Below are 57671 nucleotides of genomic sequence, written 5' to 3'. Positions count from 1 at the left end.
TTGTCGATGCTGTAGAGCAGGCGTCCGGCGCGGTCGTGGATGCGCCAGCTTTTCTGGTCGCCGGGCCCGCCCTGCGGACGGATGTCGGCCAGGCTGGCGCCGCTCGGCGCGCCGTCGGCGCCGGCCAGCAGGCCCAGTTCGAGCGCCTGCGCGTAGCGCACGGTGTGGGTCAGGTCGCCGCGCCCCGAATACACGTATTCGGTCAGGATGCCGGCATTGTCGACGCTGCCGGTCTGGCGCCCTTCGTCGTCGTAGAACAGCCAGGCGCGCGTCCGGTCGGGCGCGCGGCGCATGATCTGGCGGCCGTCGGCGTCGTAGAAGTAGGTGCTGCCGTCGTCCTGGCCGCGCACCACCGACACCAGCCGTCCGGTGCTGTCGTAGCTGCGGGTGGTGAGCACGCCGGCGGCGTCCTGCATCACGACCTTGTTGCCGGCGTCGTCGTAGGTGCTCACCGCGCTTGCCGTCTGGCCGTTGCCGACCGTGAGCAGGCGCCCCAGGCCGTCGTAGGTGTAGTGGACCGGCGGCGCGGACGCCGCGTTCTCGCTCAGCAGGACGCCGGCCTGGTCGTACACATAGCGCGTCGTGCTGCTGCCCTCGGCCACGCCGCTGGCATCGGCATCGGTGGCCACCCGCGCGTAGCGCGTCAGCGACGCCAGCTGGCCGAAAGCGTCGTACGCCATGTCGGTGCGCACGATGTCGCTGCGCACGGCGGCGCCGGGTTCGGGCCGCGCCGCCGCGCGCAGTTCGGACGCGATCTGGGCCGCCGTTTCGCTGCCGTCCAGGATGCCCGCATGGATGCGCGCCTCGGTGTAGTCGAGCGATGCGATGCGCTGGCCCTGGGCGTCGTAGCGGTATTCGTGGACCCGGCCTTCGGGGCTGACCACGAAGCGCAGCAAGCCGTGCAGCTGGGCGTTGCCGGGGGCGGCGTCGTAGAAATAGCGCGTGGCGCGCGCGCCGGCGCCGGCGTCGACGCTCTCGCTGAGCAGTTCGTTGCGCGCGCTGTAGACGCGCGTGGTGGTGCGCCCCTCGGCGTCGCGCGCAAGGATCTGGTTGCCGCGTTCGTCGTATTCCATGGTGGCGCTGAGCACGTCGTTGATCGTGATCGCGCCGACCTGGCCGTTCGCGCGCTCGAAGCGCGTCGTGACGGCCTTGGTCGTGATGGCGCTGAGCAGGCCCTGGTGGTCGTAATCGAGCAGTGTCGCGTGGCCGAGCGGATCGACGATGGTGGTGGAAGCGCCGCCGTCGGCGTAGCTGAAGCTGATCGAACGGCGCAGGCGGCCCGGATTGCCGGGCTCGCTATCGGCGCCGGCGCCGACCTTGAGCCCGATTGCCGCGCTGGCGCGCTGGCCGAAGGCGTCGGTGACCGTCAGGACCAGGCCGAGCTGGCCCTGGTCGCCCTCCAGCGGCAGCCCGCGCAAGGCGAGCGTGACCGGATCGAAACCCAGCCATGCCGGCAGCGGCTCGCCGTCGGCGCGCTCAACCGTGTAGCTCAAGGGTTGACGCGGCGCGGCGTCCGCCACCGCGGCGGCGGGCACCTGCCATTCGAAGGCGCGGCCTTCCTCGGCCGCCAGTTCGGCCGGGATGGCCGCCAGCACCAGCGGCGCGGCGGGGCCGGCGATGGCCACGTCGATCTCGTAGTGCGCGCGCAAGCCGTCGGGCGCGCTGCCGACCACCTTGAGCGTGAAGCCGTACATGCTGTATTGCTGCGGGGCCAGCGGCGTGCCGCTCAGGGTGGCGCTGGCGGCGTCGAACACCAGGCCGTCCGGCAAGGGCGCACCGCGGATGCCTTCGATGGTGTAGCTGACCGGGCCTGCGGGCGAGCGCATGGCATCGGCCGCGATCGTCAGGCTGAACGGCTCGCCCCAGGACAGCGTGGTGCTGGCGACGACCTCGCCGAGCAGCGGACGCTGGCTGGTATCGATGGCCTCGAACACCGGATCGGCGCCCGGGACGGTTCGCTCAGTCCCGGTCTGGTTGCCGAATTGGTCGAAGTGCAAGGTCGTGACACGGCCCTTGCCATCGTCGGTGAAGCTGCGGTGGACGCCGTCGGCATCGTGGCTGTTGCCGCTGCGCGTGCCGTCGGCCAGGGTCAGTTCCTCGCCGTGCGCGCCGTCGAAACGCTGCCAGTTCACCCCGCTGCTGCCGTCGGCATTGGTAAATGCCGAGCGCATCTCGCCGTCGAGCTGTTCGTCGCGCCCGTGGCTGTTGTCGGTTCTTGTCCACTCGCGTACGGTCCCGGTGTCCGTGTAGCTGTAGCGGATGCCACCGGCTTCCTTGCGCCATCCGGCCCCGCCGCCGAGGGTATATGCCACCTCCTCGTAGTCGCCGGCCGGCACGCTGGTGGTGACGCGCTCGAGGACCTCGAAGGAATCCGACGAGCGGTAGACCAGGACGGTTTTTTCGCCGCTGCCGTCCGGCTGGATGCGGCCCTCTTCCTGCAGCATGCCGTAACGGGAAGTGCGATAGCTGATGCCGCCCGAGGCGTCGGTCGTGCTGACCGTCTCGCTACCGTCGGCGTTCTGCCAGCGCCGGTCGAGGCCGTTCTGGCCCCAGGAAGAAAACACCGTCTTGCCGCTGGCGTCGACGTCGACCGACTCCGGCCAGCCGCCCTGGCCCGGAAAGCGCGTTCCGCTGCTGCTGCCGTCGGCATGGTAGCGCGTGTTGCCGTGGCTGCCATCGGCCTTGGTCCAGGCGTCGAGGATCCTGGTGTCGCTGGCGTCGAAATGGCTGACCACGCGGTTGCCGGCGCCATCGTCGCTGACGACGTTGTAATGGCCGTTGTCGTCACGCCCGCTTTCGTTGGTCAGCGCGGCGATCCGGTACACACCGTCCCGGTTGGCCCAGACGAAGGTCAGCGCGGTGCCGTCGCTCTGGCGGATGCTGGCCAGTCGGCTGCTGTCGCCGTCGTAGGCATAGCGGGTGCGGTAGACGACGCCGTCGGCGATCCGGCCGTCCAGCGGGGTCAGGTCGACCGTGACCGTCGACAGGCGGCCGCGCGCATCGTACGCGTAGCTGACCTTGTTTTGCGTGAGCGGCGCGCCTTCCGCATCATGGGTCACGGTGCTGACGTGGTCCAGGCGGCCCTGGACGTAGTGGTAGAGGACCTCGTCGCCGCTGCTGCTGACAGCGCGGCTGAGCAGGTCGCCGGTATAGTCGTACGATACCGTGTGGCCGGCGCCATCGGCCAGGGTGCGCAGGCGCCCGTCCGCCAGGTCGTAGGTTTCCACCAGCGCCATGCCGGCGTCGGTCCACAGCAGGTGTTCGCCGCTCAGGGCGATGCTGCCCTGCCCGCTTTCGGCGGCCACATAGCGTGCCCGTTCCGCGTTCCAGTGGAACGCGGTGCGGGCGCCGTCGGCGGCGGTGCGGGTAATCAGGCTGCCGGGCTTTCCGGGCTGGCCGCTGAGGCTCAGGCGGCGGGCATAGAAGCCGGTCGAGGCGTCGGCGGGCGTGCCGTCCATCTGTCCCTGGCTGTTATAGGTGCGCATGACGCCAAGGTCGAGGCCGTGGTCGAACAGGCGTTCATCCTGGGTTTGCACCACGAGGTTGCCGGTGGCGGCGTTCACAAACACTTTCTGGCCGTTGCGCCCGGCGTCAGCCTGCGACAGCAAGCCGCGCTCGCCCAACAATTTTGCCGAACCCGCATTCACGCCCAGACCTTGCCCGTTTACGATCGCAACCATGTGTACATTCCTCGTGTGCCTTGCCAAAAATGTTGGCAAAAATATATTTTGACGGACCATGACGTGCGCGCAGACCGTACCGCCTGTCGTTTTCGCGCCGCTTGCCGCCGTTCAGGGAATGTATCTGAGGAATTTTTAAATGGTTTAGGAGAATATTTACATCTGGAAAAATAGTTACATCCGGTATTTGTATGAAAATTACAACGAATCAGTGCCGGATCGCCCTGACATTGGCGACACTGCGACAAATCGCACGGATGCGGGGGGCGCAAGGGCCCGCCTGTGCCCCTCCATCGAAAAAAAATCCCGCTTCCGGCCATGACCGGAGCGGGATTGTCAACCTTTAAAGTTGTGACCTTGAACGCTGGACTACTGCCGGATGGCCGCCGCCAGGCCGTCGCTCGCCTGCCAGCCGCCGCCGAGCGCCTTGTACAGGCTTACCCGGCTGGACTGCTCGGCCAGCCTCACCGAAATCAGGCCCTGCTGCGCCGCGTACAGCGCGCGCTGGGCGATCAGCGCATTCTGGAAGGTATCGGCGCCGTTCCTGTAGCGCGCCTCGTAGATGCGGTAGCTCTTGTCGGAGGCGTCCACCAGTTGCTGCTGGGCGGACAGGCGCTCGTCCACCGTGCCGCGCTGGGCCAGCGCATCGGCCACGTCGCGAAACGCCGCCTGGATGGTCTTGTCGTACTGCGCCACGCCGATCTCGCGGTTGACCCTGGCGACCTCCAGGTTGGCGCGGTTGGCGCCGCCGTCGAAGATCGGCAAGCTGACCGACGGCGCGAAACTCCACGCGCCCGAGCCGCTTTCGAACAGGCCCGACAGGCTGGAACTGGCCGTGCCGGCCTGCCCGGTCAAGGTAATGCGCGGAAAAAACGCCGCGCGCGCCGCGCCGATGTTGGCGTTGCTCGCCTGCAGGGTGCGTTCGGCGGCCAGCACGTCCGGCCGGCGGTACAGCAGGTCGGACGGCAAGCCCGCGGCGACATCGAGCAAGGCGGTCACGCCCGCCAAACCCGCCGGCGGCAGCAGTTCGGGCGGCACGGCGGCGCCGGCCAGCAGGGTCAGGGCATTCTGGTCCTGCGCCACCTGGGCCGTGTAGGCGGCGGCATCGGCGCGCGCCGCTTCCACGGTGGTGCGCGCCTGGTACAGGTCCAGCCCGGGCGCGGCGCCGGCCTTGACCCGGCTGTCGCTCAGTTCGAGCGAACGCTGCTGGCTCGCCAGGGTCTGGCGCGCCAGCGCCAGGCGCTCCTGGTCGGCCATCAGGGTCAGGTAGGCGTTGGCCACCTCGGCCACCAGCGCGATCTGCACGCTGGCGCGCGCTTCCTCGGTGCCCAGGTAGGTCTGCAGGGCCGCTTCCGACAGGCTGCGCACGCGCCCGAACAGGTCGACCTCCCAGGCGGCCACGCCCAGGTTGACCCCGTATTGCCGGCTCACGCCGCCCTGCCCGCCCACGCTCAGATTATCGGCCGTGCGCTGGGCGTTCTGGCTGGCGCCCGCCGCCACCGGGGGCAGCAGCGCCGCGCGCTCGATGCGGTACTGGGCGCGCGCCTTGTCGATATTGAGCGCCGCGACGCGCAGATCGCGGTTATTGGCCAGGGCCAGGGCGATCAGCTGTTTCAGGCGCTCGTCGGCGAAGTAATCGCGCCAGGCGATCGCCGCCGCCGGCATACCCTGGGCGTCCTGCGCCGGGTAGGCCGTGCCGGTAGGCCAAGCCGCAGCGACCGGGCTGACCGGCTGCTGGTACTTGGGCATCATGGTGCAGCCGCCGAGCACGGCTGCGAGTAAGGTCAGTTTCAGGGTGGAACGCATCATAGTCATCAATGGCTTGTTCATGTCAATGGCCTTCCACAGGGACGGCGGTAGGCACGGCGGCCGCCTTGCTGTTGCGGACCACGAAGGCGCGCACAAGGACGAAGAACACCGGCACGAAGAAAATCCCGAGGAAGGTCGCGCTCAGCATCCCGCCCAGCACGCCGATGCCGATGGCGTTCTGGCTGGCCGAGCCGGCCCCGCTGCTGATTGCCAGCGGCAGCACGCCGAGGCCAAAGGCGATCGAGGTCATCAGGATCGGACGCAGGCGCAGGTGCACCGCTTCCAGGGTTGCTTTCTTGAGCTCCATGCCGCCGTCTTCCAGTTCCTTGGCAAACTCGACGATCAGGATCGCGTTCTTGGCGGCCAGGCCCACCACCGTCAGCAGCGCCACCTGGAAGTACACATCGTTGGCCATGCCGAAGGCGATGGTGCCGAGCACGGTGCCGAGCACGCCCAGCGGCACCACCAGCAGCACCGAGAACGGGATCGACCAGCTTTCGTACAGCGCGGCCAGGCACAGGAACACGATCAGCAAGGACATGGCGTACAGCATGCTCGTTTGCGAGCCGGCGGCGCGCTCTTCGATCGAGACGCCATTCCACTCGTAGCCCACGCCCGGCGGCAGCTTGGCGACCAGCGCCTCCATTTCCAGCATGGCGTCGCCCGAGCTGTAGCCCGGCGCCGCCTCGCCCTGGATGTTCAGCGACGGCGTGCCGTTGTAGCGCTCCAGGCGCGGCGATGCGCTGATCCACTTGCCGCTGGCAAAGCTCGAGAACGAGACCATCTCGCCCCTGGCGTTGCGGGCGTACCATTTGCCGATGTCTTCCGGCGCCATGCGCGCGTCCGAGGCGCCCTGCATGTACACCTTCTTGACGCGGCCGCGGTCGATGAAGTCGTTCACGTACGCCCCGCCCCAGGAGGTCGACAGGACGCTGTTGATGTCGGCCAGCGACAGGCCCAGCGCGCTGGCTTTTTCCTGGTCCACTTCCAGCTTGTACTGGGGCGTATCCTCCAGGCCGTTGGGACGGACCTGGGTGACGATCTTGCTTTGCGCAGCCATGCCGAGCAGCTGGTTGCGCGCCGCCATCAGGGCGTCGTGGCCGAGGCCGCCTTCATCCTTGAGCATCAGGTCGAAGCCGTTGGCATTGCCGAGTTCCATCACCGCCGGCGGGGCGATGGCGAACACCATCGCATCCTTGATCTGCATGAAGCGGCCCATGGCCTTGCCGACCACGGCCGGCGCACGCAGGCTGTCCTTGCTGCGCTCGTCGAAATCCTTGAGTTTCACGAACGCCATGGCCGCGTTCTGGCCGTTACCGGCGAAGCTGAAGCCGGCCACCGAGAACACCGATTCGACCGCTTCCTTCTGCTCGCCCAGGTAGTGCTGCTCGACCTGTTCGACCACCTTGAGCGTGCGCTCCTGGGTGGCGCCGACCGGCAGTTGCACCAGGGTGAACAGGATGCCCTGGTCTTCGGCCGGCAGGAAGGAGGTCGGCAGGCGCAGGAAGCCGAAGGCCATCACTGCCGCCAGGATGCCGTACACGACCAGGGTGCGGCCGGTGCGCGCGATCAGCGTGCCGACCCAGCCCTGGTAGCGCCGGCTGCCCTTGTCGAAACTGCGGTTGAACCAGCCGAAAAAGCCGGTCGACGCCGCCTTGTGGCCCTTCTCGACCGGTTTGAGCAAGGTCGCGCACAGGGCCGGGGTGAACACCATCGCCACCAGCACCGACAGCACCATCGCCGAGACGATGGTGATCGAGAACTGGCGGTAGATCACGCCGGTCGAACCGCTGAAGAAGGCCATCGGCACGAACACGGCCGACAGCACCAGGGCGATGCCGACCAGCGCGCCGGTGATCTGGCCCATCGATTTCCTGGTCGCTTCCTTGGGCGACAAGCCCTCTTCGCTCATGATGCGCTCGACGTTCTCGACCACCACGATGGCATCGTCGACCAGCAGGCCGATCGCCAGCACCATGGCGAACATGGTGAGCGTGTTGATCGAGTAGCCGAGGATGCTGAGCACGCCGAAGGTGCCGAGCAGCACCACCGGCACGGCCATGGTCGGGATCAGGGTGGCGCGGAAATTCTGCAGGAACAGGTACATCACCAGGAACACCAGCACGATCGCCTCGACCAGGGTCTTGACGACTTCCTCGATCGACAGCTTGACAAACGGCGAGGTATCGAAGGCGACCACGGCTTTCATACCGGGCGGGAAGTTCTTTTCCATCTCCGCGATGCGGGCCTTGACCTTGTTGGCCGTGTCGAGCGCATTGCCGCCGGTGGCGAGCTTGATCGCCACGCCGGCCGCCGACTTGCCGTTGAAGCGGGCCACGATGTTATAGCTTTCGCTGCCCAGTTCCATGGTCGCCACGTCGCGCAGGCGCACCACGGCGCCGTCGGCACGGGTTTTCAGCAGGATGGCGCCGAACTGCTCCTTCGTCTGCAGGCGGCTCTGGGCCGACACGGTGGCGTTCAACTGCTGGCCGCGGCGCGCCGGGGCGCCGCCCAGCTCACCGGCCGACACTTCCGCGTTCTGGGCGCGGATGGCGCTGGCGATATCTTCCGGGATCAGCTGGTAGCTGAGCAGCTTGGCCGGATCGAGCCAGATCCGCATCGCGTATTGCGAGCCGAACTGGGTCACTTCGCCCACGCCCTCGACGCGGCTGAGCGAATCGACCACGCTGGAGGCGACGTAGTCGCCCAGGTCGGCTTCTTCCATCTTGCCGTTTTCCGAGACGAAACCGAGCACCATCAGGAAGTTCATGGTGGCTTTGCTGACCACCAGGCCCTGCTGGGTCACGGCGGCCGGCAGCAGCGGCGTGGCCAGCTGCAGCTTGTTCTGCACCTGGACCTGGGCGATGTCGGGATCGGTGCCGTTCTTGAAGGTCAGGGTAATGCCGATGGAACCGCTCGAATCGCTGCTCGACGACATGTATTGCAAGCCGTCGATGCCCTTCATTTTCTGCTCGATGACCTGGGTCACGGCGTCTTCCACCGTCTTGGCCGAGGCGCCCGGATAGTTGCCGGCAATCGAAATCGATGGCGGCGCGATATTCGGATACTGCGAGATCGGCAAGCCCATAATGGCCAGCACGCCGCCCAGCATGATCACCAGCGCGATCACCCACGCGAAGATCGGACGGTCGATAAAGAAACGGGCCATATTACGCTCCCGCCGGGGCCGGGGCGCCGGCTTTCGCGGCAGCGGCAGGAGCGGCAGGCACCGCCACGGCGGGCGCGCCCGGCTGCACCTGCTGCAAGCCTTCGACGATCACCCGTTCGCCCGGCGCCAGGCCGGCGTTGACCACCCAGCGGTCGCCCACGGCGGCGCCGGTGCTCAGCACGCGCTGCTCGACCTTGTTTTCCTTGTTCAATACCAGGGCGGTCGCTTCGCCGCGCTGGTTGCGCGTCACGCCGACCTGCGGCACGGTGATGGCCTGTGCATCCACCCCGCTGTCGAGCACGGCGCGCACATACATGCCGGGCATCAGTTCGCCCTTCGGATTCGGGAACAGCGCGCGCAGGGTGACGTTGCCGGTACCGGCATCGACGCTCACGTCGGCGAATTGCAGCTTGCCCTGGGCCGCATACTTGCTGCCGTCGGCCAGCAGCAGGCTGACCGGGGCCTGGCCGCCGTCGGCCTGCTTCAGCTTGCCGGATTCGAAACGGCGGCGCAGCGCCAGCAGCTCGGTGCTGGACTGGGTCACGTCGACATAGATCGGGTCGAGCTGCTGCACGGTGGTCAGCGCGTCGGCCTGGCCGGCCGTCACCAGGGCGCCGGCGGTCACCTTGGAACGGCTGATATGGCCGCCGATCGGGGCGTAGACATTCGTGTACTTCAGGTTGATGTTGGCCACGTCCAGCGCGGCCTGGGCCGCTTCGACGTCGGCGCGCGCCTGGGCGGCGGCGGCCAGCGCGTCTTCCAGGTCCTGCTTGCTGACGCCTTCGATGGCCAGCAATTCCTGGTAGCGCTTCGCCTTCGGCTCGGCCGCCATGACGCGCGCCCTGGCGCTGGCCAGGGTGGCCCTGGCCGAATTGACGGCGGCGACAAAGCTGGCCGGATCGATCTGGTACAGCGGCGTGCCGGCCTTGACGGTGGAACCTTCGACGAACAGGCGCTTGAGGACCAGGCCGCCGACCTGGGGCCGCACTTCCGCCACCTGGTAGGCGGAGGTGCGTCCGGCCAGCTCGGTGGTGACCGTCATCGGCTGGGCCGCAACGGTGTGCACCACCACTTGCGGCGGACCCGGCGGTGGCGGCGCGGGCGGGGCTTTCTGGCCGCAGGCGGCCAGCAGGACGGCGGCGCCAAGGGCGAGAGCGACGCCGGCGGCCGGCTTGTCGATGCGGGTGAATTGATTCGAGTACATGGTGACCTTCGTTAGTTGAACGTGGCGCCTGTCGCGGCAAGCCTGGATGTGCCGGCGAGAGCTCCAAACAAGTGTTTCAAACAAGCGTTTAATACGACTGTATCAAACAGCTGTTTAGTTGTCAACCAGAAATCTTGCCTGGATAATGCGGCATGGCGGCGGGCCAGCGGAAAACGCATGGACAAGCCATGGGCTGCTAGGTACAATTCAAAAATCAGAGATTAAACACTTGTTTAATTCACATAAAACAGGAGTATCGCCAAACATGAAAGCCGACGACAACGATGTCCGCAACCGCATCATCAGCGCGGCCACGGAGTGCTTTGCCGAGAGCGGCTTCAAGGGGACGTCGGTGCGCAGGATCTGCGAACGGGCGGGCGCCAACCTGGCCATGGTCAATTACTACTTCGGCAGCAAGGATGGCCTGTACCTGGCGATCATCGACCGCGAAGGCGGCGTCGACGAGATGGACGAGCTGACCGTGCCGGCCAGCGACACGACGGTCCCGGCTGCGGAGCGCCTGGGCTGGCTGCTCGAACGCCTGCTGCTGGACATGATGGTCAGCGGCCCGAATTCGCTGATCACGCGACTGATCAGCTGGGAACTGGTGGAGCCGAGCGCCGCCCTGCGCCACATCGTCGATACCCTGATCGATCCCTTGCAGAAGGTGATGCGCGAACTGGTGCGCGAACTGGCGCCGCCGGACACCAGCGAGATCGACATCCGCAACAGCCTGTTCAGTATCCTGGGGCAGCTGCTGTATTACAGCCATTCGCGTCCGGTGAACGAAATCATGGCGCCCGACCTCGTCTACGACGAAGCCGGCATCCGCGCGATCGCGCGCCACATCACCACCTTCTCGCTGCGCGCGCTGGGCGTGGCCGATGCGCGCCACGGCACAGCCTGACGCCTTGCCCGTCTGGGCCGTCTGGCCCGGCAAGGCGGAAAATGGCGCGGAATTTGATGTACATCATGCAGCGATGCGGTTGGCAAGGCGTACATTCCTTGAACAGACCTTTCCACCTTTCAAGGAGCTGACCATGTACAAAACCATCCTGGTCCATGTCGATGCAAGCGCCGGCCTGCAAGCGCGCGTGCAACTGGCCGCGCGCGTGGCGCTCGCGCATGGCGCCCATCTGGTGGGCGTCGCGCCGACCGGACTGTCGGCCTACCTGTATCCCCTCAGCGCCATGGATGCGGGCATGCCGCCTGTCGCGTTCCCGATCGACGAAGTGCGTGCCGACGCCGCGCGCTCGCTCGACCTGTTCGACAGCACGGCGCGCCAGCTCGGGGTAACGTCGCTCGAGCGCAGGATGGTCGACGACGAAGCGGGGGTCGGCCTGTGCCTGCAAGCCAGGTATGCGGATCTGGTGGTCATCGGCGCGCCGCCCGCCGACACGGTACTGTTCGCGCGTCCCGGGGTGGCCGGACAGGTCCTGCTCAACTGCGGCCGGCCGGTGCTGGTGACGCCGTCCGCCGGCGCCGGGGAGGCGATCGGGACACGCGTCACCGTGGCATGGAATGGCAGCGCGCAGGCGATGCGCGCGATCGCCAGCGCGCTCACCCTGCTGCAGGGCGCGGCGCAGGTCGACCTGGTGGTCGCCGGCAAGACCGGCCTGTCCGACCTGGACGGCGAACAGCCCGGCGCCGACATCGCGCCCTACCTGGCGCGGCACGGCATCAAGGTCGCGCTGAGCACCATCGACGGCGGCGCCGGCGACGGCGAGTCGCTGCTCTCGTTCGCGGCCCGCAAAGGCGCCGACCTGATCGTCATGGGCGCCTTCGGCCGCTCGCGCCTGCGCGAATTCGTGCTCGGCGGCGTGACGCGCACGGCGCTGCTGTCGTCGCCGATCCCGTTGTGGATGGCGCATTGAGGCGCTTGCCGGCTTGCGCGCGCGCTGTTCGTGCGCGGCGTGTCAGGGCGCCAGCAGCCAGAACGGCAGCCAGGCCGCCAGCAGCACCAGCAACAGGCCGGCATTGACGCGCAAGGCGAATTGCCAGCCGCCGGCCATGGCGCCGGCCGCCTTGCTGGCCATATTGGTCGTGATCGCGAGCAGCATGGCCAGCATGGCGGCACGCGGCGTGGCGCTGCCGCCGGCAAGCAGCGACAGGGCCGAGCCGGCGGCGGCATGCACGTCGAAGAAACCGGCCAGGGCGCTACCACTGAGCAGGGCGCCGCTGCCGAAGCTGGCATTCAGCCAGGCCAGCGCCGAGGTCGCCGCGCTGAGCAGCAGCGCGAACAGCGCCGCCTGGCGGATGTCGAACACCCTCCCCGGCGCCGGCAAGTAGGGACTGCCGCCGCGCTGCCCCGCCAGGCCGGCGGCGCCGACCGCCAGCGCCGCGCACAGCGCGCTTGCCAGCACCGGCGCCAGCTGGCGCAGATGGGCGGGCGCGACGGTGATGGCGACCACCCACAGCAGCACGAAGGTGGCGCTGTTCGACAGCAGGGCCGCCGCCACGCAGGCCTGGCGCAAGTCCGGCTCCTTGCGGCAGCGCGCGCCCATGGCGGTGGTGGTCGCCACGCTGGAGACGAAACCGGCCGCGAAGCCCGACATGGCCAGGCCCAGCCGCGCGCCGCTCAGGCGCAGGCCGATGTGCGCCGCCGCCTGGATGCCCATGATCAGGATCACCAGCGACCACAGGGTTGTCGGATTGACTCCCAGCAGCCAGGGGCTGCTGGCATCGGGCAGCAGGGGCCTGACCACCAGCGCCGCGGCGGCGAACAACAGGGCGTCGCGCAACTCGGGGCCGGTCAGGGTGGTGCGCGCGAAACGGTGCAGCGGGCTGCGCAGGTGCAGCAGCGCCGCCACGATCACCGCGGCGCCGGCCGCCACGCGCGGATTGTCGATCGCCGCGACACCGAGCAGGAAGCTCAGGAACAGGGCCAGCTCGGTGGTCACTCCCGGGTCGTCCGAACGGTCGCGCCAGTAGGCGGCCACGCTCAGGGCCGCCACCAGCATCGCGGCCACCAGCACCAGCGCGCCGCCCAGCGCTTGCGCCAGGGCGCCGATGAAGGACGCCAGCGCGAAGCTGCGCACGCCGGCATAGGCGCGCTTCGGACCGCTTCCCTTGCGCCGTTCGCGGTCGATGCCGATCAGGAGGCCGCAACCGGTGGCGACCGCCATCCCGGTCAGCGCCGCCGTCGTCAGCACCATGGGCAGCTCGGGCGATTGCTTGTTTTCATCGGCTTATCCTTGTTGTGAATGCCACGGTCGCGCGGGCCGCCGCGGCGCCATGGATCGATGCGCCACATCGATTGTACATTTGCATGTCGATTCGATCCACATCAGCAGGACGGGCCGAAGCAGTGCCAGGCGCAGCTGCGCGGCCAGCGGCGACGCGCGGGCGCATCGGCGCCGACATTTTTTGGCGACATTTTTTGATGACATTTTGATGCACATCATTTGCGCGCAGGGCGCGCAAGGCCTACATTGAACCCGATACCGATCCATCCACTCCCGCGGGGACCACCATGTACAAGACGATCCTGGTTCATGTCGACCACAGCGCGCGCAGCGCCCGCCGCAGCGAGGTCGCGGCCGCCCTGGCGCTCGACTACGATGCGCATCTGGTGGGGGCCGCCATGACGGGGCTGCCGGCCTTCCTGCTGGCGCCCGGCGCGGTGCGCGCCGGCGCGACGGTGGCCGGCCTGCCGGTGGCCGCGCTGCGCGCCGAGGCGAACCGCGCGCTCGACCTGTTCGAGGCGAACGCGCGCGCGGCCGGCGCGCCCGCCATCGAGCGGCGCTGCATCGACGACGAGCCCGGCATGGGCATGAGCATGCAGGGGCGCTATTGCGACCTGCTGGTGATCAGCCAGAGCGCGTCCGACGAATTCGCGCCGCGCCTGCGTTCGGACTTTCCCGACTATGTCGTGCTCAACGCCGTGCGCCCGGTACTGGTCCTGCCGGTGGCGTGGACCGGCAACAGCGTCGGACGGCGCATCACGGTGGCCTGGAACGCCAGCCCCGAAGCGGTCCGGGCGATCGTCAGCGCACTGCCCATGCTGCGGCGCGCGAGCCAGGTCGACCTGGTGCTGTTCGATCCCGCCGGCGAAGGCGAGCTGCACGGCGCCGAGCCGGGCGCCGACATCGCCCTGTACCTGGCGCGCCACGGGGTGGCGGTCGAGGTGACGGTGCAACAGGCCGGCGCCGACGAAGGCGCGGCGCTGCGCGCGTTTGGCGCCGCCAGGAATGCCGACCTGATCGTCATGGGCGCCTACGGCCGCTCGCGCTTGCGCGAGATCGTACTGGGCGGCATGACGCGCAGCATGCTGGCCGACTCGGCCATTCCGCTGTGGATGGCACATTGAGCCAGGTCAGCGCCAGCGCCGCCGGCGGCGGCGCCCAGGCGCCGCCGCTTCCCGTGTTCCGCATCCGCCGCCTGTGCAAGACCTACGGCGCCGGCGAGCTCGCGGTGCACGCCCTGCGCGACGTCGACCTGGAGATCGGGCACGGCGAATTCATCGTCCTGCTGGGCGCCTCCGGCAGCGGCAAGTCGACCCTGCTCAACATTCTCGGCGGCCTCGATACGGCCAGCGCGGGCCAGGTGCTGTTCGGCGACCAGGACCTCAGCGCCGCCGGCGAGGCCGACCTGACCGAGTACCGGCGCCGCCATGTCGGCTTCGTATTCCAGTTCTACAACCTGATTCCCAGCCTGACCGTGCTCGAAAACGTCGCCCTGGTGACCGATATCGCCAGCGCCCCGATGCAAGCCGGCGAAGCGGTCGCGATGGTCGGCCTGGCGCCCCGGCGCGACCACTTCCCGGCCCAGCTGTCCGGCGGCGAGCAGCAGCGCGTGGCGATCGCGCGCGCCATCGTCAAGCGCCCCGCCGTGCTGCTGTGCGACGAACCGACCGGCGCGCTCGACTATGCCACCGGCAAGCTGGTGCTCGAGGTCATCGAGCGCATCAACCGCGAGCTGGGCACCACCACGGTCGTGATCACCCACAATGCCGCCATCGCCGGCATGGCCGACCGCGTCGTCAGGCTGGGCGACGGCCGCATCCAGAGCGTGGAAGGCAATCTCCACAAGCTCGGCCCGGCGCAACTGGCATGGTAGCGCACCGCAGCGCCCGCGTCGCATGCGCATCCTGAACCGCAAACTGCTGCGCGACCTGCGCCGCATGTGGAGCCAGGCCCTGACCATCGCGCTGGTGGTGGCGAGCGGGGTCGGCGGCTTCATCACCAGCCTGTCCGCGGTCGATTCGCTGGAGCTGGCGCGCGACCGCTTCTACGCCTCCGCCCGCTTCGCCGACCTGTTCGCCGGCGTCAGGAACGCGCCCCTGGCGCTGGCGGCGCGGCTGCGCGAAGCGCCGGGCGTGGCCGACGTCCAGACCGGCATCGAACAGGTGGTGCGGATCGAGATCGGCGGCGTGAGCGAACCCCTGATCGGCCAGCTGATCGGGGTCGACCGGCGCCAGCCGCCGCGCATGAACCTGCTGTCGGTGGCCGCCGGCCGCCCCTTGCGCCAGGATGGCGCGCTGCGCGCGGACGCCGAGATCGAAGCGCTGGTCTCGGAAGCGTTCGCCCAGGCCCGCGCGCTGCGTCCCGGCGCGCGCCTGCGCGCGCTGATCAACGGCAAGCAGCGCACCCTGCTGGTGGTCGGCATCGCCCACAGCCCGGAATTCATCTTCGCCGGACTGTGGGGCATGCCCGACGCGCGCGGCTTCGGCGTGTTCTGGGTCGAGCGCGAGGTGCTGGCCGCGGCCTACGACATGGAAGGCGCATTCAACCGCGCCGCCTTCAGGCTGGCGCCCGGTGCGCCGGCGCAGCCGGCCATGGCCGCCATCGGCGCGGCCATCGCCGCCTACGGCGGGCGCGAGGTGATCGCGCGCGCCGATCAGGTATCGCACGCGATGCTGGACAACGAAATCGCGCAGCAACGCGTGATGGGCAGCATCCTGCCCGCCATCTTCCTGGGCGTGGCCGCCTTCCTGCTCAATGTCGTCGTCGCGCGCATGGTTGCAACCCAGCGCGAGCAGATCGCCACCCTGAAGGCGCTCGGCTACGCCAACGCCGCCATCGGCGCGCACTACCTCAAGTTCGTGCTGCTGGTGGTCGGCGCCGGACTGCTGCTGGGCATCCTGGCCGGCAAGCAGCTCGGCTACCTGCTCACCCGCCTGTACGCCGAGTCCTTCCATTTCCCCACCTTCGAGCACCGCATCGCGCCCGGCCTGCTGGTGCTGAGCGCGGCGATCGCCATCGTCACCGCCTGCGCCGGCACCCTGCACGCGATCGCCGCCAGCGCCCGCCTGGCGCCCGCCGAGGCCATGCGGGCACCGGCCCCGGCGCACTTTCGCCGCACCCTCCTCGAGCGGCTGGGGATCGCCACGGCCGGACCGGCCCTGCGCATGACCTTGCGCAACATGGACCGGCGCCCGGGGCGCACCGTGCTGGCCATCGCCGGGGTGGCCGCGGCGGTGGCCATCGTCATCATGGGCAATTTCTTCCGCGACGCCATCGCGGTCGTGATCGACAACCAGTTCACCCTCGGGCTGCGCGGCGACATCGTGATGTGGAGTACCGATCCGCTCGACGACAGCGTGCGCCTCGCGCTGGCGCGCCTGCCGGGCGTGCGCCGGGTCGAATCGCTGCGCTACGTCAGCGTCGCCATCGGCAACGCCCAGCGCAGCGAACGCACCATCCTGCGCGGCTACGCCGCCCGCCCGGAACTGTACCGCGTGATCGACATGGCGCAGCGCGAAACCCTGCTCGACGGGCGCGGGCTGGTACTCACCGACCGCCTGGCCGACAAGCTCGGCCTGCGGCCCGGCGACCTGGTCCGGATCGAGGTGCGCGAAGGCCGCCAGCGCACCCTGCTGGTGCCGCTGGGCGCCACCGTCGATGACATGCTCGGCCTGAATGCCTACATGGAGCGGCGCGCCCTGAACCGCCTGCTTTCCGAAGGCGACCTGAGCACCGGTTTCGTGCTGTCGGTCGACCCGGGGGCGCAAGCGCGCGTCCTGGAGGCGAGCAAGGCGATGCCGCGCCTGGCGGGCGCCTGGAGCAAGCACACCATGCTGGCCAACATGGAAGCGATCACCGCCCGCAACGTGCGCATCATGAGCGGCATCCTGACCACCTTCGCCGCCATCATCGCGGTCGGCGTGGTGTACAACAATGCCCGCATCGCCCTGTCCGAGCGCGCCTGGGAACTGGCCAGCCTGCGCGTGCTCGGCTTCACCCGCGCCGAAGTGTCGGCCATGCTGCTCGGCGAGATGGCGATCGTGATCGCGCTGGCCCTGCCGCTCGGCATGCTGCTGGGACGGGGGCTGGTGGGCCTGATCGCCGAACTGATGAAGTCCGACCAGCTGCATTTTCCGCTTGTCATCCAGGCCAGCACCTACGCCTGGGCTGCGCTGGCCGTGCTCGCCACTGGCGTGGCCAGCGCACTGGTGGTGCGGCGCCATATCGACAACCTCAAGCTGGTCGACGTCCTGAAAACCCGGGAGTAACATGATTCCACGACGCCATATCGTTACAGCAGCAACGGCGGCCGCCCTGGCCGCCGCGCTGGCATGGGCCCTGGCCCCGCGCCCGGTCGCGGTGGAAACCGCGGCGGCGGCGAGCGGGCGCTTCGAAAGCGCGATCGAAGAGGACGGCAAGACCCGCCTGGTGGACCAGTACCTGGTATCGGCGCCGCTGGCCGGCGAGCTGGCGCGGATCGCCCTGCGCGAAGGCGACCAGGTGGCCGCCGGCGCCGTGGTGGCGCAGCTGCGCCCGGCGCGCGCGCCCCTGCTCGACGAACGCACGCGCCGCCAGCAGCAGGCCCGGCTGGCGGCGGCAGAAGCCCAGGTCGGGGCCGCCGGCGCCGCGCTCGAGCGCGCCGGAATCGTCCTGCGCCAGGCGCAGCGCGATGTGTTGCGCACCGAGCAGCTGGGGCGGGCCGGCTTCGTGGCGGCGAGCCGCCTCGACAGCGAGCGCCTGGCGGCCCAGGCGGCGCAGCAGGAAAGGGACAGCGCGGCGGCGCAGCGCCGGATCGCGCTGCACGAAGCCGAGCAGGCGCGCGCGGCCCTGGACGCCGGGGCGGGCCGGGACGGCGGCGCCGTCCACCCGGTGCGCGCTCCGGTCGGCGGGCGCGTGCTGCGCGTGATCCAGGCCAGCGAAGCGGTCGTCGCGCTCGGCGCGCCGCTGCTCGAACTGGGCGACCCGGACCGGCTCGAAGTGGTGGCCGACCTGCTCACTGCCGACGCCGTCCTGGCCCGTCCGGGCACGCCGGTGCGCATCGACCGCTGGGGCGGCCCGCCGCTGGACGGCCGGGTGCGGCGCGTCGAGCCGGCCGCCTTCACCAAGGTCTCGGCGCTCGGGGTCGAGGAACAGCGGGTGCGGGTCCTGATCGACCTGGCCGGCGCCGGCGCCCGCGGCGCCGGCCTGGGCGTTGCCTACCGGGTCAACGTGCGCATCGTCACGACCAGCCTGGAAAATGTGCGCAAGGTGCCGGTCAGCGCCGTGTTCCCGCTCCCGGGAAAAAGCGGCGCCGACAATGCCGGCATGGGCGCCTACCTGGTGCGCGACGGCCGCGCGCACCTGACGCCGCTGCGCCTGGGCGGGCGCAACGAGGCCGAGGCCTGGGTGCGCGACGGCCTGGCCGAGGGCGCGCAGGTGATCGTCTACCCGCCGGCCCAGCTGCGCGACGGCGCCAGGGTCCAGGTGCGCGAGGTGGCCCGGCCGCGCTAGAGAGCGGGCGAGGCAGCATCGCCGTTCGCCCGCCCACCGCTCAGGGCCCGGCCCCCTTCCAGCGCCACGCCAGGATCTCCGGCAGGTCGATGCCGTACTGCTCGATGTGGCGCCGGTGCGCGTCCAGCCTGGCGGCCACGAACTGGCGCGCGGCCGCGCGCGCGGGGGCCAGCGCCGGCACCCGCTCGACGACGGCGGCGAACAGGCGGAAGCGGTCGATGCCGTTGAGCACCGTCATGTCGAAGGGGGTGGTGGTGCTGCCCTCCTCGCGGAAACCGTGCACGTGCAGATTGGCATGGTTGCTGCGGCGGTAGGTGAGCCGGTGGATCAGCGCCGGATAGCCGTGGTAGGCGAACACCACCGGCTTGTCGACAGTAAACAGGGCGTCGAACGCCGGGTCCGGCAAACCGTGCGGATGGGCGTGCGGCGGCTGCAGGGTCATCAGGTCGACCACATTGATCACGCGCAGCTTGAGGTCCGCGAAATGCTCGTACAGCAATTGCGCCGCCGCCAGCGCTTCGAGCGTGGGCACGTCGCCGGCGCAGGCCAGCACCGCGTCCGGCTCATGCGCGCCGGCGCTGCCGGCCCACTCCCAGACCCCGATCCCGCGCGCGCAATGCGCGCTGGCGGCGGCCATGTCGAGCCATTGCTCGGCCGGCTGCTTGCCGGCCACGATCACATTGATCCGGTTGCGGCTGCGCAGGCAATGGTCGGTCACGGCCAGCAGGGTGTTGGCGTCGGGCGGCAGGTAGACCCGCACGATCTCGGCCTTCTTGTTGAGCACATGGTCGATGAAGCCGGGATCCTGGTGGCTGGCGCCGTTGTGGTCCTGGCGCCAGACGTGCGAGGAGAGCAGGTAGTTGAGCGAGGCCACCGGACGGCGCCAGGCGATGGCGGCGGCCGCCTTGAGCCACTTGGCGTGCTGGTTGACCATCGAGTCGACGATGTGGATAAAGGCTTCGTAGCAGGAAAACATGCCGTGCCGCCCGCTCAGCAGATAGCCTTCGAGCCAGCCCTGGCACTGGTGTTCGCTCAGCATTTCCATCACGCGTCCGTCGGCGGCGATGTGCTCGTCGCCCGGCAGGATCTCGGCCACCGAACAGCGCTGGCTCACCTCCAGCACGGCATCCCAGCGGTTGGAGGTGGTTTCGTCGGGGCTGAACAGGCGGAAGTTGTGCATGTTGGCGCGCATCACCTCGCGCAGGTACTGGCCCTGCACCCGGGTCGACTCGGCGCGCAGCGCGCCCGGCGCGCCCACGTCGAGGGCGAACTGCGCCGGATCGGGCAGCACCAGATCGCGCAGCAGCGCGCCGCCGTTGGCGCTCGGGTTGGCGCTCATGCGGCGCGTGCCGGACGGCGCCAGCGCGCGCAGCGCCGCGCGCGGCGCGCCGGCCTCGTCGAACAGCTCGGCGGGGGCATAGCTGCGCAGCCACGTGTCGAGCAAGGCCAGGTGCCCGTCCCGCTCCATGGCGCCGATCGGCACCTGGTGCGCGCGCCAGGTGCCCTCGTTCGGCTTGCCGTCGACCTCGCGCGGGCCGGTCCAGCCTTTGGGCGAGCGCAGCACGATCATCGGCCAGCGCGGCCGGCCGCCGAAGCCGGCGCTGCGCGCCTCGGCCTGGATGGCGCGGATGCGCGCCAGTACCGTGTCGAGCGTGTCGGCCATCAGGCGGTGCATGGCGCGCGGATCGTCGCCCTCGACGAAGAACGGCTCGTAGCCGTAGCCCGTCATGAGCGCGGCCAGTTCCGCGCGCGGGATGCGCGCCAGCACGGTCGGACCGGCGATCTTGTAGCCGTTCAGGTGCAGGATCGGCAGCACCGCCCCGTCGTGCACCGGGTTGAGGAATTTGTTCGCGTGCCAGCTGGTCGCCAGCGGCCCCGTTTCGGCTTCGCCGTCGCCCACCACGCAGGCCACGATCAGGCCCGGATTGTCGAAGGCCGCGCCGAAGGCGTGCGCCAGCGAGTAGCCCAGTTCGCCGCCCTCGTGGATCGAGCCCGGCGTTTCCGGCGCCACATGGCTGGGAATGCCGCCCGGGAAGGAAAACTGCTTGAACAGGCGCCGCATGCCGTCCGCATCCTGGCCGATGGCCGGATACACCTCGCTGTAGGTGCCGTCGAGCCAGGCGTTGGCGACCAGCCCGGGACCGCCGTGGCCGGGACCGGCCACATACAGCACCGACACGTCGTGCGCGACGATGGCGCGGTTCAGGTGCGCATAGAGGAAGTTCAGGCCGGGCGTGGTGCCCCAGTGCCCGAGCAGGCGCGGCTTCAGGTGGGCCGGCGCCAGCGCCTCGCGCAGCAGCGGATTGTCGAGCAGGTAGATCTGTCCGGCCGAGAGGTAGTTGGCGGCCCGCCACCAGGCGTCGACCGCATCGAGGGTGGCCGCGCTGGCGGCGGCCTCAGTCATGCCGGCGCTCCCCGCGCGCGCCCAGCCAGGCGCGCGCTTCGGCCGCCAGCATCGCCTCTTCGTCGGTGCGCATCACGCGCACCTCGACCCTGGACGAGGGTGCCGAGACGAGCGCCGCGCCGGCCTCGTTGGCGCCGGCGTCGAGCGCCACGCCCAGGTGCGACAGGCCGGCGCACACGCGCGCGCGCACCTCGGGGGCGTGCTCGCCCACCCCGCCGGCGAAAATCAGGGTGTCCACGCCATCGATGGCGCCCGCCATGGCGCAGATGGTCTTGCGCGCCTGGTAGCAGAACATGGCGACCGCCTCGGCGGCGCGGCTGTCGCGCCCCTGGCTGGCGAGCAGTTCGCGCAGGTCGGCGCTGCTGCCGGACACGCCGAGCAGGCCGGACTGGTGATGGACCATGTGGTTGAAGGCGGCTTGGCTCATCTGTTCTGTGCGCGCCAGCTGCCAGGCCAGGCCGGGATCGAGGTCGCCCGAGCGTTGTCCCATCATCATGCCGCCGGCCGGCGTCAGGCCCATGCTGGTATCGCGGCTGAGCCCATGCTCGACGGCGGTCACGCTGGCGCCGCCGCCCAGGTGGGCGATCAGCACCTTGCCGGCCGCCGCCTGCGGCCCTGCCACGCGCGCCAGTTGCTCGATCAGCCAGGCGCAGGACAGGCCATGGAAGCCATGGCGCCGGATGCCGAGCGCCTGGTAGCGGTGCGGAATCGGCAGCGTGGCGGCTTCGGCCGGCATGCTGGCGTGAAAGGCGCTGTCGCAACAGGCCAGGTGCGCGCTGCCCGGGTAATGGCGCCGCAAGAGCTCGATCAGGCGCAGTTCCTGCGGCAGGTGCCCGGGCTCGCTGGACACGGTCGCGAACAGCTCGGCCAGCATGGCCGCGTCGATGGCCCGCACCGGCGCCGCGCCCGGCACACCGTGGACCACCCGGTGCGCGATCGCCGCCGGCCCCGGTGCGGGCAGGCGCCCGGGCAGCCAGTCGGCCAGCACGTTCACCGCGGTGACGTGCTCGGGGATGGGGAAATGGCGGGTGAAGCTGGCGGCGCCGTCCTGCACGGCAAAGGCGCTGTGCCCGCCGCCGATGCCGCTGAGCGCGCCCCGGAACACCGGCTCGCCGGCCGGGTCGGACGGGAACAGGGCGAACTTGATGCTGGACGAGCCGGCATTGATTGCCAACAAATTGGCGGTGGCGGGGATAGGCATGGTGCTCCTCGGTTCGATCGGTACGGCGGCACGGTGGCGCGGGTGCCGGCTTGCCCCATCATAGGACGGAAGGTTTTCCCGATTCCTTGATACAAATCAAATACGCGCGGACCGGCCCGCGCCTGGCGACCCGGGCCGCCCGATGCGCACCAGCTGCGCTTGCGATTGTGCATAGGCAATGGCATAAGCGAGCTCGCCGGGGGATTCCGCATGCACGGTCAGCAGCGCCTGGCCGGCGTCCACCGCGCTCCCCAGCCGCACATGCAGTTCCAGCCCGGCCGCCGGCGCGGCCGGCGCCCCGGCCAGCTTGGCCAGTTGCGCCACGCGGCCATTGTCGATGGCGAGCACGCGCCCGCCGTGGGCGGCCGCCAGCACCTCGGTGTAGCGGGCCTGCGGCGGCGTGCGCATCCCGCCCTGGGCCGCGCAGATGGCCTGGAACTTGCGCCAGGCCGCGCCGCCGGCCAGCACCGATTCGGCCAGCGCCAGGCCCTGCCCCGGACCGGCCTTGCCGCCCATTTCCAGCACCATCGCGGCCAGCAGCAGGGCGCGCTGGCGCAAGTCGGCCGGCGCCGCCGGGTCGCCTTGCAGCACCGCCAGCACGTCGCGCGCTTCCAGCGCCGGGCCGATCCCGCGCCCGACCGGCTGCGCGCCGTCGCTGGCGAGCGTGGCCACGCTCAGGCCGAGCGCCGCGCCGACGCCGGCCAGGCGCGCCGCCAGCCTGGCCGCCGCCTGCGCCGAGCGCACCTTGGCCGTGGGGCCGACCGGGATATCGATCAGCACATGGCTCGCACCGGCGGCAATCTTTTTCGACAGTACCGACGCCACCAGCAAGCCTTCGCTGTCGAGGCCGAGCGGACGCTCGACCCGGATCAGGCGGTCGTCGGCCGGGCTCAGCGAGACCGCCCCGCCCCAGGCGATGCATCCACCCTCGCGCTCCACCACGGCCTTCATCATGGCCAGGTCGAGCGCGACCGGCGCCAGCGTTTCCATCACGTCGGCCGAGCCGGCCGGCGAGGTGATGGCGCGCGACGAGGTCTTGGGGATGAGCAAGCCGCAGGCGGCGACGATCGGCACCACCAGCAAGGTGGTGCGGTTGCCGGGCAAGCCGCCGACGCAATGCTTGTCGACCACGACCGGGCGGTTCCAGTGCAATTGCTGCCCGGCCGCGCTCATGGCGCGGGTCAGGCCGGTCGCTTCGGCCAGGTCCATGCGCCTGCCGGCGCAGGCCGCGATGAAGGCGGCCGTGTCGATATCGGCATAGCGGCCGGCGCAGATGTCGCCCACGATGGCGGCGGCCGCCTGCGCGCCGAGGCGCGCGCCGAGGAGCTTGGCCCGGACGGCGGCGAGCGAGTGCGGCGAATCCGCATGGGCCAGCTCCACCGCCTGGCCCGGAAGAACGCCCAGCGCGGCCCAGGCCGTCTCCGAGAGGCCGACCTCGCCCTCCTCCAGCAAGGCCGACAGCACCACGTTGACGGTGGCGACCAGGTCCCGCGCGCCGCAGCGCAGTGCGATGCGCGCGCGCGTGCCGAAGCCTTCCGAACGGCACACCGCGCAGTCCGCGCGCAGGTAGGCCACATGCTCGCCGCTGGTGTCGATGCCCAGCCGCCTGGCATGGAGGACGGCGGGCGGCCTCACGCCAGGGTCGCTTCGTCGAGGTAGGCCGGCACCTCGCACGGCCAGCCGAGTTCCTGCCCGATGCGGCGCCGCAAGGCCTCGGCCGCGGCGCTCTCGCCGTGGGTGATGAAGGTGCGCCCCGGCGCGCGCCCGAACCGGGAAAGCCAGCCGATCAGCTCATCGCCGTCGGCATGCGCCGACAGGTTGGCGATCTGCTCGACCCGGGCGCGCAAGGGCACGTACTGGCCATGGATCTTGATCGACTCGGCGCCGGCCAGCATCTGCGCGCCGCGCGTGCCGCCGGCCTGGAAGCCCGCGAACAGGATGGTATTGCGCGGATCGGGGGCGAAGGCCTTCAAGTGGTGCAAGACCCGGCCCCCGGTGGCCATGCCGCTGGCGGCCACGATGACCATCGGCACCTGGCGCTCGTTGAGGGCGATCGATTCCTCCACGCTGTTGACGATGGTGGCGGCGCGGCGCATCGCGAAGCACGCGTCATGGCTGAGACGATGGCTGTGCAGGTGCTTCTGGTACAGCGCGGTGGCATCGGCCGCCATCGGACTGTTCAGATAGACGGGCAGATGGGCCGGGATCGCGCCTTGCTGCTTGAGGCGATGGAGGTCGTACAGCAGCGACTGCGCGCGCCCGACCGCGAACGAGGGGATGATGGTGACGCCGCCCCGGGCCGCGGTGTCGCGGATGGTCTTGCCGAGCAGGAGCAGCGGATCGGCCGGGTCGTGCCGCTTGTCGCCGTAGGTCGACTCGACCACCAGGAAATCGGCCTCGGCGATGGCCGCCGGCGCCAGCATGACCGGGTCGTCGGGACGCCCGAGGTCGCCCGAAAACACGATGCTCTTCCCGGCGCAGCGCACCGAGACGATGGCCGCGCCCAGGATGTGGCCGGCCAGCGCCAGTTGCCCGCGCATGTCGCCGGCGATGGCAAACGGCGTGTCGAACGGCACCGGCGAGAACTGGCGCAGCGCGCGCACCGCGTCGGCTTCCGAATACAGGGGCAAGGCCGGCGCATGTTTGGAAAAGCCGTGGCGGTTCGCGTAGTTGGCTTCCTCTTCCTGCAGGTGCCCGCTGTCGGGCAAGAGGATCTTGCACAGGTCGAAGGTGGCCGCACTGCAGAAAATCTTGCCGGTAAAGCCATTCTTGACCAGCAGCGGCAGGTAACCGCTATGGTCCAGGTGCGCGTGGGTGAGCACCACGGCGTCGATCTCGGACGGAGGGACCGGAAACGGATGCCGGTTGCGTAGACGCAGCTCCTTGTGCCCCTGGAACAAGCCGCAATCGACCAGAATACGGTGGCTGCCGGCGGTGAGCAGATACTTCGAACCGGTCACCGTGCCGGTAGCGCCAAGAAATTTCAGTTTCATCACAGACCTTTCCAGAGTGGATACTGGAATATCGGTGAGTTAGCGAGTAAATACCTTGACGTAAATCAAAATTGACTGGATTCACTGTGGTAGGCGCGGCGGCGCAAGAGGCCGCCGCCGCGCCGTGCGGCCGCAGGCGGCCGCCCACACGCTTACCGTCCACACGCTTAGCGTCGACACGCTTACCGTCCCCACACTCACTTCAGCAGGATCGCCTTGCGGTACGGGGCCATCGGCGGCGGCGGGAACTGCACGCCGGCGTAGGCGCTGCGGAAGCACGCGGCCTTGGCGTTCTCGACATCGGTCATGGTCTTGGTGACCTTGCCGGCGGCGTCGAGCACCAGCACGATGGTGACCGGATACTTCGACTTCGGATGGCAATTGCCCTTCTGGTCGAGTTTGCGCTCGTTGTTGAAGGCGATCGACTCGTTTTCGTACTTGGTCGCCTTGGCGTTCGGGAACTGGGCGTCGAACTTGGACATCTCGGCCGCAAAATCCGGGTTCTTCGGCGACGGCGCTTCCACCGCGTTCGGGTCGGCCTGCTGGGTGCCGGTGGTTTCGCAACCTGCCATCAGCACTGCGGCGCACAGCATGGAAATTTTGATCAAGTGTTTAGGCAAGTCGTTCTCCGGTAGTGATAGTGAAATCAACAAGGCTGGTCCAGCACATGTTGTCGAATCGCTATTCTATCCGCAAGTAATTATTTTCTCCTTTTGATTCCTGCGCGGAAACTATTTCGATGCAGCCAGCCGCGCCTGCATGGCCGCCGTCGTGTGCACCTTGCCTTGCGCGTCGATCAGCAGGACTTCGGACAAGCCCATCTGCGCGGCCATGGCTTGCCAGCCGGCCGGGCCGGTGATGAACATCGGTTTCGAGTTGCCGTCCGAGCGCAAGCCGGCATCGGTCCCGCCCGCCGTGACGATGGTGACCGAGGCCACCAGGTCGATCGGATAGCCGCTGCGCGGGTCGATGATATGCGGGTGGCGCTTGCCGTCTTTCATGAAGTAGCGCTGGTAGTCGCCGCTGGTGCCGATCGCCTCGTTGTCGCGCAGGCTGACCCGGGCCAGCGCGCCGGCCGCGCGCGGGTCCTTGATGCCGACCCGCCACGGGCGCTGGCCCGGCTGGCCGATGGCGATCAGGTTGCCGCCCACGTCGACCAGCGCCGCCTCCACCCCGCCCCGGCGCAGGATGTGCGCGGCGCGGTCGAGCGCGTAACCCTTGGCGTAACCGCCCAGGTCGATCATGACCGCCGTGTTGGTGCTGCTGATCGTCGTGCCCCGGTAGCGCAGGTCCGACAGGCGCGGCCGCGCATCGAGCCAGCGCCGGATCTCGGCCGCCGGCGGCGCCTGGGGCGCGATGTCGCTGCTCTGGAATCCCCACAGCCGGATCAGGCGTCCGATGGCCGGATTGAACAGGTTGCCGGAGCGCTCGGCCACCACGGTCGCCGATTGCAGCAGGGCCACCATCTCGGCATCGGCGGCGAACGGCTGGCCGCGCGCGATGGCGTCGTTGAGCGCCGTGAGCATGCTCGGCTGCCAGGCGTGGTATTTATGGTGCAGGCGGTCGAATTCGTTCAGTACCTCGCCGCTGAGGGCGGCGGCGCGTTCGGGCGAACCGCCGTAGATGCTGATCTCGACCCTGGTGCCGAACACGTGGCCGCTCGTGCGGTGCACCGCGGCCTGGCGCTGGCAGGCGGCCAGCGCCAGGAGGCACAGGGCCGCCAGGATCAGCGTGGGTTGAAAGGTGCGCATGGCGCTCTCCTGTGACAGGCGGCGGCGCCGCCCGGGTGCACTCTACTGCGCCTTGCTGACCATGAAGTTGACCACCGACTTGATTTCCTCATCCTTGAGGGCGGCGTTGCCACCGCGCGGCGGCATCATGTTCAAGCCATTCGTGGCGCTGGTGTACAGCGCGTCCATGCCCTTGCCGATACGCGGGGTCCAGGACGGCTTGTCGCCCAGCTTGGGCGCGCCCATGACCGCGGCGGCGTGGCAGGAAGCGCACGAAGCGGCATAGATTTTTTCGCCGGCGGCCAGTTCGGCCGCATCCGGCGCGGGGGCAGCGGGCGCCGCCGGCGAGGGCGCAGGCGCAGGCGCAGGCGCCGCTGCGGGAGCGGGCGCCGCCGCGCTCGGGCCGGATGGCGCGGCATCGGTGGCGGGCGCCTTTTCGCCGCAGGCCGCCAGCGCGGCAACGATCAACAGGGATAGCAAGGTCGAGCTTTTCATGATGTTCTTCCAGTGGTTGAGAAAACGGCCAATCAATGGCGCATGTCGCCGGCGGCATGGCCCGTGTCGAGCATGGCCACCGTGATCTGGCTGTAGGGCAGCACCTTGCCGCCCTCGGTCTTGGCAAAGGCGGCCGCCTGCGCCGGATCGGAAAAGGACGCGAAGGTCGGCCCCATCGAGCCCTGCTTCTTGCTGCCGACCACATACAGCGCATCCCTGGCGGCAATCCAGGCGCCGCTCGGCTTGTCCCACGCGGTCTTGCCCATGTCCTGCACGAACACGCCGGCGATGCGCCGCCTGTGCTCGGGCTGGAGCACGACCGTGAACAGCTCCATCAGGTCGCAGTAAAAGTCGGCCTTGCCTTCGGCGTACTGGATCTGCGCCTTGGGGCCGGGAAAGTCGAGCAGCACCATGCCGTCCAGCGCGCAGGCGGTGTCGGCCACCGGCTCCTGCGCGCTGGCGCTCAGGGCAGGCTCGCTGCACGCGGCCAGCAGGCTGGCGGCGGCCAGCGCCGCCAGCAGGCGGCTCATCTTGAGGGACATTTGAATCTCCAGTTGGCAAGTAAGAAAGGAAGCACGACCCACGCGGCCATGATCGACAGCAGCACCGCCGGCTCGAGCAGGCCGTCCGGCATCACGGTCGCCAGTCCGTACAGGCTCTGCGCTTGCTCCGAACTGAAGATATTGAGCAGACGGAACACATCGGCGGGATTGAGCATCAGCAGCGCGGCGAAGGTGTTGCTGCCCAGGCGGCCCTGGCTGAGCACCAGCGCGCCCATCAGCAGCAGGTCGAAGATCAGCACGAAAAAGAACCACAGGCCGATCGCCGCGCCGCTGGCGCGCACGCGGTCGAGCGCGATGACCGACACCAGCATCGAGATGCTGAGGAAGGCCATGCCCATCAGAATCGCGCTGCCGACGAAGCCGGCGTAGTGGTAGCCGTCGCGCACGGTCAGTTCGGCCGCCAGCGGCAGCAGGCCGGCGCCGAAGCCGAGCACGGTGGAACTGGCGAGCGCGGCCGACAAGCCGCAGTACTTGCCCAGCAAAATCTCGAAGCGGGTGATCGGCATCGACAGCATCAGTTCCAGCGACCCGCGCTCGCGTTCGCCGACGATGGCGTCGTAGCCGAGGATCAGGGCGATCAGCGGCACCAGGTAGATCACCAGGCTGACCAGGCTGGCGACCGTGACGTCGATGCTGCGAAAGCCGACCTCGCCCTGCTGGGACGCGCCGAAGTAGGCGATCGCCAGCGCGAACAGGGCGAAGATCAGGGCCACCGCCAGCACCCAGCGGTTGCGGATGCGGTCGCGGAATTCCTTGGCCGCGATCACGCGCACCTGGCCCCACTCAATGCGCGCGTGCATGATGGCCTCCATAGCCGAGAAACAGGTCTTCCAGCGACGGTTCGCGGATGCTCACGTCAAGCAGCATCGGCGCCAGCGCGGCGACGACCTGCGCCTTGAGCGCGGCGGCGCAGGCGATGGTGGCATGTTCGCCGTCGAGGATGATGGTCACGCCCGCCAGATGCGCCAGCGCCGGCCCGACCTTGTCGGCGCCACCGGGCGGCAGGCGCACCTCGATGTGCGAGGGCAGCACCTGGCGCGAGCGCAAGTCGGCCAGGGTGCCGAGCGCGGCCACCTTGCCCGCATCGAGGATGACCAGGCGGTCGACCCGGTCCTGGATGTCGGCCAAAATATGCGAGGTAATCACGATGGTGGCGCCGCGCCCCTGCGCTTCGTGCAGGATGCCGTAGAAGTCGGCAATGCCTTCCGGATCGAGTCCGTTGGTCGGCTCGTCCAGGAAGATCAGTTCCGGGTCGCCCAGCAGCACCTGGGCAAAGCCGAGCCGCTGGCGCATGCCCTTGGAATAGGTGTGCAGGCGGCGCGAGGCGGCGTGCGCCAGGCCGACCCGGCGCAGCACCCTGCCGCATTCGGCGCGCGCCACCTGCTTGAGGTCGGCGAACAGTTGCAGCACTTCCAGGCCGCTGAGGTTGTCGTAGCTGACGAAGCTCTCGGGCAGGTAGCCGATGCGGCGCCGCACCTGGCGAAATTGCGCGCTGGACGTCGGCACGCCGTTCATGCGCACCGCGCCGGCGCTGGCCGGCAGCAGGCCGAGCATCAGCTTGAACAGGGTGCTCTTGCCGGCGCCGTTGTGGCCGATCAGGCCGAACATCTCGCCTTGGCCGATGGTCAGGCTGACGTTGCGGATCGCCTCGACCGCGCCGAAGGATTTGCTCACGGCATCAAGTTCAATGGACATGTTTGTCGCGCCAGAAGTGCCACTCGGGATTGTTGGGCCGCATGCGCGGATGCTTGTCGACCACGCTGGGCGCGCGCAGCACGGGGAACTGGCGCGCCACGAAACGCAGGGTGCTCACGGACGGGCTGGTCAAGAGCAGCTTGACCAGCGGGTATTGCCAGTTGAGGCGGTCGACCATGTCGTTCGCTTCGTAGGGCAGGTCGCCGGCGCCGTCGCCGCCCTGGTCCCAGCCGTTGTAGCCGCTCCAGTAGTTGCCGCGCGTGCGGCCCCATGCGACATCGCGCGAGGCGACGAACTTGACCGCTTCTTCGTTGCCGATGAAGTCGTTGCCATCGACCGCGTTGTTGGCCGATCCGGCCGACAGGTGCACGCCGGTACGGTTGTTGATGACCACGTTGTTGCGCAGCACGTTGTACTCGGCGTCGTAGATGAAGAAGCCGCGTCCGTTGGCAGCGACGACATTGTTTTCGATCACAGAATCCTGGATGGTGCGCAGCATGATGCCGTGGTCCTCGTTGCCCCACGCCACGTTGTTACGCACCACCAGCTCGCGCACTTCCATCAGGGCCAGCCCGCCGCGGTTCTGGTAGGACTCGTTGTTTTCCCAGGTGCTGTGGTTGGTGTTCATATAGTGGGTGCCGTAGCGCAGGTGGTGGATCTTGTTGCCGCGAAACAGAGCATGGCGCGACAGGTCGACGTAGATGCCGTCGCGCGCGTAGCTGATGTTGTTGTCGATCACGTCCACATGGGCGCTGTTGTAGACCTGGATGCCGTTGCCGCGCGCCGCCGATTGCAGGTCGCGCTTGCCGGTGATGGTGTTGCCGCTGAGGGTGGAATGGTCCGATTTGTCCAGGTAGACGCCGAACAGGGTGTAGCTGAGCACGCAGTTGCGCAGCACGAAGCGATGCGAACCGGGCAGCACGTACACGCCGGCGTTCTGGCGGTCGAGGTCGCTGCCGCTGTCGCGCAGGATCAGGCCGTCGATGGTGACGCCGCTGCTGGCGACCCGGATCACGTCGCCGCTGTTCCGGGCGCTGATGGTGGGACGGTCCTGGCCGCGCAGGGTGAGCGGCTTGTCGATCAGCAGCCGCTCCTTGTAGTGGCCGCGCGCGACCAGGACCGTATCGCCGGCCGAGGCCGCACGCACGGCCGCGCCGATCGACTCGCCGGCGCGCACCTGCAGCACGGCGGCGCTGGCCGCGCCGGCGCACAGGGCCAGCAGCGCGGCGGCAACGGCGCGGACCATCATGGCTGGTCCCCGCTTGACTGCGCCGCCTTGGCCTTGAGCGCACCGCGCACCGAGTCGAGGGAAATGAAATAGCCGGTTGCGTCGATCGGCGTCAGCGCATCGCCATTCCTTTCGCGCAGCTTGCGTTCCTTGACCAGCGGCGGGCAGGCATGGTCGTCGTAGTACAGGATCATGCAGTCGAGGCACAGCATGCATTCCATCTGGTCGATGCGGCCGGCGCTGTCGATCGCGTGCGAGCCGCAGCCGGCGGCGCAGGCGTGGCAGGTCCGGCACTCGGCCTTGCGCTTGAGTCCGAACAGGCGGAACTTGCCGGGAATCGCGAGGCCGGCGCCGAGCGGGCACAGGTACTTGCAGTACGGCCGTTCGCTCAGGAAGGACCAGCCGAGGATGGCCCCGATAAACACCCAGAACGGCCAAGTGCGGTTCCACACGCCGACGATGAAGGTGGTCTTGAAGGGTTCGACCTCGGCCAGTTGTTCGGCCATCTCCATGGAGTAGAAGGACACGCCCAGCAACACGGCGAAGATCGCGTACTTGATCCACTTGAGCTTGTCGTGCAGGGGCTTGGGCAGCAGCTTCTGGAAGCGCGCCAGGCCGAGCGCCTTGCCGAGGCTGAGCGCCAGTTGCTGGAGCGAGCCGAACGGGCACAGCCAGCCGCAGAACACGCCCCTGCCCCACACCAGCACGCTGACGATGATGAACCACCAGAACAGGAAGATGAAGGGATCGGAGAGGAACAGTTCCCACTTCCACTGGTGCAGCAGGGAATGGAACCAGGTCAGCACCTGGGTGATGCTGGGCTGGGCCTTGAGGTAAAAGCCGAGGAACAGCACGCTGACCAGCCACAGCACATGGCGCGGGCGCGCAATCCACGGCTTGTGCTTGCGCTTCGAGGCGCGCACCAGCTTGTCGCGCTGCGAATACATGACGGCGGTAAAGGCCAGCACCAGCAGGAACAGTACGATCTGGACGGTCCTGCTTTTCCAGACGGCGCGCCAGGCGGCCTCGGGCTCGACAATGTGCGGACGCCCGCCTTCCATATAGCGCGCCGGCAGCCAGTAGCGGGCATTGAAGTGGACGAAGGTCTTGGCGCCGCTCTGCGGGTCGGCCTTGTTGGCAAGAAAAGTCAGCTGCCACGGCCAGGCGGGATTGAAGTTGGCCGAGCGCACGATGAACACCGCCGACTCGGTGTACGCCGGCGCGCCGGGCGCGTGCACGCCGTACAGGTTCAGGTAATCGGTATCGCGGAAGGTGAAGCTCTGCGGATCCTGGCGCACCTGGATGCGGTCGTAGATGCCGCCGCGCACGAATCCCGAGCCCTTGAACGAGGCTTCGCCGTTGGCGATGACAAAAATGGCTTGCTCGTCCGGCTTGAGCTCGGCCATCAGGCGCTTGTAGACCGGCTCGCCCAGCAGGCTGATGCCCACCGTGGGCACGTTCAGGTGGCCGAAATACATGTCGATGTAGCTGGCCTCGCCCGCCAGCCCCACATCCTTGCGCCGCAGGGAGAAGCGCACCACGCTGCCTTCGTCCAGCAATTGCTGCCAGCTCAGGCGCTCGTCGAGCGCCGTGTAGCGCGGCGCCGGCCGCACTTCGCCCTTGAAGATGCCGACCTGGCGCCCGATCTCCCAGGCGCTGCGCGAGATGACCTGGTTTTCGGCGATGACGGTCACGGTGGCGCCGCTGATCGCGTCCAGCCCCACCGTGCCGCTGGCTTCGTCGCCATGGCCGATGTCGAGCTTGGCGTCGCCGGACTTGCCGATGTACTGGTCGATGAACTTGAGCAGCGTGGATTCGTCGATCCCCGCCAGCAGAATGGGTTCGGAGTGCTTCAGCACGCGCACCCCGGTGATGATGCCGCGCGTATCCATGCCGATCAGGGTAACGATGGGCTTGCCCGAATACGCGGGAATGTCGACCACGTCGGTCGACAGGAATACATAGCCGACCACGCGCTCGGCCTTGTCCGCCGCGACCGCGATGGCCTCGACATAGCTGGGATTGCCTTTGCGCACAGAGAATTTCTGCGCCTGCGGCATCACGTCGCGGCACGGCGCCTCGGCGCACAGGTCGGGGCCGCGCAGCAGCTGTTCCGACAACTCGGCCGAATAGACCGATGCGCGCGCCGGCCCTGCCGCCAGTAATAACAGGGCAAACAGACGCAGGAAGATGGCAAGGGCGCGCATGGGAGGCCTTTGTTACGCTTCGACCAGCAGGCGGCTGCGCATTTCCAGGTGCAGCGCGTGGCAGAAGTGGGTGCAGTAGATCCAGTAGGCACCGGCCCTGTCGGTCTTGAAGGTCACCGACTTGGTTTCCTGCGGATTGACGATGAAGTTGATGTTATGCGTCGGAATCGCGCAACCGTGGGTCAGGTCTTCCACCTTGTCGTAGTTGGTCAGCGTCAGGGTCACTTCGTCGCCGACCTTGACCTTGATCACCGGCATGCTGAACGACGGCGCCTGCGACATCATCCGCACCTGCACCTTGTTGCCCTTGCGCTCGATGCCGGCGGTTTCCGGCGTGACCGCGTTCGGGAAGTCCGTCATGCTGTGGATCTGGCGCGTCTTGACCACGTCGCGGCGCACGATGATGCCGTCGTGCGGCTCCGGATAGGCCGTGTGGTCGGCCATCAGGCTCATCTTGGCGCCGCTGATGTCGATCAGCTGTTCGGTTTCGCAGTGCAGCGGCCCGACCGGCAGGAAACGGTCTTTCGAGAACTTGTTACCCGAGTTGAAATACTTGCCGTCCGCTTCCCTGGTCTCGCCCATCGAGGAGTAGCCGTGGCCCGGCTGGTAATGCACGTCGATGCGGTCGAGCACCACCTTGGCCGCCTTGTCGCCCTTGAACTGGGCAATCGACGCGTCCACATTCCATTTGACGACCTGGCTGTCGAGGAACAGCGAGGTGAAGGCATTGCCCTTGCCGTCGAAGGCCGTGTGCAAGGGTCCCAGGCCCAGTTCCGGCTCGGCCACCACGCAGTCGCGCGGCTGCTTGACCTCGCCGCCGAACCAGCCCAGCACTTTGCTCAGTTCGATCACGGTCGCGGTCGGCGACAGCTTGCCGGCGCAGACGAAATACTTTCCGTCCGGGCTGGCGTTGACGCCGTGCGGGTTCTTACCGACCGGCACGTAGCAAGTCAGGGCGGTGGCGGGATCGGCGTTGGCGGCCTTGCGGCCATCGACCACGGGCACCTTGGAGGCGCCGATGGTGCCGGCCTTGCCATCCTTGATGGCTTGCTCGATGCGGGCCACGTTGAAGAACACGCAGGCATCGCGCTCGGCCGACATCATCCCCGCCAGGTCGGCGCCGCCCTCGGTGTTGTACTGGGTGGCGGCGGCCAGCTTGCCGTCGTAGGACGACGCGACCAGCTCCATGTTGCCGTCCACGCGGCACTGCCAGCGCACTTCCATGCTGGCGGCGTCGACGCAGGTGAACAGGCAGCCCCATTTGGTCGGATCGTCCAGGTCGCGCCCGTCGTTCGGCAGCGGCATGTGGAATTCGGTGCCGCAGAAGACGCGCGTGGTGTAGTTGATGGCGGCGTCGACCGGGTCGCGCTTGTCCGGGAAGATGCCGTGGAAGCCCATCACGTTCGGCAGGCTGGTGATCTTGTCGCACTCCATCGTATCCATGCGGATGCGGGCCAGGCGCGCGTTGATCTTGTCGTTGACGAACAGCCAGCGGCTGTCGTAGGTGCCGTCCTTGTAGCTGCCGTGCACGTGGTGGGTGTCGCCGGTGGTGTACAGCAGGCTGCCATCGGGCTTGGTGCCCAGGATCGCCTTCGATTCGTTGGTGATGCCCCAGCCGACCATGCAGTCGGTATTGAAGACCGGGATGCGTTTCAGGGTGCGGCCCGACGGCAGGCCCAGCACGCGCACTTCGCCGCCGTGGCCGGCGCTGATGAAGGCGTAATAGGCATCGAGCTGGCCTGGCTTGATGTGTTCGCCGGTATCGGCGGCCTTGGCGGGCGCGGCGGCCTTGCCCGGCGCGGCTTCCTCCTTGCATCCGCTCAGTCCGATGGTGGCGCCTGCGGTGACCAGGCCCGCCAGGGCGCTCTTGCCGAGGAAATCGCGGCGGCTGCCGGTGGCGGGGATGGTCGTTTCTGGGCTGTTCTTCTTCATGTTGTTTACTCTCCGGTTCGGGTTCAATCGCCCGGGGACCTCGACAAACCGTTGCGAGCGGTGCAGGTTTCATCAGAGAAGCGCAGCCGTACGACGGTACGGTGAGCATCGCATGGCGAAAATGGCGCCGCGCAGTAGCTTGGTCGAGGTCCCCGGAACGCGTCGACCGATGGGGACACCTATGCCGACCGAATGAGTGTAGAGACCGGACTGGACAATGCCTATGGGCAAGAAGGTCGAACGGGGAGGGAAAAAGATGTAGGCGGACTAGGCCGTTATGCATATGGCGCTTCCTGGCGCACAGGCGTAGGGACAGCCGCAGACTGTCCCTCAAGGCAATGTTATGATGTTAATTAATACTCAACAGGGATGACGATCGATATGCTGTCCAGTTACAAACCAGCCAACACGCCAAGCGGGCATTGGATCGGCGGGATCGTCATCTTTTTGCTGTCGCTCTGCCTGTTCTTGTGGAGCGCCGTATCCGTACAACATGCCTTCGATTTTATCGCATCGACCTCGCGCGCGCATGGCGTCGTCGTTCGCCAGACTGCGGGCAAGCATCATGTCGATATACGGTTCAGTACAGCAAAAGGGGAAGTGGTCGAATACGGCCAGAATGGACTGATCTCCTACCAGGCCGGCGAGAAGGTCACGGTGCTGTACCATGCGGACAATCCGCGCAAGCACCCCAGTACGGATGCCTTTGGCGCCGTCTGGGGAGGCGTCGTGACGCTGTTTATCGTCGGGTGCTTTACCTCGATCCTGGCATGGCTGACGGTATTCAAGCCGCATCTGATCCACATTACCGGCTTCGACGGCTGATCGAGACAAGCCATTCCCAGGCGCAGCCCTGCTCGCGCCGGTATTCCGGCGGGAGCAGGGCTATCGCGCCGATTACATCCTGACAGCGATTGCCTTGCCGTCGTAGCTCACTTCCTTGTCGGCCTGGTCGAAGTCGTCCGAACTCGATACGCCGGCCTTGATGAAGCGCACCTTGAACTGGCGCTTGGCGACCATGCCCTTGTACTGGCCAGTGCGCGCGCCGATGGTCACGGTCTTGCTCGTGTCATCGTAGCTCAGCGGGATGCGGCTGAACTCTCCGCGGGTGTAGGCGTTGGTCACACCGTCATCCTCGTACAGGCTGAATTTGCCGTCGGCGCCGGTGTAGACATTGAGCGTGAGCGGCGCGTCCGGTTTTTCATCGACGTACTGGGTCACGGGACCCATCGGCAGGATCGCCCCCGCCTTGACCAGCAGCGGCATGCGCGCCGCCGGCGCCTTCATCGTCACCGACTGGCCACCCTGGTGCAGCGCGCCGGTATAAAAATCGTACCACGCGGCTCCCTTGGGCATGTACACGCTGCGCTCGCGCGCGCCGTACACGTGCACGGGCGCTACCATCAGGTCGCGCCCGAACAGGTACTGGTCCTTGATGTCCTTGACCTGTTCGTCCTTCGGGAAGTCCATCACCAGCGCGCGCATCACGGTGCCCGAGTGGAAGTAGATGTCCGACGCGGTCGCGTAAATGTAGGGCATCAGGCGGTAGCGCAGTTTCAGGTACCAGACCATCGAGTCCTGCATCTCCGAGCCGTCCGGCGCGATGTTGTAGATCTCGCGCTTGACCACCTCGCCGTGGGAGCGGAACAGCGGCGTAAAGGCGCCGAACTGGAACCAGCGCAGGTTCAGCTCCTGCCACTCCTTCATGTCTTCCGGCTTGACGACGGCGGCGCCGGTGCTGCGGTTTTCCTGGGCCGAGCCGACGTCGCCGCTCTGGAAGCGCACTTCCTGCGCGTAGCCGCCGATGTCGTGGGTCCAGTTCGGAATGCCCGACATCGAGAAGTTCACGCCGGCCGAAATCTGGTCGTACAGGTTGTTCCAGCGCCCCACCGTGTCGCCGCTCCACACCGCCACCGCATTGCGCTGGATGCCGGCGAAACCGGAGCGCGACAGGATCAGCTGGCGCGTGTCGGGCTGGTCGCGCTTGAGGCCCTCGATCAGCGCCTGCGTGTGCGGCAGGCTGTAGGTGTTGTAGGTGATCTCGCCGGCGCCATGCACGGTCGGCCCGATCAGCTTCTTGAAATCCTCGGGACGGGTATTCGACAGCACATCCGGCTCGCTGTTATCCATCCACCACGAATCGAAGCCCAGGCCACCGAGCTTGGTCTTGATCTGGCGATAATAGATGTCGCGCGCTTCCTGCGTGTACGGATCGTAGTGGGCGTTCTTATAGCCCGGCCCGACCCAGTCAAGGTCGCCGTTCTCGACGTTCCTGGTCCACATGTGGCCCTTGGCGGCGAACTCCTTGTAGTTGTCGGTGTCGGCGTAGAACTTGCCCCAGATGGAGAGCATCACGCGCACGTTCTGCCTGTGGATCTCGTCGACCATGCCCTTGGGATCGGGGAAGCGGCTCTTGTCGAAGTCGTGCGAGCCCCAGGCGTTTTCGGGCCAGTAGAACCAGTCCTGCACGATGTTATCCAGCGGCCAGCCGCGCTTGCGGTACTCGCGCACCGCGCCCAGGATCTGCTCCTGCGTCTCGTAGCGCTGGCGCGATTGCCAGAAGCCGTAGGCCCACTTCGGCATCAGCGGCGCCTGCCCGGTCAGGTGGCGGTAGCCGGCGATCACGCTGTCCATGTTGTCGGCGTTGATGACGTAATAATTGATGGCCTGCGCGATCTCGGACGAAAACGTCAGCGAATGGCGTTCGGCCCGCGGCAGCGGGTCGTTGTGGGTGATGCCGATCATGCCGCCGGCCGGCTTCCACTCCAGGTGCAGTCTGACCGGCTTGTTGGCGACGAACTTCACCTCGAAGTTGTGGTACCACGGGTTCCAGCCCTGGCGCCAGACGTCCAGCACCTGCTTGCCGTCGATTGTCAATGTCGCGTAGTCGGACGAATACAGCTGCATCTTGTGCACGCCGGCCTTGGCCGAACGCATGGTCCCTTCCCACACCACCCTGACGTCCTTCAGGTCCTTGAGCGGGCCGAGTTCCCTGGGCCAGTGTTCGGCCACGTCCTTGAGGTATTTGTAGTCGATGTCGGTTTCAATGCGGGTCAGGGCCAGCTTGCCGCCGACGTAGTAGCGCGCGGTCAGGCCGCCGGCCTTGCCGCCGGCATCCGCCAGTTTCAGGTCGCGCTTCATCGGGCCGTAGGGTCTGGGGTCGCCGAAGCGCGAAATCGCATTGTTATCCCACAGGACGCCGTAGTTTTTATCGGAGATCACGAACGGCACCGCCACGTCCATATTGTGCTGCGCCAGCAGGACGTCTTCGCCGTTCATGTTCATCTGGGCGTTCTGATGCTGGCCGAGGCCATAGTACGCGTCCATCAGGCCGGGGTTGAAGCCCTGCTTGATCGCCAAAAACGGTTTGCCGTCGACCTTGATCGGCGTGAGACTCTCGGACGACTGGGTCAGGAATACGTCGCCTCTGGCGTTATAGAACTTCACCAGCCCGGTTTTCAGCGACACGGTGGCCGATATCTTGCCGGCGTCGAGCGTCACCACATCCTTGTCCGCATCGCCGACCGTGAACGGGCAGGCGCACGGCTTGGCCACCGTCATCATCGACGGTGTGAGTTCCTTGCCCGGCTGATCGAGCTTGAGGACGTGGATGATATTCTCGCTCATCACCGCCAGCCGCACTTCCTTCGCCGCCCCCTGGTCGGGTTTGACGACGATGCCGCTGGCGGTTTTTTCGAAGGTGCCCGCGAGGGCGTGGCCTGATGCCATCAAGGCCAGGCAGGAAGCCGTTCCCACCAGTGATGTTAGACGCATGCTGTAGTCTCCAATAGTAATTAGTAGGTGCCGATTCTGATCTTGAGGACGATGGGCCTGGCCGGCAGGTTGATGCCGTAGTCGACCTGGTCGCCGTTCCAGTTGCGCTCCATGATCCATTTGCCGGACGGCTCGAAACTGCCCTCCTCCACCCGCGCCAGCATGGCCGGCTTGCCCTCGTTGCTGCCCGCGCCATTCAGGCGCAGGCGCACCTGCTGGCCGATGACGACGAATTCGTTATCCCCGATCTGCGCAATCGACACGCCGCCGCTCGGGCTGTCGGTGTTGGCCGGTTCGTCCTTGATCTCCGGGTTCCAGTGCTTTTCGCCGAAGCGCCACTGGCGAAACGACACAGTGGCCTTCCAGTTGTTCATGGCGATGGTCTGCTCGGTGCGCTCGTCGGACTCCGCCACGCCGTAGGTGCGGCCTTCGAAGGCCCATCTGGCCCACTGCCGTTCCAGCGGCCGGAACACGGCGTAGATGGCGCCGAAGGGTTCGACCATGGCCTTGTCGGTGAGCTTGGAGCCGAGCGGGAAGTTGCTGTAGTCGGCGTAATCGATTCCGAACGGCGCGAACCCCAGCGCGCCGCGCCCCAGCACCTGGTAGGTGTAGCGCGCATAGGTGGCGGCGTTGCCCAGTTCCGGCACCATCAGCGGATTGTCGGGGCGCTGGAAGCGGTCCAAGGCGCCCGTGAATCTGGCCGACTGCGCCATGTAGATGTCCGGCGCGGCAAAGTCGATGGCCGGCGCCGCCGCCTTGTAGATGTCGATCACATCGTGGGTCGGCCCGCCGCTGGCAAAATTGCCCTTCCACGGCGCCAGCGGTTCGAGCGGATCGCGCAGCGCGTTGTTGACGTACATGGGCAGATTGTAGACCGCGCGCCCGGCCCTGGCGATCTCGCCGATGTAGCTGGCGATGGCCCAGGTATGGAAATACTGCTCCGCGTAGTCGCCATACACCTCGGTCCAGGTGCCGCTGGCGGCCAGCTTCAGCGGCGATTTCTGGCGCGCCAGCACCGCCTGCGGCACCGGCTGCGCGAACGCCGCCTGCGCCCTGGCGCCGTAGTCGCGCACCAGGCCATAGGTACCGACTTCGTTCTGCACCTGCATCATGATGACGGTGCGATGCGCTGCGTCGATCTTCTTGATGTGGGTCATCAGCGCCACAAACGCCTTTTTATCGGCCTTGAGCGTCTCCTCCCCGAACGGCGACATGCAGTAATTGACCTTGCCGTCCTTGTCCAGCATGCGCGGGAAGCGCCGGTTGTCGAACTTGACCCACTCCGGGCTGTATTGCGGATTGGTGTTCTTCCAGGTGCCGAACCACAGCAGCACCAGGCGCACCTTGTTCCTGCGCGCCTCGGCCACCAGCGTATCGACATAGCTGAAATCGAACTTGCCTTCGACCGGCTCGATCTGTTCCCACGCCACCGGCATTTCGAGCGTGTTGGCGTGCATGTCGCGGATCGCCGGCCAGACCTTTTTCAGCGCGGCCGGGTAATTGCTCGAATTGTGCGCCTGCGCGCCGAGCATCACGAACGGCGCGCCATCGACCATGAGCGCATGGCGCCCGTCCTTGTGGACCAGGTGCGGCAGCGGTGGCGCCGCTGCCGCCGTGACGCTGGCGCCCAGGGCCAGCAGCGTGATCGGGTGGCGCGCCATCAGAAGCTGTAGCGCATCTGCGCCGTGTAGCGTGGACCGGTGACGAACCAGGCGCGCCCCTTGGTGCCGATCGACTGGTCCATCTCCTGCTCGAACTTCGCATCGTTGATGTTCTGCGCTTCCAGGCCGAACGACAGGCTCTCGGTGATCTTGTAGAAGATCGACGCATCGAGCTGGCCGTACGCCCCGGCCCAGGTAGGCAGGCCATAGTTCACATTGTGCTGGCCGAAGGTCGGGCTGGCCGGATTGCTGTCGGTGGCGTCGCCGCCCTTGGTGCCGTTGACGTTTACGCCCTGCAGGCTGCGCGAACGCCAGTTGTAGGCCAGGCGCGACGACAGCGGCCCCTTGTCGTACATCAGCGCCAGGTTGTACGAGCGGCGCGACTGGTTGTACAGCGGCAGGTTGCCGAAGCTGCGGCCGTTGGTGTCGCAGCCGTTCATGTTCAGGTTCAGGTTGGACGCGCCGCCGCCCGCGCCTGCCGTGCAGTATTCCTGGAACACCTTGTTGTACATGGTCTTCTCGCCGTCGACGAAAGTGACGTTGGCTTGCATGCCGAGGCCCGACAGCCATTGCGGCAGCCTGTCGAAATACTGCTGGTACGCGACTTCGAAACCGCGCGCCCGGCCCCTGGCGCCGTTGATCGGCGCCGTCACGGTGAAGTCCTTCATGGCGCCGTTCACGTCGGGCAGCTGGAAGTTGTAGCTCTGGTCGACAATGATGTCCTTGAGCTTCTTGTGAAACAGCGCGAAGGTGAGCGAGCCGGCCGGCGCGAAATACCACTCGGCCGTCACGTCGACCTGGCGCGAGGTCACCGGCTTGAGCGCAGGATTGCCGGAACCTTCGCCGGTCAGGCTCACGCGGTTCACACGCACGATGCGGGCCGCGTCGTCGGAGGTGGTGTTGACATCCTGCGTCAGCGTCGTATAGGCCTGCAGTTGCGAGAAATCGGGCCGCGACAGCGCGGAACCGACCGCCAGGCGGAATTGCAGCTTGTCGCTGGCCTTCATGCGCAGGTTCAGGCTTGGCAGCACGTTGCTGTACGACTGGCTGTAGTCGTCGGCGCGCGAAAACGTGGGGATGTCCGGAATCGCCGGGCCGGTGGTCTGGTAGCCGGCGGGGATGGTCGGACGGGTGTAGCTGAACACCGTGTAGCCGCTCGCCTTCATGTCGGTCTTCACGTAGCGCAGGCCGACGTTGCCGTCGATCGGCATCGGCAGGTCGTCGAAGCCGAAGCGCGCCTGGGTGTAAAGGGCGCCGGTCTTTTCGGTCTGCTCGTTCGAACCCGCCGGCTCGGTGCCGTAGGACGCCGCCTTCCAGGGCGCGCAGTCGGGCGTGGCGCCGTTGGCGGCGGCCAGTTCCTTGCACAGGATGTCGTGGTACTTGTGCAGTCCCGCGTAGCTGTCCGGATAACCGGTGGCCAGCGAGGTGTTGGGCACCACCAGCGAGGGCACGGAGATGTTCCCGCCGAAGAAATTCCTGAAGTCGTGCACACGCGTGTTGCCGGCGAAGCGAGGGTCGCCCAGCGAGGCCAGTTGGCCGATATTCCAGCCCAGTTGCCACGGCTGCGAAATGGCGACCCAGTTGTAGTCCGGGTTGGTCTTTTCGGTGACCGCGTCGCGCTTGGTCAGGCGCACGCCGAAGCGGATATCGCGCACGACCTTGTGATCGACATCGTACTGGGCGTCGCCCTTCCAGGCGGTTCCCTTGCCCTTGCTGCGGTCCGCGTGCTCCTGGGTGAAGGCCCAGTAGTAGTTGCCCGGGTTGGCCAGGTAGGCCAGGTCGGCGCTGTCGAAGATCAGGTTCGGCCGGCCGTGGGCCAGGTCCAGCTGCTGCTTGGGCATCTGCACCCCGGTCGCCACCGTCGAATCGAGATTGGCGGTCTTGGCGCGAATGCTTTGCAGGTCGGACTTGAAGGTCCAGCTGCCGGTCGGCCGCCACACCAGGTTCCACGACACGTCCGTGGTATCGGACTTGCGGTTCGCAATGCGCGTATCGCCGCCGTAGTTGATGCCCTTGTCGGCCGGGTCGGTCAGGGTCCCGGACAGGAAGACGCCCTTGCCGTCGTAGCTCGCGTCCGGGCTGACCAGGATATTGTAGGGATTCGAGGCGGCGAAGATGGCCTGCTCGTCCCAGTCCATCTTGTAGCGCGACTTGAAGAAGGTCAGCGAGGTGTTCAGGTCGCGGTTCGGGCGCCATTGCAGCGCGCCGTAAGCCCCTTCGCGCTGGCGTTCGAAGTTGAGCGTGCGCCAGGACGCGCCCTTGGGAATCCAGACGGTTTTTCCGGGGACGACATCGGCGCGCGGAAAATACGGATCGACCTGCAGGGCGTCGGTGCGGGTCGCGCTTTCGGAATAGGCCAGGTCGACCAGCACGCCGACGTCGCCGATGCCGGTCTTCCAGCGGTTCGAGAACAGGCCGGAGGCCGATGGCGAGCTGCGCCCCTTCTTCAGTTCCGAATAAGTGGTCTGCCCCGACAGCGCGACCTTCATGCCCTTGTAATCGAAGGGCATGGCGGTGCGCAGGTTCACCAGGCCGCTGATCGCGCCTTCGATCTGCTCGGCCGACGGATTCTTGTAGATGTCGACGCCGGCCATCAGTTCCGGCGGCACGTCTTCGTAGTTGAGCGAGCGCCCGCCGTTGGCCGAGAACGAATCGCGGCCGTTCAGTTCCGAACGCACGTAGTTCAGGCCACGGATCGACACGCCCGATCCTTCCACCGAAAAGTGCTCCGGGTCGGACTTGGTCATGGTGCGGTCGATGGTCACGCCCACCACGCGCTGCAGCACTTCGGTGACCGAGCGGTCGGGCAGCTTGCCGATGTCGTCGGCGACGATCGAGTCGACGATTTCGTCGGAATTCTGCTTGACCTTCTGCGCCGAGTTCAGGGCCGCGCGCTGGCCGCTGACCACGACCACGGCGGTGTCGCCGCTCTGGCTGTCCTGGGCCAGCGCGGCGCCACCGGCCATCCATGCGATTTGGGCGACTGCCACGGCAATCGCTGTTTTCTTATAGTTGTTCAACTTGTCTCCTCTTTTTCCGATCGGATTACTGCTGCTTTTTCATGTGTGCCGGCAGTGCTGCGGGATGTCGTTCATCGATAAAGGCGCGCCCTCCCCGACCCGGTTGTCGCACTGGGCGAAGGCATACGGAGACAGGGCCGCGGGGGCCTGCGGTTGATCGTCATGGAGTGCGTCTCGGTTGGATTTTTATACGCGTCGGCTGATGCCGCGCTGGTTTGTGTATTGATTTTCCGAGCTACCTCAGCGCGCCGCAATTACGAAAATGACCAAGGCGTGGAATGATATTAAGGAAACAAGGTTCGTTCGGCGCGCGGCTATATTCACCTGTCGCCATTGCGGCGCAAATGCGTCAGGCACGGCATACCAGCCTATTTTTCGAGGGGGCCGAGGGTGGCGCCGAGGCGCGCGGAAGCACCGGGTTCGAGCGAGAGCGCGACGACCTTGTCGCCGTAGCGGACCGTCCCGCCGCCCTGCCCCGCCACCGAGCGGATGGTGGCGCTTGCCAGCTTGCCGCCGGCCCAGGCGATATCGAGCTCGAAGCCGCCGCGCGCGCGCAAGCCCTTCACCGAGCCATTCGGCCACGCCGACGGCAGCGCCGGCAGCAGGTGCAGCTCGCCCGTGTGCGATTGCAGCAGCATCTCGCAGATGGCGGCCGTGGCGCCCAGGTTGCCGTCGATCTGGAACGGCGGATGGGCGTCGAACATATTGGCGTAGGTGCCGCCCGCGTTATTGGTCTCGGTTCCGGGACCGGCCTGCTGCGCGGCGCGCGCCCCGGGCTTGGCCAGCTGCCCGCGCAGCATCCTGTAGGCGCGGTCGCCGTCGAGCAGGCGCGCCCAGAACGCCGTCTTCCACGCCATCGACCAGCCGGTGCCGGCGTCGCCGCGCCCCTCCAGCGACTTGCGCGCGGCCGCCGCCAGCGCCGGGGTGCTGGTCGGCGATATCTGCCGGCCCGGGAATAGTCCGAACAGGTGCGACACGTGACGGTGCGTGTCGCCGGGCGTATCGAGCACCGGGTCCTTCTTCTCTTCCAGCCATTCGAGCAGCTGGCCCCAGCTGCCGATGCGCGGTCCCGCCAGCTGCTCGCGCATGGCGGCGATCCGGTCGCGGAAGTCCCTGTCGTCGCCGAGGACATCCGCCGCTTCCACGGTATTGTTGAACAGGTCCCAGATGATCTGCTGGTCGTAGCTCACGCCATCTTCGATCGGCCCGTGCTCGGGCGACCAGCCGCGCGGCGCCACCAGGCGGCCGTCGGGCAGGCGCTTGAGGTGGTCCTGCCAGAACGCGCACACCTCCTTCATCAGCGGGTACGCCACCGTGCGCAGGAACTCGCGGTCCTGGGTGAAGGCGTAGTGCTCCCAGAAGTGCTGCGCGTACCAGGCGTTGCCGGTCTTGTTCCAGATATAGGTGGTGGCGCCGAAGGGGTTCGATTCGGTGCGCACGGTCCAGCCGCGCACCGGCCTGCCGTCGTCGCTCAGGAAGCGTTCTTCATCGCCCTTGGCCGGCAGGGCCGCCGTCTCGCGCAGCAGCTTGCGGTACACGGGCGCCATGCCGCCGACGAAGTCGAAGAACGGCAGCGCCGCTTCGGACAGGTTGGCCGGCCCCGCCGGCCAGTAATTCATCTGGATATTGATGTTGGTGTGGTAGTCCGAATTCCACGGCGGCGTGAGGCTGTTGTTCCACAAGCCCTGCAGGTTGGCCGGCAGCGCATCGCGCGAGCTCGAGATGAGCAGGTAGCGGCCGAACTGGAAGAACTGCGCTTCCAGGCCCGGGTCCTTGCCGTCGGCCGTATACACCTCGATGCGCTTGTCGGTCGCCAGCGCGCGCCGCGCCGCCGGCGCCTGGCCGAAGTCCACGCTCACGCGGCCGTACAGGCGCTTGAAGTCCCGCTGGTGCGCGGCCAGCAGTTGCGTCCACGTTTGCGCGGCCGCCGCACTGACCTGCCGCGTCACGAGCGGCAAGGGATGGGCGCCCTGGAAGCGCCTGGATGCATCGTTGACGTAGCTGGTGCCGGCGCCGAGCACCAGCACCAGTGCGTCGCAGCCGGTGAAGACGATGCGCTTGCCCTCCACAGACAGGGTGCCGCCCTCGTTGATCACCTCGACCTGGCTGGCATAATCCATCACGTTCGACGTGGCGGGCTGGGAGAAACCGGCCAGCGAGCCGGTGGCGTAAATGCGCTTGCCGGCCACGCCGATGCGGGCGTCGTGCATGTCGCTCAGTTCGATCGAGCCGCTGTACTTGCCCGGCTGGCTGGCGGAAAGGCGCGCCACGATGGCCTGCGCCGGATGGCTGGCGAACATCTCGCGCCTGAAGGTCACGCCGGCGTGCCTGTAGGTCACGCTGTGCAGGCTGTTGTCCAGGTCGAGCGTGCGCGCGTAGCCGCCGGTGGCGCTGTGGCCCGGCAGGTTGATGAACACGTCGCCGAAAGGCTGGTAGGCGCCCAGGGTCTTGTCGTCGCCGGTCCAGAGGGTGATGTCGTTGAACTGGATGCGCTCGCGCGCCACCTGCCCGAAGATCATCGCGCCGATGCGGCCATTGCCGATCGGGAGCGCCTCGCGTTCCCAGCCTTCCGGCGTGTCCGGCGCGGGACGGTCGTAGCGCAGGGTGAAGTCGCCGGCACTGGCGCTGTGCATGACGGTGACGAGCAGCAGCGCGCAGCGGAGAGGCGTTTTCATCTCATCGCCCCATCAGGCGCCGCAGGGCCGGCTCCATCGCCCTGGCCCACGCGTCGTAGCTTTGCTCGTTCAGGTGCAGCAGGTCGGGCATGACCTCGCGCGACAGGGTGCCGTCCGCCGTCAGGAACGTCCGGTTGATATCGAGGAAGTGGATATGTCGACCGTCGTCGAAGCCGGACAGGATCGTGTTGACGCGGTCGTTGATGCGGCGCAGCGGGTGGTCCGCCCCTGCGCTGCGCGGGAAGATCGCCAGCAGCAGGATCTGCGCGTTCGGCAGGCGCTGCCGCACTTCGTCGATATTGCGCCGGATGCCGGCCGCCGTGGTCGCCGGGTCTTCGCGGCGGTCGCCCGTGTTGTTGGTGCCGATCATCAGCACCACCACCTTCGGATCGAGGCCGTCGAGCGCGCCGTGCTGCAAGCGCCACAAGACGTTTTCGGTATGGTCGCCGCCGAAGCCCAGCCCCAGCGCATTGTAAGTGCTGTAGTAGCGCTGCCAGACCGGCGCGCCGGTTTTCTCCCAGCCTTCGGTGATCGAGTCGCCGATGAAGACAAGCTGCGTTTTCTCGCCGGCGGCGTTGCGGCGCTTGACTTCCGCCTTCTTGGCCTCGTGGCGCGGGCCCCAGTGGTCGATCGACCAGGACTGATTGAGCATCTCGGGCGTGACCGACTGCGTCCTGTAGTCCGGGCAGTCCGCATTCGGCGTGCCGGATGCGAGCAGGCGCACGCGCGCAATGCCCACCCGCCCGCTGCCGCTGCCTTCCAGCGCGAACGGCATGCTCACGGCGGAGAAATCGTCGCCGTCGCGGGCAAAGCAGCGCATCGACAGCACCAGCGGCTGCCAGCCCTTGCCCGCCATGGCCCGCGCAGGCACCAGAAACGGCACCTGCCGTTCGCACTCCTTGCCGCAGCCGACCTTGAACGACACGCCGCCCTGCGCCATCTCTTCCACATTCAGGTCGAACGCCAGCACGCCGCCGGGAACGTAGGCGCGCAGGTCGAGCGGCGCAAAGGTTTCAACACGCAGGCTGGCGTACCAGGCATCCTTGAAGTGCAGGGTCATCGCCTCCCTGCCGACATCGACCCCGACCCGGCTTGCGGCCACCCTCGGGTGTGCCGGTTTCGGCACCAGGACCGACACGCCGGCGACCACCTGCGACTGCTCGACATCGGCGACGACGACATGCGAACCGGCGCGCGGGCCGGCGGCGTAGATGCTCAGTTCATCGCCCTGCCCGGACGGCGTGGCACAGCCGCCGAGGGCAAGCAGGGCCGCGACCGGCAGCGGCAGGCGCAGGGATTGGTTCAATAATGTCATCGCATTTTCCTGATCGATTAACGGCGGCCGGAACGCGTGACCACGTCCACCCATACCGCCAGCGTAAGGATGGCGCCCTTGACGATCATTTGCCAGTAGCTGTCGACGTCGAGCATCGACATGCCGTTATCCAGGCTGGCCATGACCAGCGCGCCGATCAGGGCGCCGTAGACCGTGCCCGAACCGCCGCGCATCGAGGTGCCGCCGATGAAGCAGGCCGCGATCACATCGAGTTCGCCCGAGGTACCGGCGGACGGCGAGCCGGCCGCCAGGCGCGCGGTGTTGACCAGCCCCGCCAGCGCGCACATCAAACCCATCAAACCGAAGATCCACAGTTTGACGGCGCGCACGTTCACGCCCGACAGGCGCGTCGCTTCCATATTGCTGCCGACGGCATAGATGCGGCGTCCGAACACGGTTTGCGTAGCCACGTAGCTGAACGCCGCCAGCAGCACCAGGAGCAGCAGCACCGGCAGCGGAATGCCTTCGTAGCTGTGCAGGGTGCGCACCACCGAAAACAGCACCACGCCGATCGCCAGCAGGCGCACGCCATCGCGCACGGCGGTCGGCACCGGCAGGCCGTGATGCGCCAGGCTGGCGCGCTGGCGCCACGTCAGCACGCCAGCGAGCACGAACAGCAGCACGCCCAGGCCGATGCTCAGGTCGGGCGACAGGTAGCCCTGCCCAAGGTACACCATCTCGGCCGACACCGGCGCCACCGTAATCCCGTCGGTCACCCCGAGCACGATGCCGCGATACGCCAGCATGCCGCCCAGTCCCACGATGAAGGACGGTATGCCCGCATACGCCACCAGATAGCCGTTGAAGATGCCGAGCGCCAGCCCGCAGGCCAGCACCAGCAGCACAATCAGCGGCAGCGGCAGGTGGTGGCTGACGTCGAGCACCGCCGCGACCCCGCCCAATAGCCCGAGCAGCGAGCCGACCGACAGGTCGATCTCGCCGGCGATGATGACGAACACCATGCCGCAGGCGAGGATGCCGGTAATGGCCATCTGGCGCATCAGGTTCGACAGGTTGCGCGCGGAGGTAAAGCCGCCGTCGGTCTTCCAGCTGAAGAACAGCCAGATCAGGGCGATCGCGGCCAGCAGCGCCAGGATTTTGTACTGGGTGAAGATTTGCTTGAATTGGATGGGGTTCATGTGCGTTGGCGAAGGAAGAGTCGTTCAGTGCGTGGCGTGGTCGAGGGCCGCGGCGAGCAGGGTTTCCTGGGTCAGGTCGCGGTTGACGAAATCGCCGCGCAGTTTGCCCTCGCCCATCACCAGCACGCGGTCGGAAATGCCCAGCACCTCGGCCAGTTCGGATGACACCATGACGATCGACATGCCCTGGGCGGCCAGTTCGAACATCAGCTTGTAGATTTCGTATTTGGCGCCGACGTCGACGCCGCGTGTGGGCTCGTCGAGGATCAGCACCTGCGGCTTTGTGAGCAGCATCTTCGACAGCACCGCCTTTTGCTGGTTACCGCCGGACAGGCTGGCGATCGGCAGGAAGGGGCTGGCGGTTTTCAGGCCCAGCCGGTCGATCTGGTCGTGCACGGTTTTCAGTTCCGCCTCGCGGTCGATGCGGGTCAGGCGCGAAAAGGAATCGAGCACGGTGAGGGTGATGTTCTGGCCCACATCGAGGTCGCGCACGATGCCGTGCCGCTTGCGGTCTTCCGGCACCAGCGCGAAACCGGCGCGGATGGCCTTGAGCGGCGTGCCGGTATCGACCAGCGCGCCGTGCAGGCGCACCTCGGCCTGGCTGACACCCGGATAGGCGCCGAACAGGGCCGACACCAGTTCGGTGCGCCCTGCCCCCACCAGGCCGGCGATGCCGAGGATTTCGCCTTTGCGCAGGCTGAACGAGACGTTGTCGACGCGTTTGCGTTCGGGCTTGTCGATGTCGTAGCAGGTGACGTTGCGCGCTTCGAAAATCACGTCGCCCAGCGCGCGCTCCTGCTTGGGATAGAGCTGGTTCATCTCGCGCCCGACCATCTGCGCGATGATGCGCTTGACATCGAGGTCCGCCATCGGCGTGGTGGCGATGTGCTTGCCGTCGCGGATCACGGCGATGGTGTCGCAGATGGCGGCCACCTCATCGAGCTTGTGCGAGATGTAGACGCAGGCTACGCCCTTGGCCTTGAGCTTGCGGATGATCTCCAGCAGGATCGCGATTTCGGCGGCGGTGAGCGAGGCCGATGGTTCGTCCAGGATCAGCAGCCTGGCGTCCTTGTTGAGGGCCTTGGCGATTTCGATCAATTGCTGGTGGCCGCCGCCGTAGTTCATCACCGGCAGCACCACGTTCACATCGAGCAGATTGAGCTCCTTCAGCAGCTGTTCGGCGCGGCGGTTCATGGCGGGGTAGTTCATGCGCCCGCCGAAGCCGGTGATTTCGTTCCCGAGGAAGAGGTTTTCGGTCACCGACAGTTCCGGCACCAGCATCAGCTCCTGGTGGATGATGATGATGCCGGCGGCCTCGGTGTCGCGGATCGAGGCGGCGCGCAGGGGCCGGCCGTCGAACAGGATCTCGCCTTCCCAGGTGCCGTGCGGGTAGACGGCCGAGAGCACCTTCATCAGGGTCGACTTGCCGGCGCCGTTTTCGCCGCACAGGCCGATGCACTCGCCGGCGCGGACCTGCAGGTCGATGCCATCGAGCGCGCGGACGCCGTCGAACTGCTTGACGATGCCCTTCATTTCAAGCAAATAGTCAGACATGCTGGTTCTCGCAACTGAAAACGTTTTCACTTCGCGCCTATATGCCGCATGCCACCGTCGCCCGCGCGCCTTGGCGCCGGGGCGACGGTGTCGCAGGCTGCGATTATTTGCCGGCGATCTGGGCCTGGGTGTAAAAACCGTCCGTCACCAGCAGGTTGATATTGTCCTTGGTCAGCGCGGTCGGCTTGAGCAGGATGGTATTGACCTTCTTGAAACCGTTGTCATATTGACCGTTAAAAGCGGGTTTTTCATTGCGTACCAGCTGCACCGACAGTTTGGCCGCCTCGCTGGCCAGCAGCTTGAGCGGCTTGTACACGGTCATCGCCTGCGAACCGGCAATCACGCGGCGCACCGCCGCAATATCGGAATCCTGCCCCGACACCGGCACCTTGCCATCGAGCTTTTGCGAGGCCAGCGCCTGGATCGCACCGCCGGCCGTGGCGTCGTTCGAAGCGACGATGCCGTCGATCTTGTTATTGTTGGCCGTCAGCGCATTCTCGACGATGGACAGCGCCTCCGACGGGCTCCAGTCCTTGACCCACTGCTTGCCGACGATCTTGATATCGCCCTTGTCCACCAGCGGCTGCAGCACCGCCATCTGGCCTTCGCGCAGCATCTTGGCGTTGTTGTCGGTCGGCGCGCCGCCGAGCAGGTAGTAGTTGCCCTTCGGACGCACCTTCACCACGCCGGCCGCCTGCATTTCGCCGACGGCTTTGTTATCGAAGGAAATGTAAGCGTCCACATCGGCATTGAGCACCAGCCGGTCGTAGGACACGACCTTGATGTTGGCCTTCTTGGCTTCCTTGATCGCGTTATTGAGCACGGTGGCGTTGTAGGGCACGATGACCAGCGCATCGACTCCGCGCGCGATCAGGTTTTCGATCTGCGCGATCTGCTTTTGCTCGCTGGCGTCGGCCGACTGCACGAACACCTTGGCGCCCAGCTTGTCGGCGGCGGCGACAAAATAATCGCGGTCGCGCGCCCAGCGCTCGAGGCGCAGGTCGTCGATCGAAAAGCCGATCTTCGGATTTTTGGCATCGGCGCTGGCCTGGCCGCTGGTCAACATCATCATGGCCGATACGACCGCGACGCTCAGAATTTTTTTCATGTCTTTTGTCTCCAGATATTGTTATACGACTTGGATGCTCCCCGGCGTGGCGCCGTGTTTTTGACAGGAGAATAGCGGATTTTCGCTATTCGTTGCCATATTTACATTTACTCGATTAGTGGTTATGCCTCGGCAGATCGTGGCCGACGCCCCGGTACGGCAGCGCCATTTCCATGCAGCCGCCCTGCTCCAGCTGGCCCACTGTGGCGCGGTACAGCTCCTGCCACGGGGTCTGGCTCGGCGGCGTGGGCGGGAGCGCTTCCTTCCTGCGTTCGGCCAGCACGGACTCGTCGACCAGCATGTCGCAGCGGCCGCTGTTCAGGTCCACCCGGATGATGTCGCCGCTGCGCACATAGGCCAGCCCGCCGCCGGCCGCGCTTTCGGGCGAGGCATTGAGGATCGATGGACTGTCGGAGGTGCCCGACTGGCGCCCGTCGCCCAGGGTCGGCAGGTTGAGGATGCCGCGCCGGATCAGCGCGTCCGGCGGTTGCATGTTGACCACTTCGGCGGAGCCGGGCCAGCCGATCGGGCCGGCGCCGCGAATGACCAGCATGCAGCCCTCGTCGATGTCGAGCGCCGGGTCGTTGATGCGCGCATGATAGTCGCCCGAGCCGTCGAACACCACGGCGCGGCATTCGAACACATTCTCGTGTCCCGGCCGGCACAGGTAGCGCGCGCGGAAGTCGGCCGAAATCACGCTGGTCTTCATGATCGCAAAATCGAACAGGTTGCCCTTGAGGACGAAGAAACCGGCCTGGGTTTTCAGCGGCGCGGCGTACGGATAGATCACTTCGCGGTCGACGCTGGCGCGGCCCTGCAGGTTGGCGGCCATGCTGGCGCCGGTGACGGTCAGGCGCTCGGCGCGCAGCTTGCCGGCCTGGTGCAGTTCCCACATGATGGCCGGCACGCCGCCGGCGCGGTGGAAGCGCTCGCCGAGGAACTTGCCGGCCGGCTGCATGTTGAGCAGCAGCGGCACGTCGTGGCCGTATTCCATCCACGCGCTCGATTCGATCTCGACCCCGGCGTGGCGCGCCATCGCCATCAGGTGCGGCTGGGCGTTGGTGGAGCCGCCGATGGCGGCATTGACCACGATCGCATCGAGGAACGCGTCCCTGGTGAGGATCTGCGACGGCCGTACATCCTGGCGCGCCAGCGCGACGATGCGGCGCCCGGTTTCGTAGGCCATCTGCCCGCGCTCGCGGTACGGCGCCGGAATGGCCGAGCAGCCGGTGAGCGACATGCCGAGCGCCTCGGCCAGCGCGTTCATGGTCGAGGCCGTGCCCATGGTGTTGCAGTGACCGGCGGACGGCGCCGACGCGGCCGCGATCTGGAGGAATTTTTCCTTATCGATCTCGCCGGCGGCGAGGCGGCGGCGGCCGTGCCAGATGGCGCTGCCGGAGCCGGCCAGTTCGCCTTCGAACCAGCCGTCGAGCATCGGTCCGCCGGACAGCACGATGGCGGGAATGTCGACCGTCGAGGCGGCCATGATCTGGGCCGGCGTGGTCTTGTCGCAGCCGGTCGTCAGGACCACCGCGTCGATCGGGTAGCCGTGCAGGATTTCGACCAGGCCCAGGTAGGCCAGGTTGCGGTCGATGGAGGCGGTCGGGCGGCGGCAGTTTTCGAAGATCGGGTGCAGCGGGAATTCCATGGCGATGCCGCCGGCGTCGCGGATGCCGTCGCGCACGCGCTTGGCCAGTTCCAGGTGGATGCGGTTGCACGGGCTGATGTCGCTGCCGCTCTGGACGATGCCGACGATCGGACGGCCGGCGCGCAATTCCTCGGCGGTGATGCCGTAGTTCATGAAGCGCTCCAGGTAGAGCGCGGTCATGTCGATATGGTCGGGATTGTCGAACCAGTCCTGCGAGCGGTAGCGGCGTGGCGGAGTCGGATGGGTGCTCAAGCGATGTCCTGTAGCGAAAAAGTGTGCTGGGGCAGGCCCGGCGTATCGGTGCGGAAGGTGAACAGCGCGCCGGCCAGCGGTTCGCGCGCCCGCTCGTCGGGGTTCAGGCCTTTCCAGGCGGTGGTGACGAACGCCGTGCGCAGGTCGGGGCCGCCGAAGGCCAGCTTGGTGATGTTCGAGACCGGAAAGGCGAGCGTGCCGATCAATTCGCCATCGGCGTTGTAGCGGTCGACGCGGGCGCCGCGGAACATGGCGACCCAGATGGTGCCGTCGGCGTCGACCGCCATGCCGTCCGGGTGGCCGGGGCCGGCGGTGGCGATGAACAGGCGCATGCGCGTGGCCGTGCCGTCGGGCAGCAGATCGAAGGCGTAGATGCGCTTGCCGAGGGTATCGGTGTGGTACAGGGTCTTGCCGTCCGGGCTCATGGCCGGGCCGTTGGTGATGATGTAGCCGCGGTCGACGGTGCTCAGGCGCCCGCCCGGATGCAGGCTGTAGAGCGAGCCGGTGGGGTTGGTTTCGCCGACGTCCATCGAGCCGAACCAGAGCGAGCCGTCGGCGGCGACGAAGCCGTCGTTGAAACGGTTGTCGGGCTGGTCGGCTTCGATGTGGCGCAGGACGCTGAACTGGCCGGTTTGCTGGTCGAAGCGGTACAGGCCGTCGTCGAGGCCGACGATGAAGCCTTCACCATCGTCCCCGCCAGCCTCGTCGTTCCCGCCAGCCCCGTCGTTCCCGCCAGCCCCGTCGTTCCCGCCAGCCCCGTCGTTCCCGCGCAGGCGGGAACCCAAGTTTTCAGTGCCGCCGATAGCTACGGAACGAGCTTGGGTCCCCGCCGAGGGCCGCCTTGGCGCGGAAACGACGGGGGTGGTGCTGACGCGAGCCGGCACGATAAACCCAGGCCTGCCCGGCGCGTCCCACGACTGCCGGCGCGTGCCGTCCGGCGCGCAGCGGTGCACCTGGCGCCCGCGAATATCGACAAAATACACCGACTCGCTGGCCGCATGCCACAGCGGGCCTTCGCCCAGCTCGGCCCCGACGTGCCACAAGCAAACAGGCTGGTCCATGCTCATGCTCCGTACCAGCCGGCGTCGACAAAATACTCGCGCCCGGTGCAGCGCGCCGCGTTATCCGACGACAGAAATAGCGCCAGCGCCGCCACATCCTGCACTTCCACCCGTTCGCGCAGGCATTGTCCCGCCAGGATCCTGACCTCTTCATCCGGCGTGTGCCACAGCAATTCCTGGCGTGGCGTGCGCACGGCCCCCGGAATGATGCAGTTGACCCGGATTCCATCGGCGCCCAGGTCGCGCGCTAGGCCGCGCGTCAAGCCTTCGATGGCGGCCTTGGCCGTCATGTACAGGCTCAGGTTCGGCAAGGCCAGATGCCAGGAAATCGAGCCCATGTTCAGGATCACGCCCTGCCCTTTGCCGCGCATGCCCTCGGCCGCCGCCTGCGCGCAAAAGAACTGGTGGCGCAGGTTGACCGCCATGCGCTGGTCCCAGTAGGCCGGGGTGACGTCGGCGATGCCGTGGCGGTCGTCGTTGGCGGCGTTATTGATCAGGATGTCGACCGTCACCCCGCGCTGCCCGATGCGCGCGAAGACGGCGGCCAGCGCGTCCAGGTCGGTCAGGTCGCAGGGCAGGAACACGGGCGGATGCGCGCAATCGGCCAGCGCGTCGGCCAGCGCCAGCGAGGCTTGCTCGGCGATGTCCACAAAGAACACGCGTGCGCCCTGGCGCGCAAACGCAATCACCATCTCGGCGCCGATCCCGCTGCCGCCGCCCGTCACCAGCACCGTCTTGCCTGCCAGGCCGGGGTAAATCGCGTAGGTCATTCTCGCTTCGTTCATTGGGAAATTTTCAGCAGGCCGCGGCGGGCCAGGTTGTCGAACAGGGCGCGCACGCCGAAGGTCCACGGCGCGACCTGGTCGCTGCGCTGGACCTCGTTGACGAGGGTGCCCAGCGAGGGCGTCGAAATGCTGACGCGGTCGCCCAGGTGATGGGTAAAACCGGCCCCGGCCGCATCGCGGTCCTTGATCGGCGAGAACATGGTTCCCAGGAACAGCATGAAGCCGTCCGGATACTGGTGGTGCCTGCCGCAGACCTGCCCGACCAGCTCGAGCGGGTCGCGGCTGATTTCGCGCATGCGGCTGGCGCCGGCCAGGCGGAAGCCGTCGTCCGCGCCTTCGATCAGCATGCTGACCTCGGCGTTGCGGATGGTGTCGATCGTAAAATGCTGGTCGAACAGGCGGATGAAGGGACCGATCGCGCAGGAAGCGTTGTTATCCTTGGCCTTACCGAGCAGCAAGGCACTGCGGCCTTCGACGTCGCGCAGGTTGACGTCGTTGCCCAGGCTGGCGCCGCGCACCTGGCCCCGGCTATTGACTGCCAGCACGATTTCCGGCTCGGGATTGTTCCACTTGGAATCAGGATGCAGGCCGACATCGGCGCCGAAGCCCACGGCCGACATCGGCTGCGACTTGGAAAACACTTCCGCGTCCGGGCCGATGCCCACTTCCATGTAAGGCGACCAGAGGCCGCGCCCGATCAGGTCCTGCTTGAGCTTGTCCGCCGCAGGCGAGCCGGGTTTGATGGCCGAGAGGTCGTCGCCGATGCATTCCTGCATCGCCGCGCGCAGTTCGCCGGCGCGGGCGGGATCGCCCTTGGCTTGTTCCTCGATCACCCGTTCGAGCAGGCTGACGGCAAAGGTGACGCCGCAGGCCTTGATCGCCTGCAGGTCGCTGGGGGCCAGCAGGCGCGTGCCGTCGGTCCTGGCGTTCGCCAGCAGGTCTGCCAGCGTGCCGAGGGCGTCGCCCGGGGCGTTGCGGGCGATGTCGGCGGCGTCGGCGCGTTCCAGCAGCCCGGCCATGGTGGCGGCGTGCGCGCTGATGTCGATCACCTGGCCGCCGCGCACCACCACCACCGAAGGGCCGGCGCCGGCGCGCCAGGCGCGGCCGACCAGCAAGGCCCGTTCCGCATCGACCGGCAACATCGATTTGTCTGAATCTGTCATGTCTCTCTTCCCGATTGGACTCGATGCCGGCCGGGGAACTCGCCCCTTGCCCGGCATCACGGGATAGATGGTGCACTGTGTGTTGGGTTTTTTCTATTATGAAATCCACCAAGGGCGATCATGATTATCAGCAGCGCCGCGACCACGTTTACTTCAGCAGGCGAGCGCCGAAACCCTGCGCTTCCAGGGTTTTGCCCAACTGATAGATCTGTGCGTCGGTCGTGACCGCCAGCGGCGCCCAGGATCGTCCCTCGTCGGCGGAGGTGCTTTGCACGACTGCGACCACGCTGGTGCCGCGCGGCTGTTCCGCAAGCAATGCAATTTCATACACCAGGCGGCCCTGGCGGGGAAGCAGCAAGCCCCGGTCGTGCGGCGTCGCGCCCAGCGCGGCGATCTGTTTGTGCAGGCCGAGCTCGATCGCGGTCGCCGCAGTCAACCAGAATGCGGGAGGGAGTTTTTCCTTGTCGAACCAGCGCCCGTCCGCTTGCAGAAAACTTTTATCGGTCAAGGCCATCCCATCGATCACCCCCAGCAGATAACAAGGCGCATCGTCTTCCCTGGTAAATACCAGCTGGCCCGGCACGTCGACGACACGGCCCCGGGCGCCAGGCATCCGGTAGCGCACTTGCCAACTGCTGTCGCTGCCGGCCTGCCACAGCCGCCGCTTGTACTCGGAACGCAGCAGGAATCGCGCGTCGCCGGGACCGACGCAAGTCAGTTTGTGGACGCCGCCGAATGCGCTGGCGGGTAAGGCCATGCCGGCGGCGGCAAGCGTCGACGCGCAGAGCGCGGCTTTCAACCATGGAATGTTCATACAGGAGCGTCTTTCGTCAGCCATGTTATTTTTTGCGCAAGGCAAATCGGGCAACTATCCTAGCACTCCGGCTCAAGGCAAGGGATGGGCGGCGGCGCGCATGTGTTGCGTATCGAGCGCAATGCGGCCCGCACGTTTGACAGTTGTTGCCTACAAGCATAGTCTTCCAGAGCCCCCATGCGCGCGCGTGGGTGGTGCACTGCACCAGCCATCAACCACGCCAGAGGCCCGCCTTGAACGACTACTTCCGCTCCAGCCAATCGCGCTTCACCCTCCTGTTCTCCGCCATTTTCATGGCCTTGCTGCTCATTACGCTGGTGGCGATTTCGCTGTTCATCACGCCGGAGCTGAAACGCGCCGAGGGCGAACTGATCGGCGACGATGTCAACAACATCGCCATCAAGATCACCGAGCAGCTCAAGCAGGTGGAAGCGCAGCAGCGCGCCATCACCCAGACCGTGGCGCTGATGGACAGCGCGGCGATCGACACCCTGCTGCCCGGCCTGGTCGACCAGTACGGCGATGTCAACGTCTTCGGCGGCGGCATCTGGCCGGTGCCGAAAAAGCGCGATCCGGAAAAGGAAAAGTTCAGCACCTTTTACGCGCGCGATGCGTCAGGCAAATTGCAAGTGAACACCCACTGGAATTCGCCCGAGTCGCTCAAGTATTTCGAGCAGCCATGGTGGCAAGGCGGCG

General features: G+C 67.3%; 39 protein-coding genes (2 of these 39 cut by a window edge). 8 read left to right on the top strand and 31 right to left on the bottom strand.

Features of this window, described 5'->3' with window-relative positions; all coding sequences use genetic code 11:
- The 4 genes from EJB06_RS24995 to EJB06_RS24980 all read right to left on the bottom strand — a co-directional run.
- Window positions 1–3680, bottom strand: the 5' end (the start) of a protein-coding gene (locus EJB06_RS24995) for an Ig-like domain-containing protein (RefSeq protein ID WP_126076739.1). The gene continues 33565 nt to the left of window position 1, outside the view; 3680 of the gene's 37245 nt are visible here — the first part of the coding sequence; its start codon is at window positions 3678–3680; its stop codon lies beyond the left edge, outside the window.
- Window positions 3681–4049: 369 nt separating this feature from the next.
- On the bottom strand, window positions 4050–5510 hold the full coding sequence (gene adeC / locus EJB06_RS24990; RefSeq protein WP_307720477.1) for an AdeC/AdeK/OprM family multidrug efflux complex outer membrane factor: 1461 nt from the start codon (window positions 5508–5510) through the stop codon (window positions 4050–4052).
- Between the two features lies 1 nt (window position 5511).
- Complete coding sequence (locus EJB06_RS24985) at window positions 5512–8658, bottom strand: efflux RND transporter permease subunit (protein WP_126076738.1); 3147 nt, start codon at window positions 8656–8658, stop codon at window positions 5512–5514.
- Between the two features lies 1 nt (window position 8659).
- Window positions 8660–9862, bottom strand: coding sequence for an efflux RND transporter periplasmic adaptor subunit (locus EJB06_RS24980; protein ID WP_126076737.1), 1203 nt, complete (start codon window positions 9860–9862; stop codon window positions 8660–8662).
- A 265-nt stretch (window positions 9863–10127) separates the two neighbouring features.
- On the opposite strand from EJB06_RS24980, the gene EJB06_RS24975 reads away from it, so the two are divergent.
- Window positions 10128–10769, top strand: coding sequence for a CerR family C-terminal domain-containing protein (locus EJB06_RS24975; protein WP_164558035.1), 642 nt, complete (start codon window positions 10128–10130; stop codon window positions 10767–10769).
- A gap of 133 nt (window positions 10770–10902) precedes the next feature.
- On the top strand, window positions 10903–11736 hold the full coding sequence (locus EJB06_RS24970; RefSeq protein WP_164558034.1) for a universal stress protein: 834 nt from the start codon (window positions 10903–10905) through the stop codon (window positions 11734–11736).
- Window positions 11737–11778: 42 nt separating this feature from the next.
- On the opposite strand, the gene EJB06_RS24965 is transcribed toward EJB06_RS24970, so the two are convergent.
- Complete coding sequence (locus tag EJB06_RS24965) at window positions 11779–13017, bottom strand: MgtC/SapB family protein (RefSeq protein WP_126076734.1); 1239 nt, start codon at window positions 13015–13017, stop codon at window positions 11779–11781.
- A gap of 317 nt (window positions 13018–13334) precedes the next feature.
- On the opposite strand from EJB06_RS24965, the gene EJB06_RS24960 reads away from it, so the two are divergent.
- The 4 genes from EJB06_RS24960 to EJB06_RS24945 are packed head-to-tail and all read left to right on the top strand — an operon-like array spanning window position 13335 to window position 18537.
- Window positions 13335–14171, top strand: a complete 837-nt coding sequence (locus EJB06_RS24960; protein ID WP_126076733.1) for a universal stress protein — start codon at window positions 13335–13337, stop codon at window positions 14169–14171.
- Window positions 14168–14920 carry an ABC transporter ATP-binding protein gene (locus EJB06_RS24955; protein ID WP_126076732.1) on the top strand — a complete coding sequence of 251 codons (753 nt, stop codon included), beginning with the start codon at window positions 14168–14170 and terminating at the stop codon, window positions 14918–14920. The genes EJB06_RS24960 and EJB06_RS24955 overlap by 4 nt, the downstream gene beginning before the upstream one ends.
- A gap of 22 nt (window positions 14921–14942) precedes the next feature.
- A complete protein-coding gene (locus EJB06_RS24950; RefSeq protein WP_126076731.1) occupies window positions 14943–17315 on the top strand; it encodes an ABC transporter permease in 2373 nt (790 codons plus the stop codon).
- Window position 17316: 1 nt separating this feature from the next.
- On the top strand, window positions 17317–18537 hold the full coding sequence (locus tag EJB06_RS24945; RefSeq protein ID WP_126076730.1) for an efflux RND transporter periplasmic adaptor subunit: 1221 nt from the start codon (window positions 17317–17319) through the stop codon (window positions 18535–18537).
- Window positions 18538–18577: 40 nt separating this feature from the next.
- Here EJB06_RS24945 and EJB06_RS24940 read toward each other — a convergent pair whose 3' ends face one another.
- From EJB06_RS24940 to nosZ, 13 genes are all read right to left on the bottom strand, one after another.
- Complete coding sequence (locus tag EJB06_RS24940; RefSeq protein ID WP_126076729.1) at window positions 18578–20941, bottom strand: phosphoketolase family protein; 2364 nt, start codon at window positions 20939–20941, stop codon at window positions 18578–18580.
- Window positions 20934–22142 (bottom strand): acetate/propionate family kinase, encoded by a 1209-nt coding sequence (locus tag EJB06_RS24935; RefSeq protein ID WP_126076728.1) that lies wholly within the window; start codon window positions 22140–22142, stop codon window positions 20934–20936. The genes EJB06_RS24940 and EJB06_RS24935 overlap by 8 nt, the downstream gene beginning before the upstream one ends.
- Window positions 22143–22238: 96 nt before the next feature.
- Window positions 22239–23777, bottom strand: a complete 1539-nt coding sequence (locus tag EJB06_RS24930; RefSeq protein ID WP_229427274.1) for a thymidine phosphorylase family protein — start codon at window positions 23775–23777, stop codon at window positions 22239–22241.
- Window positions 23774–25135: an MBL fold metallo-hydrolase RNA specificity domain-containing protein gene (locus EJB06_RS24925; protein WP_126076726.1), complete on the bottom strand. Its 1362-nt coding sequence runs from the start codon at window positions 25133–25135 to the stop codon at window positions 23774–23776. The genes EJB06_RS24930 and EJB06_RS24925 overlap by 4 nt, the downstream gene beginning before the upstream one ends.
- Window positions 25136–25332: 197 nt before the next feature.
- A complete protein-coding gene (locus EJB06_RS24920; RefSeq protein WP_126076725.1) occupies window positions 25333–25755 on the bottom strand; it encodes a hypothetical protein in 423 nt (140 codons plus the stop codon).
- Between the two features lie 111 nt (window positions 25756–25866).
- Window positions 25867–26886, bottom strand: a complete 1020-nt coding sequence (locus tag EJB06_RS24915) for an FAD:protein FMN transferase (protein ID WP_126076724.1) — start codon at window positions 26884–26886, stop codon at window positions 25867–25869.
- 42 nt (window positions 26887–26928) lie between these two features.
- Window positions 26929–27360 carry a c-type cytochrome gene (locus tag EJB06_RS24910; protein ID WP_126076723.1) on the bottom strand — a complete coding sequence of 144 codons (432 nt, stop codon included), beginning with the start codon at window positions 27358–27360 and terminating at the stop codon, window positions 26929–26931.
- Between the two features lie 32 nt (window positions 27361–27392).
- Window positions 27393–27902, bottom strand: a complete 510-nt coding sequence (locus tag EJB06_RS24905; protein WP_126076722.1) for a nitrous oxide reductase accessory protein NosL — start codon at window positions 27900–27902, stop codon at window positions 27393–27395.
- Complete coding sequence (locus EJB06_RS24900; protein ID WP_198420910.1) at window positions 27887–28723, bottom strand: ABC transporter permease; 837 nt, start codon at window positions 28721–28723, stop codon at window positions 27887–27889. Before EJB06_RS24900 ends, EJB06_RS24905 begins: the two co-directional genes overlap by 16 nt.
- Window positions 28707–29618 carry an ABC transporter ATP-binding protein gene (locus tag EJB06_RS24895; protein ID WP_126076721.1) on the bottom strand — a complete coding sequence of 304 codons (912 nt, stop codon included), beginning with the start codon at window positions 29616–29618 and terminating at the stop codon, window positions 28707–28709. The genes EJB06_RS24900 and EJB06_RS24895 overlap by 17 nt, the downstream gene beginning before the upstream one ends.
- Entirely contained in the window at window positions 29608–30864 is a 1257-nt protein-coding gene (locus tag EJB06_RS24890) for a nitrous oxide reductase family maturation protein NosD (RefSeq protein ID WP_198420912.1), read from the bottom strand. Before EJB06_RS24890 ends, EJB06_RS24895 begins: the two co-directional genes overlap by 11 nt.
- Window positions 30864–33053: a 4Fe-4S binding protein gene (locus tag EJB06_RS24885; protein WP_126076719.1), complete on the bottom strand. Its 2190-nt coding sequence runs from the start codon at window positions 33051–33053 to the stop codon at window positions 30864–30866. Before EJB06_RS24885 ends, EJB06_RS24890 begins: the two co-directional genes overlap by 1 nt.
- Window positions 33054–33065: 12 nt before the next feature.
- Window positions 33066–34985: a TAT-dependent nitrous-oxide reductase gene (gene nosZ / locus EJB06_RS24880; RefSeq protein ID WP_126076718.1), complete on the bottom strand. Its 1920-nt coding sequence runs from the start codon at window positions 34983–34985 to the stop codon at window positions 33066–33068.
- A 369-nt stretch (window positions 34986–35354) separates the two neighbouring features.
- On the opposite strand from nosZ, the gene EJB06_RS24875 reads away from it, so the two are divergent.
- On the top strand, window positions 35355–35810 hold the full coding sequence (locus EJB06_RS24875; protein WP_126076717.1) for a DUF3592 domain-containing protein: 456 nt from the start codon (window positions 35355–35357) through the stop codon (window positions 35808–35810).
- Between the two features lie 72 nt (window positions 35811–35882).
- Here EJB06_RS24875 and EJB06_RS24870 read toward each other — a convergent pair whose 3' ends face one another.
- The 13 genes from EJB06_RS24870 to EJB06_RS24810 form a co-directional block, all read right to left on the bottom strand.
- Complete coding sequence (locus EJB06_RS24870) at window positions 35883–38759, bottom strand: TIM-barrel domain-containing protein (protein ID WP_126076716.1); 2877 nt, start codon at window positions 38757–38759, stop codon at window positions 35883–35885.
- 20 nt (window positions 38760–38779) lie between these two features.
- On the bottom strand, window positions 38780–40420 hold the full coding sequence (locus EJB06_RS24865) for a GH35 family beta-galactosidase (protein WP_126076715.1): 1641 nt from the start codon (window positions 40418–40420) through the stop codon (window positions 38780–38782).
- Window positions 40420–43410: a TonB-dependent receptor gene (locus EJB06_RS24860; RefSeq protein WP_307720476.1), complete on the bottom strand. Its 2991-nt coding sequence runs from the start codon at window positions 43408–43410 to the stop codon at window positions 40420–40422. Before EJB06_RS24860 ends, EJB06_RS24865 begins: the two co-directional genes overlap by 1 nt.
- A gap of 398 nt (window positions 43411–43808) precedes the next feature.
- Complete coding sequence (locus tag EJB06_RS24855) at window positions 43809–46115, bottom strand: glycoside hydrolase family 95 protein (RefSeq protein WP_126076713.1); 2307 nt, start codon at window positions 46113–46115, stop codon at window positions 43809–43811.
- A 1-nt stretch (window position 46116) separates the two neighbouring features.
- Window positions 46117–47430, bottom strand: coding sequence for a GDSL-type esterase/lipase family protein (locus EJB06_RS24850; RefSeq protein WP_126076712.1), 1314 nt, complete (start codon window positions 47428–47430; stop codon window positions 46117–46119).
- A 17-nt stretch (window positions 47431–47447) separates the two neighbouring features.
- Window positions 47448–48590 carry a sugar ABC transporter permease gene (locus tag EJB06_RS24845; protein WP_126076711.1) on the bottom strand — a complete coding sequence of 381 codons (1143 nt, stop codon included), beginning with the start codon at window positions 48588–48590 and terminating at the stop codon, window positions 47448–47450.
- 24 nt (window positions 48591–48614) lie between these two features.
- Window positions 48615–50144, bottom strand: a complete 1530-nt coding sequence (gene xylG, locus EJB06_RS24840; RefSeq protein WP_126076710.1) for a D-xylose ABC transporter ATP-binding protein — start codon at window positions 50142–50144, stop codon at window positions 48615–48617.
- Window positions 50145–50247: 103 nt separating this feature from the next.
- Window positions 50248–51252: a D-xylose ABC transporter substrate-binding protein gene (gene xylF, locus EJB06_RS24835; protein WP_126076709.1), complete on the bottom strand. Its 1005-nt coding sequence runs from the start codon at window positions 51250–51252 to the stop codon at window positions 50248–50250.
- A gap of 115 nt (window positions 51253–51367) precedes the next feature.
- Complete coding sequence (locus tag EJB06_RS24830) at window positions 51368–53152, bottom strand: IlvD/Edd family dehydratase (RefSeq protein ID WP_126076708.1); 1785 nt, start codon at window positions 53150–53152, stop codon at window positions 51368–51370.
- On the bottom strand, window positions 53149–54213 hold the full coding sequence (locus EJB06_RS24825) for an SMP-30/gluconolactonase/LRE family protein (RefSeq protein ID WP_229427273.1): 1065 nt from the start codon (window positions 54211–54213) through the stop codon (window positions 53149–53151). Before EJB06_RS24825 ends, EJB06_RS24830 begins: the two co-directional genes overlap by 4 nt.
- 2 nt (window positions 54214–54215) lie before the next feature.
- A complete protein-coding gene (xylB, locus tag EJB06_RS24820) occupies window positions 54216–54983 on the bottom strand; it encodes a D-xylose 1-dehydrogenase (protein WP_126076706.1) in 768 nt (255 codons plus the stop codon).
- 11 nt (window positions 54984–54994) lie between these two features.
- Window positions 54995–56161, bottom strand: a complete 1167-nt coding sequence (locus EJB06_RS24815; protein WP_126076705.1) for a fumarylacetoacetate hydrolase family protein — start codon at window positions 56159–56161, stop codon at window positions 54995–54997.
- A gap of 148 nt (window positions 56162–56309) precedes the next feature.
- A complete protein-coding gene (locus EJB06_RS24810) occupies window positions 56310–56975 on the bottom strand; it encodes a hypothetical protein (protein ID WP_126076704.1) in 666 nt (221 codons plus the stop codon).
- Between the two features lie 293 nt (window positions 56976–57268).
- Here EJB06_RS24810 and EJB06_RS24805 point away from each other — a divergent pair, with 293 nt between their 5' ends.
- Window positions 57269–57671: the 5' end (the start) of a methyl-accepting chemotaxis protein gene (locus tag EJB06_RS24805; protein ID WP_126076755.1), read on the top strand. The gene runs 1598 nt beyond the window's last position; only the first 403 of its 2001 coding nucleotides appear in the window; its start codon is at window positions 57269–57271; its stop codon lies off the right edge, out of view.

Origin of the sequence: Massilia atriviolacea (assembly GCF_003953935.1) — a bacterium.
Taxonomy (GTDB): domain Bacteria; phylum Pseudomonadota; class Gammaproteobacteria; order Burkholderiales; family Burkholderiaceae_D; genus Telluria_A; species Telluria_A atriviolacea.
Note: the sequence above shows the minus strand (reverse complement) of the source record. Positions and strands in the feature narration are given on the sequence as shown.

Excerpts from the sequence above, each read along its gene's own strand:
- nosZ (WP_126076718.1), bottom strand. The coding sequence starts at position 34,985 with ATGAAGAAGAACAGCCCAGAAACGACCATCCCCGCCACCGGCAGCCGC.
- EJB06_RS24810 (WP_126076704.1), bottom strand. The coding sequence starts at position 56,975 with ATGAACATTCCATGGTTGAAAGCCGCGCTCTGCGCGTCGACGCTTGCC.
- EJB06_RS24875 (WP_126076717.1), top strand. The coding sequence starts at position 35,355 with ATGACGATCGATATGCTGTCCAGTTACAAACCAGCCAACACGCCAAGC.
- EJB06_RS24935 (WP_126076728.1), bottom strand. The coding sequence starts at position 22,142 with ATGCCTATCCCCGCCACCGCCAATTTGTTGGCAATCAATGCCGGCTCG.
- EJB06_RS24910 (WP_126076723.1), bottom strand. The coding sequence starts at position 27,360 with ATGAAAAGCTCGACCTTGCTATCCCTGTTGATCGTTGCCGCGCTGGCG.
- EJB06_RS24915 (WP_126076724.1), bottom strand. The coding sequence starts at position 26,886 with ATGCGCACCTTTCAACCCACGCTGATCCTGGCGGCCCTGTGCCTCCTG.
- EJB06_RS24970 (WP_164558034.1), top strand. The coding sequence starts at position 10,903 with ATGTACAAAACCATCCTGGTCCATGTCGATGCAAGCGCCGGCCTGCAA.
- xylF (WP_126076709.1), bottom strand. The coding sequence starts at position 51,252 with ATGAAAAAAATTCTGAGCGTCGCGGTCGTATCGGCCATGATGATGTTG.
- EJB06_RS24870 (WP_126076716.1), bottom strand. The coding sequence starts at position 38,759 with ATGCGTCTAACATCACTGGTGGGAACGGCTTCCTGCCTGGCCTTGATG.
- EJB06_RS24825 (WP_229427273.1), bottom strand. The coding sequence starts at position 54,213 with ATGGACCAGCCTGTTTGCTTGTGGCACGTCGGGGCCGAGCTGGGCGAA.
- EJB06_RS24980 (WP_126076737.1), bottom strand. The coding sequence starts at position 9,862 with ATGTACTCGAATCAATTCACCCGCATCGACAAGCCGGCCGCCGGCGTC.
- EJB06_RS24900 (WP_198420910.1), bottom strand. The coding sequence starts at position 28,723 with ATGCACGCGCGCATTGAGTGGGGCCAGGTGCGCGTGATCGCGGCCAAG.
- adeC (WP_307720477.1), bottom strand. The coding sequence starts at position 5,510 with ATGAACAAGCCATTGATGACTATGATGCGTTCCACCCTGAAACTGACC.
- EJB06_RS24965 (WP_126076734.1), bottom strand. The coding sequence starts at position 13,017 with ATGGTGCTGACGACGGCGGCGCTGACCGGGATGGCGGTCGCCACCGGT.
- EJB06_RS24845 (WP_126076711.1), bottom strand. The coding sequence starts at position 48,590 with ATGAACCCCATCCAATTCAAGCAAATCTTCACCCAGTACAAAATCCTG.
- EJB06_RS24925 (WP_126076726.1), bottom strand. The coding sequence starts at position 25,135 with ATGAAACTGAAATTTCTTGGCGCTACCGGCACGGTGACCGGTTCGAAG.
- EJB06_RS24950 (WP_126076731.1), top strand. The coding sequence starts at position 14,943 with ATGCGCATCCTGAACCGCAAACTGCTGCGCGACCTGCGCCGCATGTGG.
- EJB06_RS24960 (WP_126076733.1), top strand. The coding sequence starts at position 13,335 with ATGTACAAGACGATCCTGGTTCATGTCGACCACAGCGCGCGCAGCGCC.
- EJB06_RS24865 (WP_126076715.1), bottom strand. The coding sequence starts at position 40,420 with ATGGCGCGCCACCCGATCACGCTGCTGGCCCTGGGCGCCAGCGTCACG.
- EJB06_RS24975 (WP_164558035.1), top strand. The coding sequence starts at position 10,128 with ATGAAAGCCGACGACAACGATGTCCGCAACCGCATCATCAGCGCGGCC.
- EJB06_RS24940 (WP_126076729.1), bottom strand. The coding sequence starts at position 20,941 with ATGACTGAGGCCGCCGCCAGCGCGGCCACCCTCGATGCGGTCGACGCC.
- EJB06_RS24850 (WP_126076712.1), bottom strand. The coding sequence starts at position 47,430 with ATGACATTATTGAACCAATCCCTGCGCCTGCCGCTGCCGGTCGCGGCC.
- EJB06_RS24855 (WP_126076713.1), bottom strand. The coding sequence starts at position 46,115 with ATGAAAACGCCTCTCCGCTGCGCGCTGCTGCTCGTCACCGTCATGCAC.
- EJB06_RS24885 (WP_126076719.1), bottom strand. The coding sequence starts at position 33,053 with ATGCGCGCCCTTGCCATCTTCCTGCGTCTGTTTGCCCTGTTATTACTG.
- xylB (WP_126076706.1), bottom strand. The coding sequence starts at position 54,983 with ATGACCTACGCGATTTACCCCGGCCTGGCAGGCAAGACGGTGCTGGTG.
- EJB06_RS24895 (WP_126076721.1), bottom strand. The coding sequence starts at position 29,618 with ATGTCCATTGAACTTGATGCCGTGAGCAAATCCTTCGGCGCGGTCGAG.
- EJB06_RS24815 (WP_126076705.1), bottom strand. The coding sequence starts at position 56,161 with ATGACAGATTCAGACAAATCGATGTTGCCGGTCGATGCGGAACGGGCC.
- EJB06_RS24890 (WP_198420912.1), bottom strand. The coding sequence starts at position 30,864 with ATGGTCCGCGCCGTTGCCGCCGCGCTGCTGGCCCTGTGCGCCGGCGCG.
- EJB06_RS24945 (WP_126076730.1), top strand. The coding sequence starts at position 17,317 with ATGATTCCACGACGCCATATCGTTACAGCAGCAACGGCGGCCGCCCTG.
- EJB06_RS24985 (WP_126076738.1), bottom strand. The coding sequence starts at position 8,658 with ATGGCCCGTTTCTTTATCGACCGTCCGATCTTCGCGTGGGTGATCGCG.
- xylG (WP_126076710.1), bottom strand. The coding sequence starts at position 50,144 with ATGTCTGACTATTTGCTTGAAATGAAGGGCATCGTCAAGCAGTTCGAC.
- EJB06_RS24905 (WP_126076722.1), bottom strand. The coding sequence starts at position 27,902 with ATGTCCCTCAAGATGAGCCGCCTGCTGGCGGCGCTGGCCGCCGCCAGC.